Annotated in this window: 47 protein-coding genes and 1 pseudogene (1 of these 48 running past the window's edge); 18 read left to right on the forward strand and 30 right to left on the reverse strand. The window is 45.1% G+C overall.

Going from position 1 to position 57,671, the window contains the following annotated elements; translation table 11 throughout:
• From AB9H30_RS13755 to AB9H30_RS13765, 3 genes and pseudogenes are all read right to left on the reverse strand, one after another.
• Positions 1 to 231: pseudogene (locus AB9H30_RS13755) on the reverse strand (hypothetical protein); the annotation flags it as partial.
• Positions 232 to 540: 309 nt separating this feature from the next.
• Entirely contained in the window at positions 541 to 1,293 is a 753-nt protein-coding gene (locus AB9H30_RS13760) for a hypothetical protein (protein WP_371195270.1), read from the reverse strand.
• A 321-nt stretch (positions 1,294 to 1,614) separates the two neighbouring features.
• Positions 1,615 to 2,148 carry a DUF4410 domain-containing protein gene (locus AB9H30_RS13765; protein WP_371195271.1) on the reverse strand — a complete coding sequence of 178 codons (534 nt, stop codon included), beginning with the start codon at positions 2,146 to 2,148 and terminating at the stop codon, positions 1,615 to 1,617.
• A gap of 540 nt (positions 2,149 to 2,688) precedes the next feature.
• Between AB9H30_RS13765 and AB9H30_RS13770 the strand changes: the two genes are divergently transcribed.
• Together AB9H30_RS13770 and AB9H30_RS13775 are read left to right on the forward strand one after the other, a co-directional pair.
• Positions 2,689 to 3,945, forward strand: a complete 1,257-nt coding sequence (locus AB9H30_RS13770) for a PotD/PotF family extracellular solute-binding protein (protein WP_371195368.1) — start codon at positions 2,689 to 2,691, stop codon at positions 3,943 to 3,945.
• 27 nt (positions 3,946 to 3,972) lie between these two features.
• Positions 3,973 to 6,684: an ATP-binding protein gene (locus tag AB9H30_RS13775; RefSeq protein ID WP_371195272.1), complete on the forward strand. Its 2,712-nt coding sequence runs from the start codon at positions 3,973 to 3,975 to the stop codon at positions 6,682 to 6,684.
• A gap of 132 nt (positions 6,685 to 6,816) precedes the next feature.
• Here the strand turns inward: AB9H30_RS13775 and AB9H30_RS13780 are convergent, their stop codons facing one another.
• Positions 6,817 to 7,557, reverse strand: coding sequence for a helix-turn-helix domain-containing protein (locus tag AB9H30_RS13780; protein WP_371195273.1), 741 nt, complete (start codon positions 7,555 to 7,557; stop codon positions 6,817 to 6,819).
• Positions 7,558 to 7,942: 385 nt separating this feature from the next.
• Between AB9H30_RS13780 and AB9H30_RS13785 the strand changes: the two genes are divergently transcribed.
• Complete coding sequence (locus AB9H30_RS13785) at positions 7,943 to 9,046, forward strand: patatin-like phospholipase family protein (protein WP_371195274.1); 1,104 nt, start codon at positions 7,943 to 7,945, stop codon at positions 9,044 to 9,046.
• A 426-nt stretch (positions 9,047 to 9,472) separates the two neighbouring features.
• Positions 9,473 to 11,563, forward strand: a complete 2,091-nt coding sequence (locus AB9H30_RS13790; RefSeq protein WP_371195275.1) for a hypothetical protein — start codon at positions 9,473 to 9,475, stop codon at positions 11,561 to 11,563.
• A 40-nt stretch (positions 11,564 to 11,603) separates the two neighbouring features.
• On the opposite strand, the gene AB9H30_RS13795 is transcribed toward AB9H30_RS13790, so the two are convergent.
• A complete protein-coding gene (locus AB9H30_RS13795) occupies positions 11,604 to 12,650 on the reverse strand; it encodes a N(4)-(beta-N-acetylglucosaminyl)-L-asparaginase (protein WP_371195276.1) in 1,047 nt (348 codons plus the stop codon).
• Positions 12,651 to 12,754: 104 nt separating this feature from the next.
• Complete coding sequence (locus AB9H30_RS13800) at positions 12,755 to 13,144, reverse strand: RidA family protein (RefSeq protein WP_371195277.1); 390 nt, start codon at positions 13,142 to 13,144, stop codon at positions 12,755 to 12,757.
• A gap of 237 nt (positions 13,145 to 13,381) precedes the next feature.
• Between AB9H30_RS13800 and AB9H30_RS13805 the strand changes: the two genes are divergently transcribed.
• Both AB9H30_RS13805 and AB9H30_RS13810 read left to right on the forward strand, forming a co-directional pair.
• Positions 13,382 to 14,707, forward strand: coding sequence for an amidohydrolase family protein (locus tag AB9H30_RS13805; RefSeq protein WP_371195278.1), 1,326 nt, complete (start codon positions 13,382 to 13,384; stop codon positions 14,705 to 14,707).
• A gap of 58 nt (positions 14,708 to 14,765) precedes the next feature.
• Positions 14,766 to 16,010 carry a DUF418 domain-containing protein gene (locus tag AB9H30_RS13810; RefSeq protein WP_371195279.1) on the forward strand — a complete coding sequence of 415 codons (1,245 nt, stop codon included), beginning with the start codon at positions 14,766 to 14,768 and terminating at the stop codon, positions 16,008 to 16,010.
• 370 nt (positions 16,011 to 16,380) lie between these two features.
• Here AB9H30_RS13810 and AB9H30_RS13815 read toward each other — a convergent pair whose 3' ends face one another.
• The 16 genes from AB9H30_RS13815 to AB9H30_RS13890 all read right to left on the reverse strand — a co-directional run bounded on the left by AB9H30_RS13815 (position 16,381) and on the right by AB9H30_RS13890 (position 34,334).
• Positions 16,381 to 17,175, reverse strand: a complete 795-nt coding sequence (locus AB9H30_RS13815; RefSeq protein WP_371195369.1) for a CLCA_X family protein — start codon at positions 17,173 to 17,175, stop codon at positions 16,381 to 16,383.
• Positions 17,176 to 17,260: 85 nt separating this feature from the next.
• Positions 17,261 to 18,268 carry an AgmX/PglI C-terminal domain-containing protein gene (locus AB9H30_RS13820; protein ID WP_371195280.1) on the reverse strand — a complete coding sequence of 336 codons (1,008 nt, stop codon included), beginning with the start codon at positions 18,266 to 18,268 and terminating at the stop codon, positions 17,261 to 17,263.
• Positions 18,268 to 18,795 (reverse strand): ExbD/TolR family protein, encoded by a 528-nt coding sequence (locus AB9H30_RS13825; RefSeq protein WP_371195281.1) that lies wholly within the window; start codon positions 18,793 to 18,795, stop codon positions 18,268 to 18,270. Before AB9H30_RS13825 ends, AB9H30_RS13820 begins: the two co-directional genes overlap by 1 nt.
• On the reverse strand, positions 18,792 to 19,403 hold the full coding sequence (locus AB9H30_RS13830) for an ExbD/TolR family protein (RefSeq protein WP_371195282.1): 612 nt from the start codon (positions 19,401 to 19,403) through the stop codon (positions 18,792 to 18,794). The genes AB9H30_RS13825 and AB9H30_RS13830 overlap by 4 nt, the downstream gene beginning before the upstream one ends.
• Before the next feature lie 11 nt (positions 19,404 to 19,414).
• Positions 19,415 to 20,080, reverse strand: coding sequence for a MotA/TolQ/ExbB proton channel family protein (locus AB9H30_RS13835; protein WP_371195283.1), 666 nt, complete (start codon positions 20,078 to 20,080; stop codon positions 19,415 to 19,417).
• 111 nt (positions 20,081 to 20,191) lie between these two features.
• Positions 20,192 to 20,599, reverse strand: coding sequence for a hypothetical protein (locus tag AB9H30_RS13840; protein ID WP_371195284.1), 408 nt, complete (start codon positions 20,597 to 20,599; stop codon positions 20,192 to 20,194).
• Positions 20,589 to 21,704, reverse strand: a complete 1,116-nt coding sequence (locus AB9H30_RS13845) for a hypothetical protein (RefSeq protein ID WP_371195285.1) — start codon at positions 21,702 to 21,704, stop codon at positions 20,589 to 20,591. The genes AB9H30_RS13840 and AB9H30_RS13845 overlap by 11 nt, the downstream gene beginning before the upstream one ends.
• Entirely contained in the window at positions 21,694 to 25,194 is a 3,501-nt protein-coding gene (locus AB9H30_RS13850) for a tetratricopeptide repeat protein (protein WP_371195286.1), read from the reverse strand. The genes AB9H30_RS13845 and AB9H30_RS13850 overlap by 11 nt, the downstream gene beginning before the upstream one ends.
• Positions 25,191 to 27,485: a hypothetical protein gene (locus tag AB9H30_RS13855; protein ID WP_371195287.1), complete on the reverse strand. Its 2,295-nt coding sequence runs from the start codon at positions 27,483 to 27,485 to the stop codon at positions 25,191 to 25,193. Before AB9H30_RS13855 ends, AB9H30_RS13850 begins: the two co-directional genes overlap by 4 nt.
• A gap of 17 nt (positions 27,486 to 27,502) precedes the next feature.
• Positions 27,503 to 28,069: a hypothetical protein gene (locus AB9H30_RS13860; RefSeq protein WP_371195288.1), complete on the reverse strand. Its 567-nt coding sequence runs from the start codon at positions 28,067 to 28,069 to the stop codon at positions 27,503 to 27,505.
• A gap of 2 nt (positions 28,070 to 28,071) precedes the next feature.
• Complete coding sequence (locus AB9H30_RS13865) at positions 28,072 to 29,217, reverse strand: DUF3570 domain-containing protein (protein WP_371195289.1); 1,146 nt, start codon at positions 29,215 to 29,217, stop codon at positions 28,072 to 28,074.
• Positions 29,217 to 29,489: a DUF4266 domain-containing protein gene (locus tag AB9H30_RS13870; protein WP_371195290.1), complete on the reverse strand. Its 273-nt coding sequence runs from the start codon at positions 29,487 to 29,489 to the stop codon at positions 29,217 to 29,219. The genes AB9H30_RS13865 and AB9H30_RS13870 overlap by 1 nt, the downstream gene beginning before the upstream one ends.
• Before the next feature lie 2 nt (positions 29,490 to 29,491).
• Positions 29,492 to 30,031, reverse strand: a complete 540-nt coding sequence (locus AB9H30_RS13875; protein ID WP_371195291.1) for a TlpA disulfide reductase family protein — start codon at positions 30,029 to 30,031, stop codon at positions 29,492 to 29,494.
• A gap of 86 nt (positions 30,032 to 30,117) precedes the next feature.
• Positions 30,118 to 30,828 carry an outer membrane beta-barrel domain-containing protein gene (locus tag AB9H30_RS13880; RefSeq protein WP_371195292.1) on the reverse strand — a complete coding sequence of 237 codons (711 nt, stop codon included), beginning with the start codon at positions 30,826 to 30,828 and terminating at the stop codon, positions 30,118 to 30,120.
• Between the two features lie 16 nt (positions 30,829 to 30,844).
• Positions 30,845 to 31,612: an SH3 domain-containing protein gene (locus tag AB9H30_RS13885; protein ID WP_371195293.1), complete on the reverse strand. Its 768-nt coding sequence runs from the start codon at positions 31,610 to 31,612 to the stop codon at positions 30,845 to 30,847.
• Between the two features lie 7 nt (positions 31,613 to 31,619).
• Positions 31,620 to 34,334 carry a hypothetical protein gene (locus AB9H30_RS13890; RefSeq protein ID WP_371195294.1) on the reverse strand — a complete coding sequence of 905 codons (2,715 nt, stop codon included), beginning with the start codon at positions 34,332 to 34,334 and terminating at the stop codon, positions 31,620 to 31,622.
• A gap of 881 nt (positions 34,335 to 35,215) precedes the next feature.
• On the opposite strand from AB9H30_RS13890, the gene AB9H30_RS13895 reads away from it, so the two are divergent.
• The 12 genes from AB9H30_RS13895 to AB9H30_RS13950 all read left to right on the forward strand — a co-directional run bounded on the left by AB9H30_RS13895 (position 35,216) and on the right by AB9H30_RS13950 (position 50,735).
• Positions 35,216 to 36,382, forward strand: a complete 1,167-nt coding sequence (locus tag AB9H30_RS13895) for a hypothetical protein (RefSeq protein ID WP_371195370.1) — start codon at positions 35,216 to 35,218, stop codon at positions 36,380 to 36,382.
• A 2-nt stretch (positions 36,383 to 36,384) separates the two neighbouring features.
• Positions 36,385 to 38,841 carry a LamG domain-containing protein gene (locus tag AB9H30_RS13900; protein WP_371195295.1) on the forward strand — a complete coding sequence of 819 codons (2,457 nt, stop codon included), beginning with the start codon at positions 36,385 to 36,387 and terminating at the stop codon, positions 38,839 to 38,841.
• Positions 38,842 to 38,851: 10 nt separating this feature from the next.
• Complete coding sequence (locus AB9H30_RS13905) at positions 38,852 to 40,492, forward strand: hypothetical protein (protein ID WP_371195296.1); 1,641 nt, start codon at positions 38,852 to 38,854, stop codon at positions 40,490 to 40,492.
• A gap of 220 nt (positions 40,493 to 40,712) precedes the next feature.
• Positions 40,713 to 41,048 carry a metalloregulator ArsR/SmtB family transcription factor gene (locus tag AB9H30_RS13910; protein WP_371195297.1) on the forward strand — a complete coding sequence of 112 codons (336 nt, stop codon included), beginning with the start codon at positions 40,713 to 40,715 and terminating at the stop codon, positions 41,046 to 41,048.
• 16 nt (positions 41,049 to 41,064) lie between these two features.
• On the forward strand, positions 41,065 to 41,538 hold the full coding sequence (locus tag AB9H30_RS13915; RefSeq protein ID WP_371195298.1) for an arsenate reductase ArsC: 474 nt from the start codon (positions 41,065 to 41,067) through the stop codon (positions 41,536 to 41,538).
• Between the two features lie 76 nt (positions 41,539 to 41,614).
• Entirely contained in the window at positions 41,615 to 42,631 is a 1,017-nt protein-coding gene (gene arsB / locus AB9H30_RS13920; protein ID WP_371195299.1) for an ACR3 family arsenite efflux transporter, read from the forward strand.
• Positions 42,632 to 42,746: 115 nt separating this feature from the next.
• A complete protein-coding gene (locus AB9H30_RS13925) occupies positions 42,747 to 43,325 on the forward strand; it encodes an RNA polymerase sigma factor (protein ID WP_371195300.1) in 579 nt (192 codons plus the stop codon).
• A gap of 5 nt (positions 43,326 to 43,330) precedes the next feature.
• The gene (locus AB9H30_RS13930) at positions 43,331 to 43,756 is read left to right on the forward strand and encodes a FecR/PupR family sigma factor regulator (protein ID WP_371195301.1); all 426 of its coding nucleotides are present in this window, start codon (positions 43,331 to 43,333) and stop codon (positions 43,754 to 43,756) included.
• A gap of 299 nt (positions 43,757 to 44,055) precedes the next feature.
• Positions 44,056 to 47,052 (forward strand): TonB-dependent receptor domain-containing protein, encoded by a 2,997-nt coding sequence (locus AB9H30_RS13935; protein ID WP_371195302.1) that lies wholly within the window; start codon positions 44,056 to 44,058, stop codon positions 47,050 to 47,052.
• 101 nt (positions 47,053 to 47,153) lie between these two features.
• Complete coding sequence (locus tag AB9H30_RS13940; protein ID WP_371195303.1) at positions 47,154 to 48,629, forward strand: DASS family sodium-coupled anion symporter; 1,476 nt, start codon at positions 47,154 to 47,156, stop codon at positions 48,627 to 48,629.
• Positions 48,629 to 49,465, forward strand: a complete 837-nt coding sequence (locus AB9H30_RS13945) for a DUF4886 domain-containing protein (protein WP_371195304.1) — start codon at positions 48,629 to 48,631, stop codon at positions 49,463 to 49,465. The genes AB9H30_RS13940 and AB9H30_RS13945 overlap by 1 nt, the downstream gene beginning before the upstream one ends.
• A gap of 16 nt (positions 49,466 to 49,481) precedes the next feature.
• Positions 49,482 to 50,735 (forward strand): M14 family metallopeptidase, encoded by a 1,254-nt coding sequence (locus AB9H30_RS13950; RefSeq protein ID WP_371195305.1) that lies wholly within the window; start codon positions 49,482 to 49,484, stop codon positions 50,733 to 50,735.
• On the opposite strand, the gene AB9H30_RS13955 is transcribed toward AB9H30_RS13950, so the two are convergent.
• From AB9H30_RS13955 to AB9H30_RS13990, 8 genes are all read right to left on the reverse strand, one after another.
• Complete coding sequence (locus AB9H30_RS13955) at positions 50,732 to 51,154, reverse strand: hypothetical protein (protein WP_371195306.1); 423 nt, start codon at positions 51,152 to 51,154, stop codon at positions 50,732 to 50,734. The two genes, AB9H30_RS13950 and AB9H30_RS13955, sit on opposite strands and share 4 nt — an antisense overlap.
• 149 nt (positions 51,155 to 51,303) lie before the next feature.
• Positions 51,304 to 52,236, reverse strand: a complete 933-nt coding sequence (locus tag AB9H30_RS13960; protein WP_371195307.1) for an FAD:protein FMN transferase — start codon at positions 52,234 to 52,236, stop codon at positions 51,304 to 51,306.
• A gap of 32 nt (positions 52,237 to 52,268) precedes the next feature.
• A complete protein-coding gene (locus AB9H30_RS13965) occupies positions 52,269 to 52,544 on the reverse strand; it encodes a hypothetical protein (RefSeq protein WP_371195308.1) in 276 nt (91 codons plus the stop codon).
• Between the two features lie 54 nt (positions 52,545 to 52,598).
• Complete coding sequence (locus AB9H30_RS13970; protein ID WP_371195309.1) at positions 52,599 to 52,850, reverse strand: Rho-binding antiterminator; 252 nt, start codon at positions 52,848 to 52,850, stop codon at positions 52,599 to 52,601.
• Positions 52,847 to 53,227 carry a GFA family protein gene (locus tag AB9H30_RS13975; protein ID WP_371195310.1) on the reverse strand — a complete coding sequence of 127 codons (381 nt, stop codon included), beginning with the start codon at positions 53,225 to 53,227 and terminating at the stop codon, positions 52,847 to 52,849. The genes AB9H30_RS13970 and AB9H30_RS13975 overlap by 4 nt, the downstream gene beginning before the upstream one ends.
• A 43-nt stretch (positions 53,228 to 53,270) precedes the next feature.
• Complete coding sequence (locus tag AB9H30_RS13980) at positions 53,271 to 54,170, reverse strand: prenyltransferase (RefSeq protein ID WP_371195311.1); 900 nt, start codon at positions 54,168 to 54,170, stop codon at positions 53,271 to 53,273.
• A gap of 10 nt (positions 54,171 to 54,180) precedes the next feature.
• Positions 54,181 to 56,907 carry an aconitate hydratase AcnA gene (gene acnA, locus AB9H30_RS13985; RefSeq protein ID WP_371195312.1) on the reverse strand — a complete coding sequence of 909 codons (2,727 nt, stop codon included), beginning with the start codon at positions 56,905 to 56,907 and terminating at the stop codon, positions 54,181 to 54,183.
• A 380-nt stretch (positions 56,908 to 57,287) separates the two neighbouring features.
• A protein-coding gene (locus AB9H30_RS13990; RefSeq protein WP_371195313.1) for a DUF4440 domain-containing protein crosses the window boundary here: on the reverse strand, positions 57,288 to 57,671 show its 3' portion. 111 nt of this gene lie beyond the right edge of the window; only the last 384 of its 495 coding nucleotides appear in the window; the start codon falls outside the window, past its right edge; it ends in the stop codon at positions 57,288 to 57,290.

A 57,671-nucleotide genomic window follows, 5' to 3' on the forward strand; every position in this document is an offset into this window, starting at 1 on the left:
AGTAACATATTCTGGATTTTCAATCGGGGTTGGTTTAACGGGCACATAATGTCCAGAGAATACTTGCCTTGGCGCGTAATCAATGCCGTTTTGGGTAGCATCAGGATCGCAGTTTAGGGTATTGATAAAAGAGTAATCAGCCAGCTTACCAAGGTCTTCAAGGGTGGCAACAGTAACAAAACTTTCATTTACATGGCTTTCATTTGTGTTGCTGCTATTTTGCGTATCCATATGTCTATTTTCTCAAGGTTTTGTCATTAAGATTGTTCAGAATACCTTAAGTTTACCATGCAGAGATTGCATTGTTAGTGCAATAGATCTAGCTGAATTAACCGTATTCGTCGTTTTCTAGGTCTCAGCTGTGTCAAATCGTTGCGCATTTAAAAACTCGATATGCACAGGCGTTGAGCCACTACTTGACGAACCCTGACAGCCTGCTGGGCCGCAAAGGCAACACCAACTCAAAGCATCACAATGACGAATCGAGCACAAGGGCTACCCATCTTTATTCTTTAATGTGTTTGGTAATTCGGCGCAGGATCATGGCTGCGTCTCCAGTAATGAAGCTTCAGGCGGGGTTTCACCTAATTTAATCAGAAGTTCGCGCGAAGCCCGGCTAAGATCCTTTGCATTTTTTGACAAATAGTTGCTTAACTCAAAACGATCAAATATAAGACTAGAAAGCGCACTATTATTGCAAGCCTCCTCGTAGCTCACATTTAAGCTTAGAGCTGCCAAACCGCTCAGTCCATCACCGTCTATTATTCGTCTGAACACATCGATATCTTGCAGTTGTGGCCGCGTTAACGAAAAGCTTTCACCGAACTTTGAATTTGTGGCGACGGTGCTAATGTTTTCGGCATAAACCGAAAAGATGCTGCGATCTTCTGGAGATATATTGTCTAAAAACGCATCTGATGTAAGCATGAGGTCAATCGCATCATCGCGTACATCAATCCCTAAAATAAACCGCAGAGGTTGTATGTTACGAATCAAGCGTGCTTGCGCGCCGTTTTCTTCATTGCACGCTTCAAAATCTCGTATCACCTCAATGGCTGCCTGTTGATAGTCGCTTGCGCGCTTTAAAAAACTTTGCGAGTTAAGCAAATTGGCTCTGGCCTCTTCGATAACGCGGGTACGGGCTTGTTCATAAATTAAGTTATCTTGGCGCGCAGCGCTCCAATTGGTGATCTGAAACGCGATAAGAATGCCGAAGATGACAATCACAAAATCAAGACAAACTGCAAACCAATTTTGCTCTTTGATATGTTGAGTTAAACGGCGCAGGATCATTGGGTGACTTCCTTATCAGTTGCAAACAAAGGTGTAAGCGACTATTTGGCTAAGGCTTTACTGCATTAGCAACAAAGCATTGCTAGAAATAGGTCGCCATTGTAGACGTCAAACCCAATCTCATCATTGACTTCCAAGACTATGCTTGTGTTGATAAACGACAATAACCACTTGCTAACGAGATTGCATCCAAATATTCGGCGAGCAATCGTGTTGCTGCATACAAAAATTCGAATCCATAATCATCAAATGACATACGTCACTTTTAGATATGCACCTGTAAACATCAACGGGCACATTTCTAAGCGAGGCTTCGATAAGCTAGTTTGACTTATGCTTATGTAGCTCTTTTAGGGTTTCTTCAGCAAAGCTTTCATACAACCAGCCCATTCTTGCGTCATCTTGACCGCCAGCTAAGCCGCCTAAAGCATATGCAACTGATACTTCAAAGCTATCCAATACCTCGCCATTAGGGTCTTTTATAACAATATCGCCCGTAATCGAGTCGTTACCTGCCATGAATCCCCACATTACAGCAGAGAAATTAGAACGAACGCGAATATCTGACACAACAATTTCAATGGAAGGATGCACGGCACCTTCTGTCGTGTCTATAATATCGCGAGCATCAAGCGCGCGGCGAACATGGTCAAGTAATTCTTCTTGGTTGAATTTTAGGTTATCAGCAAGTTTCTCTTTGGCTTCTTTAGTGAGACTAATAGAAATGTCCGATATTTTTTCAGTTTTAAACGATGGTTCATTCGATTGTAAATCTTGTTTTTGTCTTTTTACACCAGAGGTACAGGCAAACAAAAATAGAGTGACAAACGATAATACGAATATTTTTTTTAACATTTTTATTCCTTTAATATTAATAACTTCCAATATTGGTGCTGCGGTACTAATTTCTTAAAGAAGTGTGCGATATCAGCATTGAAAAGTTGACCGAACGTCGGCCGCATTTATAATTTATCGTTAAGCTACTGTCAATGTTTATGAGGTTACCAAACTAGTATTACTTTTTAATCCCGACCATAGGCATTGCAGTCACTTTAAGCGCTTCAATCTTCTTCAAAGTGCCTATTAGCAATGGCTAACAGTATAACGGTATGTTTAAAATCGGATGGCTCTGATGGCCTAGAAGCTTCGTGGGAAGATAGCAAACGAGCCAAAGTCCATCTTTGCATCAGGCGACAAATTGCCACAGTGTGGATAGATAAGTTTCATGCTCGCAATTTCAGTAAATGGAGAACGCAAACCCTTATTCATGTAGGCCCGCATATTGCATGCTTCTTAGCTATACTTAAATTGAGACAAATGCATGACGCATCGCACAACATGACCAACAAAGTGACCAACCATCAAACCTCTATAGATACACTATCAAGTGCTAAGATGTCGCGGCGCAAGCTTTTGAAAAGTGCCGCCAAGCTAAGCGCAGTAGCCGCTACTTTACCGTTGACGACATTCGCTATTGGCAAGGCCAAGCCAAGCTTAAGAGTTTTGGGCACCCACGTAACCTTGCAAGACGAACTGCGCAAAAAAGCTATGGACGACTTAGGCATCAATTTAGTGTTTGAACCAAAAGGCAGTGCCGCGGTGTTGCAAAAAGCTTCAATGGCGCCTCAAAGCTTTGACTTGTATGAACAGTGGTCTAACAGCATAAACGTACTGTGGCGCTCGGGCTCAATTCAGCCCATCGAAAAACAGCGCATCACCCATTGGGATGAAATAAATAGCTTAACCAAAATAGGGCGCATTACGCCTGAAGCAAAACTTGGTGCAGGAGATGCGCCTTATAAGCTGCTCAATGTTCAAAAGGATGGCACTCTCGGTGAGCAACATAGCGAACAAATAAGCTTTTTACCCTATGTGCACAATGTCGATTCATTTGGCTACAACACCTCTGTCATTGAAAAAGGTATTCCATACGAAACAGAAAGTTGGGCGTGGTTATTAGACAAGCAGTATGCCGGTAGGGTTGCGGTAGTAAATGCACCTACCATTGGCTTGTTTGATTTAGCTTTAGCCGCGCAAGCCGCAGGCTATGTCACATTTGCCGATATAGGCGCAATGACCATTACCGAGCTAGACAAATTATTTGATCTATTAATTAGGCTAAAGCAAAGTGGCCATTTCAGTGGTTTTTGGACATCGGTGCCAGAATCTGTTCGCTTTATGCAATCTAAGCGAGTCGTGATTGAAAGTATGTTTTCACCGGCAGTATCTAGTCTGAATGGACAAAACGTGCCGGTCACATTCGCTGCGCCCAAAGAAGGTTATCGTGGATGGCATGGTGTAATGTGTTTGTCTGCCGCCACTAGCGGCCGACTAAAAGACGTTGCATACGAATATATGAATTGGTGGCTGTCGGGCTGGCCCGGAGCATTCATTGCCCGCCAAGGATACTATATTTCTAACCCCCAACGCTCCAAACAGTTTTTGTCTCAGGGCGAATATGATTATTGGTATGCAGGTAAAGCCGCGACCACAGATTTAAAAGGTACCGACGGAAATATATCAGTAAAACAGGGTGATATTCGCACCGGCGGAAACTATGAAAAACGCTTTGAAAATGTTGCGGTGTGGAACACCGTGATGCCTACCTATGAATACAGTGTACAAAAATGGTATGAGTTTTTAAGTGCTTAAGCTTTCTATAAAAGGACTCATCCGGGCATGATCAAGCTCAGCCTGAAGGCTCAAATTATCGTGTTCCTTGCGGTATTCATTGCCATTTTATTGGGCCAGCTATTTTTTGCGCAGTCTAATCAATCAGGGCTGGTGCAAACGTTTGAGGATTATCAAATTGCTCTGACTGAAGAAACCTTAGTAAAAGAACTCGAACGGGACGTGCTTGATTTACAGCGCCAGGTGCTCATATTCAAAGATACTGGAAGCTTATCTGCCGTAAACCAATTTGAGTCACTCATTGTTAGCGCTAAAAGCAAACTTGATCAAATTAAAATTTACATACCCATTACTCATACCGATGACAATACTAAAGCGACGATCCGGGCAATGGAACAGCACATAGAGGATTATCAAGAAAACTTTGCAAGTGTAGTCCTTGGCCGTCAGCAACGTGACTTGCACTTTAATGAGGGTCTGCTGGATGCCATAGAAGCACTGTTGAGGGAGAATCCTGTAGTCGATTTACCGCAAGAGCAGCAACGCTTAAAGCTGCATCTGTATGCTGCCAAAAACTTAGTCTTTCAGTACTTAATTACGCCCAACTATGCGCTAACCCAATCATTTAACGAAGAATTGCTGACCGCACAAAACATAATTAATACTGCCGCTATTTCTTCAGCAGAAAAAGAACGTTTTGAGCTGCATTTATCGGCCTTAAGCAAAGAGTTCAATCGCCTTACTCATGTCACTCAAGGCTATAGTTTTTTGGTCAGCGTTGTGATGGCCGGCTCGGCGAATGAGTTTCTTTATTTGTCGAGTGAGCTATCTGAGCAAGCAGCCATATATGCTGAACAAAACGACTTACAAATCAAACAAAATATTGACGACGCAAAGCTTCAAATGAATATGTCATCTTTCATTGGTATCGGCTTAGCGTTAGTGCTTGCTGGATTTGCAGCCAGTCGGATATTGCATCCTATTAATTCCATTACGCGGGTATTTGAACGCCTAGTGAAGGGCAATACCGAACTGAATGTGCCATTTTCTAACCGGCATGACGAAATAGGAAAGTTAGCGATTGCGGCAACGGTGTTTAGCCAAAAAAACAAAGAAACCGAGAAATTATTGAGTGAGTATCAACAGCTCAATGAGCGTCAAAATTTGCTTAATACACGACTTGCGGAATCAAAGCTGGTGGCGGAACAAGCCAATAAGTCAAAAAGTATTTTCTTAGCAAATATGAGCCACGAAATAAGAACGCCCATGAACGGTATTATTGGGATGGTTGATCTATCTTTGCGTCAACATCCCAGTGAAAATATCAAGGCAAACTTAGAAAAAATTTCGTACTCCAGCCAGATACTGATGAATGTCATTAATGATATTTTGGACTTTTCAAAAATTGAAGCCGGCAAGCTAGAAATAGAACAAAGCCTGTTTTCGTTTAGTTCGCTATTTGATAGTTTACTCGCCGTCGTGTCGATGCGTGGAGCTGAAAAAAACTTAAACATCTATTTATATGTCAGTCCAGATCTGCCTGTTAACGCTATTGGCGACCCACTCAGATTGTCGCAAGTAATTTTTAACTTAAGTAATAATGCGACTAAATTTACTCGCAAAGGAAGCATTGAAATACGAATTGATTATGAGGCGCTTAATGAGCCACACTCATTTTTACTAGTGGTAACGGTTAAAGACACCGGCATTGGTATGCATAAAGCTCAGTTAGAAAACATCTTCGAGCCCTTTGCACAAGCCGATGATTCCACCAGCAGAGAATTTGGCGGTACTGGGCTTGGCCTTTCTATCGTTAAGCAACTCACCGCCTTAATGGGTGGTGATGTCACAGCGCAGTCAGAGCTTGGTAAAGGCAGCACATTTATTGCAAGGTTTAAAATGCAACATGAGCCTTCAGCGCACGTATTATTGAATAAAGACAATGGGTTCCAGCACAGTATTTTATATATTACCGAGCCAAATCGAAGCAATGCTCTGCTATACGATGATCACGCTAGCCGAATCGCAAAAACAGTTATTTATATCGACCTAATTCAATGGTCACAATGGCAGACGAAAATAGGCGCAGAACACATCGTATTATTTGATATTAGTGAGGGACGCTATGCTCGAGGATTACAAAACATTGTTGACGACTTAAAGCTTCAAGGGGTTCGTTTTGGCTGTGTTTTACCCACAATGCCAGGCCAACTGCAGTCGATCCTCACCCAGCAGTGGCATTGCCCGATAATAGCGCACCCCTTCACACCAACTCAATTTTATCAGTTTGCTAGTGAGCTTTATGAGCATAACAGTATGTTTGCTTTACCAGCAACCACCGAAAGCGAAGCGAACGAATGCCATGAGGACATTGAGATTGAGGGTCACGTACTGCTTGTCGAAGATAACGGTATCAATCAAATCGTTGCAGGAGAAATGTTGCATTCCTTTGGTTTGACTTACGATATTGCCGAGGATGGCCTCCAAGCAGTCACCAAAGTTAAAAACTCCCCTCATTACGATTTGATATTGATGGATATTCAAATGCCATTGTTAGATGGCATGAATGCGACTCGAAAAATCCGCGAGGCGGGGCATCATGATGTGCCCATCATTGGTTTGTCTGCTAATGCGATGAAAGAAGATTACATGCAGGCTAAGCAAAGCGGAATGAATGAATATCTCACTAAGCCTATTCGACGAAACACCCTATTGGCGACACTCAAAAACTACTTGGTTGAAAAAGGCACTGCTAATTAGTAATTGATTGCTTTTAGTTAAACCGTTTTGTGCTTTTACTAACAATAGGGCTTATATTCAGTGCGTAAAGTTTTGAGTAAGGATGATTTATACCTGTTGAATATGTTGATTGCTAGTGAGCATAAAACTTAACTACTTATTGGGTTTTAGCAGTGGTTTAAACAAGCCATATCGCCAATTTCGCATCGCTAACACCAACGTGAAGCCCTTGCGGTGCTCCAAAGGCAAAGATGCATCTTCAGTGTTCATTGCTTCGAACTCTCTAGCTATACGTTTTAACTTTCGCTGAAATTCACCATTGCTTTGCGAGCTTAACATCCCGTTTAATACGAGCAGGCTTTCATCATCAAAATTAAAGCGCTTTTGAAAAAATTCTTGACCAATTTTTTGCTGAAAGAACTGCTGGATCGGCCCGTTATCTAACCAGCCGAAGTTTGGCGCCACCAGCAATTTGATGCGATTCGCCGGCAGTAACTCAATGATTTTTAGGCGGTCAAGCTGGGCGAGTTTTTGTATACACTCAGCATCTGTTATTTCATAATATTCAACAATTTGTGCCATGCTCCACTTATTAAGCACGCAAACCGTAATCAGCAGCAGCGTGAGATCCGTGGTTAATTCAGCTTCCTGTTCGGCGCTTAACTGATGAAGCTGAGCGCTTTGTGCCTGCATTAGTGCAGTTAAATCAGAAATCTCCAAGCCTAGTAGCTGGCAAACTTGGTCGAGCCTTTGCAAAGAAAAGCTCTCATCCGCGAATAGGCGCTTAACACTTGCCTCAGATAATCCGAGGCCTACAGCCACATCTGCATAGGTTTTACCATGCAGCTTCAAGGTTTTTTTTAAGGTATTAATTAATAAAGTGGTTTGTGCCATCGCAATATATCGCAGCTAATTTAAAAAAAGTAATAGGGCCAGTGTAAATTAAGTCTTATCTATCTCAAGCCTTAATAACACTAAGCGTCACTTAACTAGCAGCATCAAGCATTACTTTTAAGTTATACAACCACGGTCAAACGTATAAAATTTCTCTTTGCCGTTGAAACGACAACCGCTTTGCAGTCTTGTAAAATAATTCTTGGGTGTTTATATTCAAACATGCTCTAAGCACTCATGTCAGGTTATTGTAATTTTGAAAATATCACTATTTGCCTCTGTACTTAATGTTTGTCGCATGCGCCTTCACTCAAACCGTTTACTCTCTCAAACGAGCATTATTATATGGATTGCCGCTTTGTTATTCGCTACAGGATGTTCGAACATGCCTACCCGTGAACTGTCTACCGTATCTATTCCCTATGTGTCGCTTCCTAACGGACAAGATCCCCTTGATCCTTCTAAATCGCTTAATTTGAGCACTTTAGGTCCAAGCAGTGAAAATGTGGGTATATTTGCTTATCACGAGCAGAAGCGAGGCCACGCCCTAAACATTTTGCAAATATCTGGCGGTGGTCAATATGGTGCGTTTGGTGCAGGCTTTTTAAATGCTTGGCAAGCAACAGGCATGCGGCCCGAGTTTGATATTGTAACCGGTGTAAGTGCTGGAGCTTTAACCGCGACTCACGCTTTTTTAGGCAGTCCTGAAGACGATAAAGTAATATCAGACATTTTCACCAGCATAGACAAAAAAAATATATATAAACGTCGAACTCTACTGAGAGTCTTAATGGGTAGCGATTCGCTATTCGATACAACTCCTCTTGAAGAGTTGCTAAAAAGCGTAATAACTCCTGAAGTTCTTATGCGCGTAGCGGCGGCGGCTGATGACAACAGGCAGCTATGGGTTGGCACAACAAACTTAGACTACAATCAAACTTGGGCGTGGAACATGACCCTAATTGCACAAGAAAATAAGCCTGGGGCTTTGGATCTTTATCGCAAGGTTTTGCTTGCGTCAGCCTCTATGCCGGTGGCTTTCCCACCGGTTGAAATAGACGGGCATTTGTTTGCAGATGGCGGTATTCGTGCCAACATACTGGTGCACGGTTTAGTTGAGAACAAAGCCCCCAAAGCGCCGCTTTATGAAGGTGGTAATGTATTTGTGATCCACAATGAGCCTCGCACTAGCGCGCCTGCTCCTTTGCAGCCGAATCTTCAGGGTATTGCCAGTACTGTATTTGCCCAAATGATGAGTGCATCAGTAGAATCTGTTTTATTACGATCCTATTACAGTGCAAAGGCGCACGGCTATCAATTTAATATGGTAGATATTCCTGATGACGTGCCGGTTGGCAAAAATCCACTGGCCTTTGACAAAGTTGAAATGAAAGCCGCTTTTGATGCCGGCGTTGCGGCGGCAAATGAATCACAACCCTGGCAACATACACCGCCAAATATGGGTGATTATCCAGATTGGGCGCTATAAATTGAAGACCGCATTTCATCATGTCAGGCACATGTTTTTCTGACGGTTTAACTACCTTGCTAAATTGGCACCCTTAGGTTTTATAGCTTTAATCTTCGTAACTTTTAAAAAACAAGCAGCTCAATAGTGCTAAAAGCAGCATTGATTAATGGAGTAAGCCAAGGAATAGGTAGAGCAACCCACTAGCCTTTGCAAAAGCCGATTACAGTAATAGCCCACAAGTTTTATAGCGCAGTCTTTACAAGGTTTTCGATAAGAAATGCTGATCAGGTCGCATGGGAATTGAATTCGCTTCAAGCATAGAATACATTTAGTGTTTCGCTTTACCACGCTTTAAGCATAGCGCTGGCCTAGTTTTACTTTTTTATTAAGTCGGGTATAAATTTATGTGCCTGTCTTTATTTTTTATATCTGGACGTCGATACGATGAGCTCTGTTGCTAATTTACCTGTGAAACCATGGAAACCAATCAAAGTACAACTATTCGGTCGTTTCCGTGTGAGAGCAGCCAACGGCAGTGAGGTCGATATAAGTGGTAAACGAGTTCGGGCACTGCTGGCAATGTTGTGTTTACATCCGGGTGAGGCTATCGAGCGAGAGGAAATTAGTCAGTTATTGTGGCAGGGCAAGTTCAGAGCACAAGCTCGCGCTAGCCTGCGTCAGACATTGCTGGAATTAAAGCAACAACTAAGTGAGGTTTGCGACGACCCGTTTTTAGGCGGTCGCGAGCAGCTCGCGATAAGAGCTGATCTAGTGGGTTCTGATTTGATAGATTTGTTCCAAGCGCTTTCTAAATGTCAGTACGAGTCAGCTCATTCACAACTGCAAACTATAGGTACACAAGCACTTCTTGAGGGGCTGGATAACGGTCAGGACCTAGGTCTGGCATTTGCTGAGTATCTTGATACAAAACGCTCTCAAATTGATGCCCAGCTAGTCCAAGCGGTAGACCAAATACTCAACGATACAAGCGTGCGTAAACTAGATTATATTCGCAGTTGCCTACGTGATACCTTGCAGCAGCGGGGGCAAGATAGCACGACTCAAGAAGGCTTGATTCGAATTGCAGTGTTGCCTTTTGCATTGCAAGAAGCAGATGAATCATTGCAACTGTTTGCTAATGGCTTGTTTGAAGAGTTAATCACCACGCTGGCTCAGATCCCCCAACTGCGGGTGGCCGGTCGTGGTTCAGCGCGTCAGTTTGCCTCTTATACATCAGCTATCGATACAGCCTTTAAACTCAAAGTCACCAATCTAGTCGAGGGTGCGATTCGCCAGCAAGACAGCACCATTATCGTTCACGCTGCTCTGCTCGACGGTGCCGACGGATGCCAAAGCTGGTCTGGTCGTTTTGATGGTCAGGCCGACGATCTATTTTCCCTCCAGCAAACACTGGCGGCAACCCTCACCGAAGAGTTGGGTCTTGTACTTAAGCGCCAAATAAAGCCACCTCCAGTGCGCCAGCGCAGTACCGTTAACAAAGATGCTTACTCCTTGTACCTTCAGGGCAGAGCCTTAACCGTTCGAGCGATTGGTGACGGTGTACTGGCTAAGGCCATTGAGCTTCTTGAGGCTGCTTTGGAGATTGATCCCGACTTTGCCGCTTGTTGGACTGCATTGGCCGAAGCACATGTTTACACGGCGGTTTTTACGCCCTGCTTGGATAGACTCGGGCAATCACAGAAGATGGCCTATTGTGCTAAACGAGCAATTGAATTAGACCCAAAACAAGGCCACGCAAGGTCTATGTTAGGCATTCAGCGCTGGACCGAGAATGATCCACTTGGCGCGCTAGACTTAGCCTTTGAGGCCTATAGCTTAGAACCAAATAATCCAGATGTTTTGCTACGCCTAGGTTCTTTCTTGCTTTATATCGGTCGTACCCGCGAGGCCTTGCCCTATATTCAAGCCGCGGTCGATCAAGATCCAGTTAACGGTCGCAACTACGCGATGCTATCTGTGGCACAGCTCAATTTAGGCAATATTGACTCAGCTATAGAAGCCGGGAAAAGTATGGTCGATTTAGGCTTACCGTCAATGTGGCTCGGTGTTGCCACTGCAGCATCAGGTGACCGCAAACTCGCAGTGGATCAGTATCGTCAGACCATGAAGCTGATGAATAAAACGATGTTCCCGCCGGCGGGCTCCAAACCCCTTAGCGGGGCAGCCCTCATCGCGTTTTGGGAAACTGCTGCGCGAGGAGTTTGCAGTGGCAAGATTATCCCCAGAAAGCTATATTGCGCTTTGCTGGATCATCTTCACAAAACACTTCACGACCCATACGATATCAGTATTGTGCAACCGGCAATCTGGATGGGATACTCAGACATGGTATTCAAGACACTAGGCAAGCAGATTACGCCGGCAAACATGCCTTGTATGATGTCCTTATGGGCTGATATCGAGCCAATTAGACAGACTCGTTTACATCCGGATTTTCTATCCTTTGCCAAGCGTATCGGGCTGGTGGCAGCTTGGGACCGGTATGGTTGGCCAGACTTACTGCCCTCAGTGTAGATAAACCGCTACCAAAGAAAGTTTAGCGAGCAAACTCATGCTAGATCTTTGGAAGCGGCACTTTTAGCTTTCCTTGGGCGGTTTGCACTGAATAGCTAAAGCCCTCATCAATCCATCCGGCTTGAGCGCCGCCGTGCACGCCGTCTACACGAACTGCAGCTATAGCACCGCCGAACTTATAGCCTTTATCGGTAATGCGTTTTATAGCGGCTTGCGCTGCATCCCTCGGGTGCATCCCTTGGCGCATTAATTCAACAACGTGATACGTCGGCATAAAGCGCATCATGACATCCCCATTACCCGTTGCAACTGCACCGCCAACATCCTGGTCTCCATAAGCGCCTGCACCGGCGATAGGTGAATCGCCTACGCGGCCAGGTATCTTAAACTCCCGCCCATTGGTGGAACAACCGACACATAAATTACCTGCCGCATCTAAAGCGATAGAACCCACGGTGTCGTGACCAACTAAGGTATCTTCTTTGAATGGCTCTGGGGCGAAAGCATCACTTTGTTCGCCTTTTGCAGCCCACTCTTCCCATCGCGCTTGCGACACCGCATTGGTAAGAGATGTCTCTTTAAAGCCCATGCGCACAGCAAATCGAGTAGCATCATCTCCAACTATTAATGAATGCTGAGTTTTCTCCATTACTTGACGTGCAACTGAAATCGCTTTTTTTACCCGCTTTAAACAGCCAACCGCGCCCACATCATGAGTCGGCCCCCATAAAATCATGGCATCCAGTGTCGTTTCGCCAATTTCATTGGGCACTCCACCGTAACCAACCCAATATTCATCGGGTAGCAATTCGACATAATTGATTGCGGCTTCAACCGCATCCAAGGCCGACCCGCCGCTTGCTAGGAGTGGAAAGCCAACTTCGTTAGCGTCAGGTCCAAAGTCCCATGTTGTTAAAATGAAAGGTTTACCAGGCTCAAACTTGCCCTCGAATGATGAATGTGCTGGACTACTTTCCAATCCACTTGAAACTGAAGTTGCCGCTAATGCAGCTCCACCCGTGGCCGTTTTGATGAGGAAATTGCGACGAGAAAGGCTTGATTTAGGTACCGTGCGTTTATTTGTCATGATGTGCGACCCCTTAGCTGCTAATACCTTGCAAATGCTGACTATAATTGAAATTTAGAGTGCGGGATAGAGCAAAGCTATCTGTAACCTTGTTAAGTCTAGTGCTACAGATGAGCAATGCATTTTATTTCAATTTGTAATTCGCCTTGAACAAGTGCAACTACCTGTACAACAGTTTGACTTACTTCGGGTTTACCACCATAGGCAGATTCTCTTATCCCATATACGGCTTCAAGGTTATCCATCAACGCATTCATGTCTGTGACAAAAAAGGTTTCATCAACAATATTTTCCATAGTTGCACCAAATTGCGATAGCACATGTTTCATGTTTGCGTAAGCAATAGCGGTTTGTTCAGCAATGCTAGCTGGCACTATTCCGTTGTCGTCTATACCTACTTGTCCAGCCATATAAAGCACATTTCCTACTTGAGTACCTTGTGCTATGTAATCTTTGAAGGGGCCATTTCGATATGTTTTTTTGTGAGGTGTCATTATTGAATCTTCTTTTTATATTGTGTCAGCATTTGTCGTCAGAAAAAGATATGGGAGAGTTAGCGGGACTACAATAGCGTGAGAGTAAAAATGACGCTACTTTGACGCTAGCAATATTGTGCTTGAGCTAACTTTTTCATACCTTTTAGTTTATGCAGAGTGCTTTGGCTGTTGGCAGGGGGCTGACGGGTTGCACCAGCTTTGGTTTTGATAAACCAAAATTCGAGAATATTCCCAATGAAATCTTTCAAAATCACCACTCTCTTATGCCTGTTTGCAGGCTTCACTCAAGTTCATGCTGCAGAATGGGACATTATCCATGCGGGTACTCTGCTCGCCGTGCCGGGTGAGTCAGTGACTGCACAGCAAAGCGTTATATTAAAAGATGGCAAAGTCTATGGCATAAAAAATGGTTACATTGATGCATCAGACTTAAGCATGGACAGTAGCGATTCTCTTGAAATCCACAACTTAAAAAATCACTTTGTGACGCCAGGTTTTATTGATGGGCATGTGCATTTAACCTTTGCATTTTCACCCACTGCTATGCTGAGCATGGTGCAGATGTCGGATGCAGACACTGCCATGCTGGGGGCAAAACACGCTCGCGACACGCTAATGGCCGGTTTTACCACCGTTAGAGATGTGGGCGCTTGGACCGATGATGCCATCTTTGCTTTAAGAGACGGCATCAATGCAGGTTATGTAGTTGGCCCCAGAACCTTTGTTGCCGGCAATCCTATTGCAATAAACGGCGGTCATGGCGATTTTACCCATAGCTTTAAAGAGTCTGTAGCCAATGTACTGCGCACATCGGGCGTGTGCGATGGTGTGACAGAATGTCGCAAAGCGGTAAGAGATCAAATTCGGCGCAAAGCCGACCATATTAAACTGACTGCTACAGCAGGCGTGTTGTCTGATAGCAATGCAGGCTTGGAGCAACAGTTCTTTGAAGATGAATTAAGTGCAATTATGGATACCGCCAAACTCATGGGACGCAGGGTAACTGCTCATGCACATGGTGCCCAAGGCATAAATGCAGCACTAAAAGCGGGCGCAAACACCATTGAGCACGGCACTTTTTTAGATGACGAAAGCATTCGTTTGTTTATTGAAAACAATGCTTATTTGTCGCCTACGCTTTCAGCCTTTGAGACTGGCAGGCAGTTACTCAACAATCCTAATAGTTATTTAACCGGCAATCAGCGCGAAAAGGCCGAAGTAGCTATGAACGCAGCCAACACCTTTGTAAAACGAGCCCATGAGGCAGGCGTTAATATCGCACTGTCTACTGATGCAGGCGTGGGTCCTCATGGTGACAATGCTAAAGAGTTTGAATTACTGGTGAAGTACGGTGGCATGACCCCCATGGAAGCGATTACTGCTGGGACGCTCAAGGGTGCTGACAATATTGGCAAACTCGATGAATTGGGCAGCCTAGAAGCGGGAAAATGGGGAGACATCGTTGCAGTAAAGGGCAATCCACTTGACGACATCACCATTTTGCAAAACGTCAGCTTTGTGATGAAGGAAGGCCTGGTTTACAAGCATATTGCAGACTGAGCTTACAAGTTGGAGCTAATGAAAGTCGCTATAAAATATACATAGGGAACGTGAAACGATGAATAAACCCAGCCTTGCTGCAAATGATGCTGCACCAATATCCACTAGTACACGCTATGATATTTTAGATGCCTTACGCGGCTTTGCCTTATTCGGTATTTTCTATGCGAATGTGCAGTTTTTTTCTGGGTGGCTATTCGTAGACTCTGAAGCAAAAACCAGCATAGCGGGAGCGAATATTTATGATGCCTTTCTGCTGATGATTATTGATGGCCGCTTTTATACTATTTTCTCCTTTCTTTTCGGCCTTGGCTTTGCATTACAGTTATCGCGCCTACAAACTAAAGTGGCCGCCAAAGCTAATCTACTTTATCTGCGTCGACTCAGTATATTGTTACTTATCAGCCTGATACACATGTGTCTGTTTTGGATTGGCGACATTCTTCTCCTATATGCTCTGCTAGGCTTTGTATTATTCTTTATGCGCAAATGCAACGACCGCAGTTTATTAGTCATTGCTGCGATTTTGTTTGTAGTACCTATCCCCGGCTATTACTTGTTTTGGAAACTCGGTATCGATCCATCTCTTGGTTTATATCAAGTATCAAGTTATTTAGTGAATGGTAGCGATAATATCAGTGGGTTTTTTGCGGGCTTTTACGAAACAGTCCATACCACAAGTATTGTTCGTTATTTTGAATTAAACTTGGAAATTGCCATTGGCAGGCTCGGATACTATTTTGATACTTGGCGTATTCCAAAAGTATTAGGCATTATGCTCATTGGTATGTGGGCAGGACGCCAATTGATAGCAGGTAAGTTACTAGAGAACACTGTCTTGTTAAAAAAGACGATTTTATTTGGCCTAATATTGGGCTTACCTTTAACTGTTATATACGCCAATTTGTCTGGGCTAAACTCATTTCAAGCACACTCGGCAGATGGTTTTTTATCGGTGATTGCGTACATGCTTGCCGTCTTTCCACTCGCCTTTGCATATATCGCGATATTTACTTTATTGTGGCGAAAGTACCCTTCGATATTAAGTGTGTTTACCGCGCCTGGGCGCATGGCACTCTCTAACTACCTACTACAAACCTTTTTGGGTATTAGTATATTTTACGGTATTGGTTTTGGTATACACCTGCAAGGTGCTCCTTGGAGTTTAGTTGTCGTCACTATACTGGTTTTTACCTTACAAGTTGTATTGTCGAATATGTGGTTAAAAGTATTTATGTATGGGCCTAGCGAATGGATTTGGCGCATGTTGACCTATGGCAAACGTTTACCAATTAAAAGATAAAGATGAAAAAATTGAGCAGCGGGTTAATTAACACTTTGCTAAGCTCACTGAGATTTCTTGCTAGTAACAATCGAAGGGCAATGGGTAGGCTCAGCACCCACTAGCGAACTAAATAGCCTTGTAACATATCATCAACCAACAAGGTTGCATTTTGCGCCGTTCGCCTTGGTCGGCTAGGTTTGCAGAAAATTTAGGATGGTAACGTTCTACCACTTAAATAAATACTCACACTATGTTAAAAGATATCAAACAATATTATCGACAGACAATAGCATAATGAGTTGCCCGCTAAGTGACCGAGACTATTATAAATGAACCTAGCAGGTGGGAATAAGCAAAATAGCAGCTAACCGAAGAGGTCGGCCTTGGTCTAGTTAGAAACTGCCTGCCCCAATTGATAAAAGTAGATTTGCAGGGCACTGGCTATTTTTCGAAGCACTTCGCCAGTTGGATACAAGCCAATTTTAGCTTCTTCACTTTGTTTCGTACCTTGAACTAAAAAGGCATTTTTGATGCTGTGGTGCTGAATAACGCTCTCAAATGCACGCGCCCCCACTTCTTGTGGGCGAGCGTAATAAAAGGTCCCTCTTGCAGAGTCGGCTTTAATACTGGCCTGAACAAGCTCGCTAGGACCCGAGCCATAATCATTTAAAAAAATAGGCACAAATGCCTCTGCCAGACGTTGGTTAAGGGGGTGATGTATCATGTCATCTAGATCATTAAGCCAGATTTCAGTAGCAAATTGATTGGGTCTATCAACGCTATACATTCGCTTTGACACATAGTGATCAAAGGCATGAAACCACTCGTGTGCGAGCGCCCCACCACCGGCATTTTTAGCTAATGCCAGCTGCCTTTTTGCACTATTATAGTGAGCACTTGCAAACCTTTGGCCGCCTACTCCAAAAGCTAAGGCTAAGGTTCCACGTAAAGATATTACTTGGGGAGGCACTCGCAATATATCCATTAAATCACTGAGCGCATCAAAAAATAAATTCGCAGCGATTTGCTGCTCTTCTTTAGTCACCCACTTGCCAATTTCAACACCTCGAAACCCAAATAGTTTAACAATATCGGCAAAGGACACGTCTGCCCCGCCGCGATGATGCTCACCGTTGCGATAGTAAGCTTTATAAAGACGACTTTTCTTTTGTGTGGACAAAATGAGACCTGAATACAATGCAAGTACACCTTAGCTTAGAGTAAAGGTAGTGAGTTACTGCTTCTGAACTAAGTTAAGGTGACTGTTATTAAAATGGTAAAAAATTAAACGCGTATTCCAGCTCAGTTTGCGACACATTTTGTGCGCCAAAGTTAATTAGGCTGATTCGCGTTAGTAGCTTTTGTACGAGCTCAGGCGCATCTAGTTCAGAATCGACTAAAGTGACCTCTGTAAGCGTTCCGTCTGGCGCAATGATAAGACGTACCGAAAGCTTACCTTCAATACTTGGGTCTTCGCGCAGGGCTCTGCGATAGAGTGAATATACCGCGCCTTGATTGGCATCGAGTATTTGCCGGATCTGGTCAAGATCACGATTACCAATAACTTGTGACTCAGTTTCAATACGCTTGGTTGCCAAAGCCACTTCGCCTTCGCTGGCAGCCACAAACTCAGTATTGCGACGCCCCTCAAGCTCACCAGCAGCGCCAACATCAGATGACAAATTACTGGTCTGTATGCCTCCACTAGTGCTAATGGTTTGTGATGCAATTACGTTACGCGCCGTAACGTTGGATTGCCCGCCGCCTTGGCTCATATCGGTATTTGCCAAATTGCTTAAGTTAGCTTGCTCTCGCATGCTCGCTAGCTGATCCTGAAAAGCCAATACGCCTTTACTTTTGGCGGTCTCCCTGGCTTGGGTCACCTTTTCTTGTTCTGATATGACTTCAGGTGGCTTTTCTTCAGGCATGACTGCAGGCGGTTTTTCTACTGGCGTTTCAAGCACAGGCTCTATCACTTCGGGCGGCTCAATAACTTCTGGTTCGGGTTCGGGCTCCGGCTCGGGTTCAATTTGTGGCGGCGGTGGCGGCGGCGTTTTGGCTTCAATGATTTTCGCCAGTTGAGGTGGTAACTTTTCTTTTTCAGCTCTTGGTAACTCTGGCACCTCGTTAAAACTAAAAAACACTGCCAGCAATAGCGTCGATACCAGCACCAGCACGCTGATTTTGAAAAAGCGTGAATTTTCGTTTTGAGAAGAGCTCCAAGGCAGTTGGCTTTCAAAATATTGATGCTGAGCATGCGAAGCAATATTCGACATTATTGCATCCCTCCCGAGCTCAGTGCGCTGCCATTGTCTTGGGTATTTTCGACCGCAAGCGCAATATTCGTGTAACCTTGCGCAGCGCAGGCCTGCATAATTTGTTTAAGCACCGCATAAGAGGTGGATGCATCGCCCATAATGGTAATCGATTGTGCTTGTTTTGCTTCATCACTTAAATCGCTGCGTCGCTGAGTATGATAATCAAGCTCTGCTTTTAGCTGCATAATGGCTTGTTCGTCTTTCTCTGCTAATGCTTGGGTACTGGTAAGGGCTTTACCTTGCAGTAAAACCTGCTGTTTGGTCACCATCAACAGTAGCGTATCTTTTGCGGGCGTATCGGCAATCGACTCTGGAAGTACAACTTGATCACTAGACTGCAGCACCTGTACATCCGAGGCGTTTAACATCAAGAAAAACACCAGAATCGTAAAAATATCCATTAACGACACCAAGCTCAACTTAGAGCTTTTTTGGTTGCGTTTGTGATTACGATCCATACGCTTTGCTCGCACTGACTGCTTCATAAAGCGCCTCCATTGCTAGCGTTTGCAGCGGCTTGATCATTCACAACATTTGAATTGAGCGGTGCGTCGGCTAAGGATACTTCTGGAAACAACTCAGCATCGACTACCGACGCTGCCACCACGTCTTTATAGGAGCGCGATGCGTCAATTAAGCTAACAATGGTCTGGTAGTCGGTGTCTTGCTGCATGAGCAGACTGAGGTCTTTTTTATCAACACCCTTACCTAATAACGTTTGCTTGATCTGCTTTAAGGTCTCTTGCAACGCTGCATAATCGTGCACCATGCGCGGCTGAGCTACATTCAAATCTGTCGTCTCGTTATCCTCAGGTACAAATGAAACCATCGGGATTTTCGTAACCAAGTATCCTTGCGGAAAATAGATTTCAAGCCCTGCGTTATTTACCTGCACTTCTAATACCTGTGCCTCAATACTTTCATCTTCTGAAAGCCCTGCAAGACCAGGAAGATTGAGCTCAACCACAGTGATTCGTGAAAACACCATCATCATCAGCAGCACCGGCACCAGTACAATCATCAAATTCATGAATGACGTTATGTCTAGATCGGCATCGGCCTTTTGAGCGCGTTTGCGTCGATTCGCTAGCATGAGTCTGCCGCCTACTGATCAGACGTGCGAGTTTTCGGGGTCAAATGTTCCAGCGCAATCAGGCTGTTCAAACATTTCACGCCGGCCATTTCCATACTGTCTACAATTTCGGTGGTTTTAGTCTGCAGTAAAGCATGAAAACCCAGCAGTGGGATTGCCGATATTAGACCAAATGCGGTGGTATTCATCGCTACCGATATAGATTGAGAGAGCAAGCTTGCTTTGTCCGAAGGGTCAGCCGTTGCTACCGCCGAGAATGCAGCAATTAAGCCGATGATGGTGCCTAGCAAACCTAATAATGTCGCAATATTGGCGAGTGTGCCAAGATAAGGAGTGCGTTTTTCCAGCCTTGGTACGGTCTCCATCAGACCCTCTTCCATTGCATATTCAATATCTTCACGGCGAGGGCTAATGGCAAGGCGCGATATCCCAGCGCCAATAACGCGACTGATAGGAGCGGTACTCTCTTGCGTAATTTGCAGTATTCTATCGAACTGCTGATTAGCTAACAGCGGCTCAATTTCCAAAAATGCATTTTTGTTGGTGCGCGTCGCAAAAATCAAAAATACATAGCGCTCTATGGTAATAGCAATACCAATTGCCAAAACAATGGCAATGGGTAGCATAAACGAGCCACCTTCTTGAAAAAATCGCGTAATGGTATCCAACATATCCATGGTATTGCTCTCTTGTATATTAAGATTAAATTAACTGCACTTACTGTAGCGCAAATAGATTGAAGCTTATGTTTGCTATGCGCACTCGTTTATAAAAATACATACCTAAAGTTAGTCATTTTTTTTGCTGATGCTCGTGCTATCTAGCAAAATGCCGTCCACTACTGAAAGGTCCCTTAAAAATTGGCTGCGCTCGATGCTTGGCAATTTTTGCACCACTGGCTGCCATGTTTGGGTTTCATTAATTCGCTGATGACTGGGCAGTTGCCAAGGCACAATGGTAAGTACTTGAGGCTGTTCCTTATTGGCTCGAATGGTTTGTTCTAAGCGCAGCACCTCAGGCGAACCAACAGCTGGCTGGCTCAGCATAGGCGCAGTTTGAGCCACTGATTCATCTTCGCTTTGCTGCTGTGCAGTGCTTGCCATCGACATCGTTAGCAGCGCTGCACCCATGCAGATCAATTTACCGCCAACGCGACACATCTTAAATGGATGTTCGGTATATCGCTTAATACTCATAGCGGTTTCCTTGCAAAACAACTTGCTCTAACGACGAACTTGCGATTAAAGGAGAGTTTATATCGCGCTTGCTTTTAAATACTTGCTTTGCTGTATCTATTCCTGCAGCCTTTAACTGGCGCTCAAGATCAAGCTGCCAACCGTTTACTCGGCGCAACTCTCGTTTTAATAAATCTGGCGCTAAAAATTCGCTTATCATGTCAGGGGCCAGCATAAGGTCTTCAGTCGCTAAATCTTTGGCTTGATAGGCCTTTTGAAATTCAAGCAACGCAGAATATGTATTGTAATCCTCGAGCGCTGCGGCCTTATTTCCCATATACAAATCATGCAGTATCCCGCGATTTCTATAGCTAGGCGCATGACCAGGGTAAGCTTCGATAGCTCGGCCGTATAATCGTAAAGCTTGATCAAATTCACCGTCTTCGCGATGCAGTAAAGCTCTTCGATTAGCCGCTTTATAATTATGCGGATTTAACGACAGGGCGTTTTCATAACTTTGCTTGGCAAGGCTGACATTAATGTGGAATTGTTCCTTGAGTGCACGTTTACTATCCTTGCTATCAAAAGCTTGCTGAGCTTGCGCCAAATAAATGTCCCCGGCTAATACGTATGCTCCGCTATTAAGGGGAGACGGATCAGCTTTGGCCTGTTCTATAAAACGTTGCGCTTGCACGAACTCATTGTTTTTATATGCCGCTAAAGCGCTCTCCAATAAAGCTTTTATTGCACCCTGATTAGCCCTTTTGCTTTGCGAAAAACGATTAGGTGAATTAATCAGTGCTAAACGCGCTTGACGAGATTGCTCAGCGGCAAGGGCCTCAGCTTTTGCCTGCGCTAACTCTGCGATTTCAGCAGGGCTTAATTCTGCTGGCACGGCTGCAAGACTTTCTTGAGCTTCGTTATTTTCATTTACGGCCGACTCTGCCTCAGTCGGTTTACCTTGCGTGCCAAATAAGCTGCCAATATTCGCACAGCCACCTAAACTTAAACTCAATACAAGCACTATTAAGGCGCTTAGATTGCGCAGACTCTTTGCATCGACGCACCGTTTAGTAAATATAGTACTAATCGGTATTATTGAATGAGTGGACGATTTATAAGTCATTGGCGTTGACTCCTAAGGTCATTTCTTGCTTGTTATAGCGAGCAGGCAAGGTGTCGCTCAATACGCTAAAGCTCTGCTTAATATAATCGTCGTACAGACCGTTTAAAACTCTAGACACGTTATTTTCATGTAGCTGAATTGCTGTTTCTTCAAAGGGATAAGCCTGCTCTTCGAGCAATAGCTCATACTGACTGAGTTCCAACGGCGATAATTCGGGTGGGCGACTAGATGCCATAAGATCTTGAGCTAGCTGCATATACAAGTTGGCTAAATGATAATTTGCTTGAGTGGCATATTCGGCTACCGCAAAAGACATCACGGTGTCGTAAGCGTTAATCGCTTCACTGAGTGCGTTTTGTTTTTTTGCGAGACTTTCATTGAGCGGTAAGGTCAATTTAATGCGGGTGAACACGGTATCTGCGTCGGTGGCAAAGACCATCGCCGACATTGCGGCTAAGTAGCGCGACCGAGCATTGCCTGCAGCGGCCATCGCTAAGCCTTGACTATTGGCTAGTGCCACTTGGGCCTCTACCAACTTGTTCAACCAAAACCGTCGCTTGCTGTCTTCAGCCGATGCCAAATAGAACTCACTAAGTTTAAATCGCGCCTCATTAGCTAAGTCCATCGGCTGCGGATAGGCATGCGCGTAACTACGAAAAGCATCCAGCGCTTTGTCACGCAAACTCGCCCTGTCATAAAAGGTCGCGGCTTGATAAAGAGATTCACGGCCCAATTCGCTTTGCTGATCTTGTTGCCATTGTGCATATAAAATATCGGCGGCAGATCCCCAATCTTCGGTTTGCTGATAGGCGAACAATAGTTGGCCTTCAATAGAGGACGTTAGCGGATTGTCGGGATATCGCTGCGCGAAATCTAACCATATTGCAATGGCCTGCTGCCATTCACCTAGTAAGGCATAATAACTCGCGCTATCAAACTGAGCATTCACCCGAAAGCTCGAACTTGGGGTATCACTAATAATGGTTTGCCAAAAGCCAATCGCCAGGGCAATCGTCTCGCGCTTTATATCGCTTATGGGCATATCATACACATTGGTCTCAAGCGCTAGCTGCGCCGGCGTTAAGTTAATCACAGATAGTTCTTGTTCGGCTTGTTTATAAAGCGTTGCGGCAAGGCGATCGATTAAATCTTCTCGCTTTGACGCTGCGTTTAAGTCTGTTGCGGGACTTACCAAAGTTTGAGTGGCTGCCCCCTGAGCGTATTCTGGACGCGATAGTAAAGTCCGATAGTAGAACTGAGCACTGGCAAATTGTGCAAGTTCAAATTCACTGTGAGCCATCACCAAAGTAGCGGATACTTGCTGACCTTGCTCGACCTCGTGCATGCTAGGGGCTTCCTCTAATAGCCATTTTGCCCAGCGTTGCGCCTGCATATAATCGCTTTGGTTAAACAAAGTCTGCATTAAATTTAAAGCAATCACGGGGCTGCGTCTGTCACTCGCAAAGTTTAATATAAAGCGCTGCTTACTAAACTGTGCGTTGCTTAGCTCTGGGTCTTTTCTCGGTATGTTTGATAGTTCGCCAACTGCATTATCGCTAACTACGGCTTTAGCAGCTATTTGCTCATAGGCTAGTAGCGCAGCATAGGCGGCTTCAACCGCCAAAGGGTTAGGGGAATCTTCATAAGCATAGGTTTCAAAGGCGTCAATGGCTTGCTCGTAAAGATTAAGCGCGGTGTAGGCTTCGGCCAAGTAGAATCGTAACTGCGGTACTTGTTCATCGGCTCGGCCACCGGCATAGCTAAAGGTGCGAATATAGTTTTCGTAATAGTCTATGGCCTGTTGATAGGCTTCCAAGCGAAGGCTAATTAAATCAAGGGTTGAAGCACTTCGAAATACATTGCTTTGCTGAACGCTAAGCCCTGTTGTTACAAAGCCCTGCATTAGGTCTTGTTGTTCAGCCATACCGCTATATTGCTCGGCGGACTGCTCTGCGGAAATTGCTCTGGCTTGTAAAATGGCGTCGATGCCTTGAGCAATGCTATGTTCGGTTTGCGCAAGCTCCGTTAAATAGACTTTTAAATACGGCACCGCTGCCTCGCCAATGGGCGAGTCTAGGCGTTTAAGGACATCTCCTCCCAAAGAATATGTTTCGACAAAGCCTTGTTTTGCTGTGATCACTCGTTCAGGAAACTCACCAAGAATATAAGCATCTATGTGCCGCACATAAAATTCTACGGCACGGGCATGAAAAGGATGGTTTTCAGCAAACACGAGCAATGCATCAGCACTGTCACCAAAACGGTCTTCGTCGAGGTATTGCTGAGCGAGCTCCTCGAATACTAAATGTTGATAGGGCGACGCTGGGCGTTGAGCATAAAAGTCAACAATGGCTTCGCCACTGCCCTGATAAGAAAAAGTTAGCGCCATAACGCGGATACTATCTTGCAATAAGCGCATTTCACCTTTAGACAGTGAGTCAAGCTGATCAAGAGTTATCAATTCTAGGCGCTCGGCATCACCTAGAGTATGTTGCAGCATTAAATCGAAGGCATGCAGGGCATTGTCATAATTGTCTTGTTTAAACTCACTCCAACCTAACATGTAGGTAGAAATACCATAGAAATTGGCACTGTTTTGCAGTTGCGCTTCTTGGTAGCTGCTGACTACCGAACCATAATAGTTTGCCGCCTCGGCATATTCACGGCGATTGAAATAATACTCGCCAATCCGAAAATAAAGCTCAATATGTTGCTCACTGATACCAAACGATAGCAAATTAAAGGTTGCTAAGAACGTCTTGGCCACTTCAACGCTTTGTTGCTTTTGACCAGATAAATCAAGCGCACGTGATAGCTGATACATCGCATCCATTTGCTTGCGGTTAAGCGCTTGCTGCTCAGCACTAAGCGGATTAAGCGTGCTTGGCTCTATCACTTCATGTTCATTGAGCACTAGCGAATAACTTTCAATCGCCGCCTGAAAAGGATGGCTAAGAGTAGCGCTTTGTTTTGTATTTTGAATCGAATCATTTTGAACAAGTTGCTCAAAATCGAGACCTTGCTCAAGCGCCTGTTCGGCCAGCAACATATTAATATCAGCCAATCTAAACGCCGCCTGCCGGCGCTGAATAGGGTCAGTGATCAGCGGCAATAGCGCCTCGTACTCCGCCTTTTTTTCGGCCAGTGACAAAGCGGGTATATCTTGTACTGATTGCTCAACTTGAGATGAGCCTAAGTCACTGCTAGTTATGAAGCTGTTGCTTGCCTGCTCGCCAGTCGCGTCAATGGCATCATCAACGAACTCTATATCTCTGCCTTGCGGCATTAAATCTAAGCTAGCTAAACTGGGTCGGCTGCTTTTTCCTGCTAGTAAGCGAGCCTGCTGCGCTTTTTCAAGATCAGATAGTTGCAGTCGGTCTGCTTGAGTCGAGTCATCGTCATCAAACATGCCGCTTAGGCTAGAGCAACCTGCGACACTTACAAAAACCGCACACAGCATGCCTGAACGGAGAAGCCGAGAGATGTTCATTGCTGAGCCTCCGGCGTGAGATCTTGCAATCTCAATTTGGCCAGGCGCGTGTTAACTTGCTGCGTATTTAACGCTTGAATACGACGCTCCACGATCATTAATAAATTGTTTTGCAACTGCGCATTTGCATGGCTGTAAACTGCACGAGCCTGAGCCTGCTGTCGCTGAATTTCAATGGCTAAATTTTGCAGACTTTGCTGTTGCTCAGCAAACAGTTGACTGTCTTTCTGGCGCTTTACCAAGCGCTCATAACTATTTTTAGCATCTAATACTGCCCGTTGCGCTTGCTGCACAAAACGTTTGTGCTGCCAATGATTGACCACAAATTCATCATCAAGCTGCCATTGTAAGATGCCCTGGACGCGCTCTAAACGAAGCTTTAATTTTGGATTGAGCGGGCGTGAGCGAGTATCGTCATTCAATAATCGCGTAAGGCGTTGTTGGGCATTGTTGATTCTTTGTATGTGTTTAAGCTGGTCTTGAGAGGCCATTTCAAGCTTGATGGTTTGCCGCTGCTGCGGATCAGTGAGTCTATCTTGTATTGCAACTAGCTGAGCGTTTGCTTGCTCAAGCTCGGCTTTTACGTCGCTCAACGAAAGTTCTTGTTGGCGCTTTGCAAAGCGCTGCTGACGTACGCTTAACATTTGCGCCAAGGTGTTTAACTGTTGCGTTTTTTGGTCTAAATTTGCGAGTACCTGCTTGGCCTCTCGCCTAACGTTCAATAAAAAGTAGGCATCAAAGTCTGGCTGGGTCGACAAAAACATACGTTTAATATCAAGCAAGTTGCTTGGCCAATACTCGATTTGCTCGTCTTGTAAAACTGCATTCGCCTTATCTTCAGCAGACGGCTCTAAGCCCAAAGCAACGGCTAACTCTGATATCGACTCTACCCGCTTTGGCTGAGAAGAGGATTGCGCAGATATATTGTTTTGCGTAAGGCTTTGTTCACCCGTCATGCTCGCTGATACAGGCTCTAAGCTATCAAAAAAGCCATCATCTTTAACCCGTTCAGAAAAATTCTGCAGGGCATCTATGGTGTTCAAAATCTGCGAAGTGGTATCGTCTAGGGCAAAAAACGCTTGGCTAAAATCACCCTGCTGCTGATAAGCATAGGCCATTCCGTAGCTTGCCTGCAGACCATACAGGCCCTCAGACTGCTCTTGTAAATATTGCCACACCGAGATGGCGTTTTGCCAACGGTTTTGTTGGGCCAAAGCCCAACCTAAGGTTAACAGGGCCTGCTCACTTTCACCGCCCCGCTTTGAAACTGTGTTGATCACCTTTAAAGCATTTTCATCATCTTGCTGTTGCAATAATGAATAGGCTAGACCCAAGTTAATGCGGTCGTATAAAGCATCTATCTCTTGCTGTTGGAAAAGGTCGCGCGCTTGCTCTAACTGCCCTTGAGATTGTGCATTTGGATCGCTAGAAAACCAATTTAGGGGATTTAGCCAGTTAAAACTTAACGCCGAGCGAGCGCCCTTACCCGCCAGAACTAACCACGAATTTTGAATACGTTCGTGCCCTAACAGTGACTGCTTTGCAGCAATAAAGCTTTGTTCGGATTCAGCAAAGTCGCCGTTGTTGAACTGTGATGATGCATAGTTAGCTTGAATGTATGCCGGATAAATACTGCCCTTATCAAGTTTTACAAACATACTCTGCCAATCTTGCCCCTGCTGCATGCGAGAAAAGGTCGTTAAATAAATAAGCTCTTGCCATTGTTGCTCGTCGATGTAATCGATTAGATCTTCTTGTTCAATGGCCGCATAAGCACGCTCGCTCAGATAATACTGCCGATTTTCAAAGCCCGCTTTTGCCAGCCAAAACCAAGTATTAGCCTGCACATATTCTGAGCTTGTTACAGACAATAAATTAAGCAACAGGTCTTGTGCTTGGCTATATAGCCCCACATTTAATTGTGATGCGCCCTGCATTAAGCGCAGACGGTCTTGGTCGTCTTGGGAAAGTTTTATAAATTGATGTGAGGCATCGCCTACCTCTATCAACATCAAAGTAGTGTCGTACTGCTTTTGAAAGTACTCAAATAGAATATGTTCATAGTCTGCCTGCTGTTGCGCAGTTGCAGAGGCTTGTTTTTTCTGCGCATCGAGCATCGCTTGTTCGACGCGATTTTCAGCGGCTTCATCAAGTTGTGAAAGCGGGCTGCTTTGTCCATTCACAGGGCCCGACAACGCTAACACTAGGCCCAATAGCAAAGCTCGCAGTTGCCAACTCATATAACGCTGACCGCCCTGCAGGCTATTTTGTAAGGTATGCTTAGACCGCACGCAATGCATCCACTCATCTATAAGGTTTGCGCGGTAAACTGCGGCTGCTGCTTACTGCTGGAATCAACAACCTCCAGCTCAATGGCAACCGGCTCATCGGTTTTACTAAAACTTAGATTGACTGCTCGTTTGTATTCTCTGCCCTCAGGGCCAATACCAATAAAGAATGCCGTTAGCTCATGCTCACCTTGACCTACGTTACCGACATACAGTCGCTGTACTCCGCCTCTATATAGCGCATTTACCTGACGTTCAGTGTATAAATAATGCGTAGCAACTTCGTTATTGATTTTGAGCTCTACCGAATCTAAAGCAAAATATTCCCCGATATCCATCGATAAATACACCGCGACCTGTGTAGAGGCAGGAAACAGTAAGTCTTCCTCTAAAATAAACAAGTCTCGGTTGAGGTTGATCATGGCTTGTTTGAGGCTTTCTATCTCTTGCGCTAGGTCGCTTTGCTCATTGTTTTGTGCATGAGCAAGCGATCCAAACAAGATCAAGCAGGTCATACATAGCGCATTGACTAGTTTTGACAAATAGCGATGGTTAGCGATTGATTGTGTAGCGTTCGTTTGTTTCATAGTTAATACCATATTGAGCCATAGATCTTGAACACACTCGCAGAAAAGCCAAATAAAGGCTCCTCACCAATTGGGCCTTCGGCGGTGACGTCACGGAAATCTTCGTAATCGAAGTTCATATAGTCATATTCAAAATTGATGCTGCTTTTCTTGATCGTCGCAGTCTGCGAAAATTGCCATTCGTAGCTTAAACCAATGCCCACGGTTAAGCCGGTATACGTGCTCATTTCTTTGTCCCGTGCCATAAAGTTAAACTGGTCTTCACGCTGGAAAATATCTTGGTAAAAATCGGCAGCTTCTTGGGAGTAATAACGCACAAATACGTCTAGCAAAAAGCCATTGTGGGGATGCAGATATCCAAAGCGGAAGTTGTTGGCTTCAATGCCCCAAGAGTCACTGTATACACGAGCATCCGCATAAATAGCGGCTCGATAGGGTAAGTAGTAATTGGCATTTACCGAGTAAGCGTTAGACGAGCGCGTATTGGGATAAGTCTCAGTGACAAAACTAAAGCCTCGCGCAGCATCAGGATCAATAAAACGAATGCTTCGGTATGGGTTGTTGAGATAACCTTCGTCTGAAATATGCTCGGCATTAAACCCAACAATTAGGCTTTTGGTTAGCACTTGGGTCAAACCGAAGCCAAATTTTTGTCGATCAGCCTCTTCAGAGAAGGACTCATCGCCACGTCGACCGACTTCATCCCACCCTTTAGAATATGACAGTGAGATGCTCGATAGATCACCAAAAAAGTCTTGGCTGACGCCTACATAAACAGAATTAGCTTCAAAATCGTTTTCGCTGCTGTTGGTCATACTGACGCTGAGCAGTGTTTTCTCATGCAAAAAATCGGTACCTACCGTGGTTTCTTTGCGCTCTTCTTGATAAGGCGAAGCGGTTGCCCTGACATCAATAGACGCTCCCGACACCGTATCTACGTAGTAGTTGGCTGATACCGAAACCTGAGTACCGATGGCTTTTCTGAGTAGCACCGCCGGTCCGTCAATCGTCACACCATCGCCTTCATAACGATGGTACATCACGTCCGATCGGTCTTCGGGCAGCACTGCTGCCTGACTCAGCGTTGCAAGAGTAGCGCAGGTCAGTAAGCAAATAACAGCAATCTTGCGGTTAGCGCAAAAGATCATTAATTACACCCACAGCCACCGCCAGCGCCACCATCAGCACCTCTGGCGCCTTCACGAGACTCATTGACGTGTTTTGCAAAAGACAGTGCAATAGGGTTGCGGTTCATGCTCATAATAGGGTCAGCTAAATTACTGCGTTCAAAAGGCTTAACCCAAGGTTCAATGCTTGCCAACTGCCAACTGTCATCCATATTGTCAAAGGTGGAAGCACAGCCCCCTAGGTTTAGACCTGCTAGCAGTAGAGCTAGGGTTTTTAATTTAGTCATTCGCATTACTATTCCTCCCGCATCAGCATTTTGATGGCTTTTTCGTATTTCACTTCATCGCCCTTACGATATCCAAGATGGAGTAAACGTTGATTGCCGTCACGATCAATGATTACCGTGGTGGGCATGGCATTGACGTCATATAGCTGACTAACGTTACCATCAGTGTCGTAAAGCACGGGGAATGACACTTCTATGTCATCGAGTAAAACATTTGCCTTATCAGGATGGTCATCTACATTTACGGCTAATATTTCAAAGCCTAAATCTCGATACTCTTGATAAATTTCTTCCATTTCAGGCAGCTCTTCTCGACATGGACCGCACCAAGAGGCCCAGAAATTGACCATTACAATGTTGCCGCGCTGTTCCGAAAGGCGAATGTTGCCGCTCTCTTTACTCTTTAAGGTAAAGTCAGGAGCCAGCGCTGGTTCACTGGCCAACGCGCTTGAGCTTGACAAAATAAGCGCTAACAGCACGCTGCAGGCGCTAATGCTTTGAGCGAATTTGCTGACATTTTGAAGCTTGAGATACTGCATATTTTTCATAAAAACTCTCTCTTATTAACGGTGTATGTGCCCTATGTATTTGCGTGGTATTTAAAACCGCCAAGTAATTATCTAAGGCCCTTAATCTAAAAGAAAAAAGATGTGGATATGGTATAAGTTAAATTTTGTACGTTCTTTTCGGCGCCAATTATATCGCTGTTGAAAATGTGGTCGCGAACGTCTAAGCGCACCGCAAAAAAATCGGTCAATAGGAGTCGGTAGCCGGCACCCGCTGACAGCGTGAAACGTTCGTCTCCTCCAAATTCGGTGCTGCCTGCACCTAACGTTAGGTACAAATCAGTGTTAAGCACCAAGTTATCCGTGACAAATAGCTCACCATTAAAGTTGTAGCCCAAAGACACATCGTAGTAGCTATAATCTCGCTGTGCTTCGGTTAAAAACGGGGCGCCGCCTGAAAGCACTTCAAAGCTTGTCTCACCTGCAGTGGTGGCTCCATAAGTGCCTTCGATAAACAGGTTTTCGTTGACGTGGTAGGCAATCCGCGCGCCATAAATCACATTGGATTCAAAATCTTCGATACTGATCACGCCGGCAAAGGCCGTTACTTCGATATTTTCAGAGTCAATATCAAACTCTTTGATGTCTCGACGCTCAATATTTGGGTCAATATCTGGGCTTTGTGCATTGCTCGAGGCCTGAGCTTGGGCATTTGATACCACTGATAAACTTAAGGCCATCGCTACCAATAATGCCGTCAACGTTAGACTTGCCGAAACCATAACGCGCGGCGCGGTGAGGGTATTTGTTTTGCTAAAAGCTGAAATGATTCGATGCATTTGCAATGTCCTAATATTAAAAAAACACGCTGGCACCCAGCATCCACTGGTCCAGTCGTTCTTGTTCGTCGCGGTCGGTCAAAGCCAATAAAGAACGGTACTCTGCTCTTAGAAGCACGCTTCTGGTCAGGTAATAACGAACGCCAGCAGCCACTTCATAATGACTCGACTTTCTTATTTCATTGCCGCTTTGCACCAGGTTTGCACGAGGCTGCGTGCGAATTTCACCCGTGCCTATGGCTAAATATGGGCTGATCTTCCAGCCCGGAAACAGGGTGTGACGCATGCGTATCGACCATATTTTGTTATCTGAGAAATCCCCTAAGGCTTGGGTATAACTTGCATCAACGCTCAAGTTACGGGTCCATACCCATGTGCCCACCAGCGTCATTGCCGAAATATTGTCTAGTACACCGCCGGCGATACTGATTTCCCAATCGCGGGTTTGATAATCATCAAAGGTTCCTGACGATGCCATCAAGCCACTGCCATCTGGCAAGGCCGTCTCAAGCAAGCTTTCTTGTCTAATCCAGCCCTCAAGGGTTTTCTCGCCGCGGCCATCGATACGCACTTTGTACCATCCAGTACGCGACATCAAAATCTCGACGTTTTCACCCTTGCTTACCACATGAAAAACGGGGTATTCACTCGCAGGACCAGTATGAACGTCAATAAATGGACTGGTCACTACCACATTCAGTTCGTCTGCATGCCCTTGCATATGAAGCGCAAAAATAATAAAAATTAAGCTGGCTCGCCACCGAGCAAACACGCAAGATCCCATGTGTTAATTAGTCCTCGGGTGCATCAAAAGGATTGTTATAATACTGTCCACCTATATCCAACCACTCTGCAATTAATCTAAGTTCTGACGGTGATAACCATCCTTGATGGCTGCCACTTTCAAACATTGCAAAAAACGTACCGCTTGCCAATGCCCCTTGAGTATTCATACTTGCTCTTACCCCAACCGTCTGAGTTATGGGAATTGGGTTGCCTTCAGGGTCTAAAATTAATTCGCCGTCTTCGTCTACCAGAAATACTGGGTCGCCATTTTGGTCAAGCACCGGCACTAGCCTGTCTAGCAACGCGCCTTCCACAATTTCGACTTGATTGTCATTGAACATCAGTTCGCGGTAGCTAGTAAGCAAATCAGGGTCATCGCTTGACGGTGTATTGCTTAAATCTAGCTGGGCGAGCGGTACTTGAAGCAGACCTTCAGAGTCAGCGGGCGAATGACATGAACTGCAGGTATTATCTTGCAGCACATTGCCTAACTCATCAGCTACAATGCGCGGCAAATCGATGATCGGTGCGATACTGTCAGGGTAATTAATCACCGAGCGGCAAATTGGCGTCCAATTTTGCGCGCAGGCGGCAGTTACTGGCAATGCGGTTTGCAAATCAGCGTAAGCATAGGTAAATGACTCAGCCGGCGTCTGCGAAGTAGGATCTGCCCAGATATCTTCGAAAGAAATATCCGGTGAGAGCGTCTGCAGGCCACGCACTCGCGTGAGGGTTTGTGCCATGGTTTCGCCTAAATCTGCAAACAACTCTGGGTTAGTATTTGGGAAAGGCACGCCAGTATTAGGTGCCCCAGCATTTATTGACATTGGCTGTGCGTCAATTCGACCGTGGGGCGCAACGCTGTTGCTAGTATGGCAACCTATACAGCTTTTTTGCTCACCGGGCATAAGCTGTAGCCAGTTTTGGTGGCGCTGAGAAATTCGTTTACCGCTCGCATTAACCACTGAAATACTAAAGGGGATATTTGCAGGGATGGCGACTTCTACTGAGCCGTCAGGTTGAATCGGCGTGTATCCAACAATTTCGCGCATCAGTTGATCGCGAGAGCGGCCAAAGGCGCTATTGTCAAAATCCAATACCTCTTCGTCTGGAATAGACACGCTTTTAACCACTCTTAAAAATCGAGCAGGTCGTTGGCTCGCTGGTGTTTGCAGAGGATCACTCATTGCCACTAGGCCAGCAGCGGTGGTATCGCTGCCGTCTATGTCATATACGCTTTGAATATGCAGCACACCTAACCCGCCATCTATCAAGGCTAAGTTGCTGCGGTCAATAGTGCTGTCTGGATTAGCGGGAAACGGTCGACTCTCCATGGCAACCACTTCGCTAATTGCGGTAAGCTCTTGTGCAATGGTCAGCGGAAGCTGCGTACTTTGGCTGTTTTGTCCTGCTTCTTCAGCACCGGGGTCAAACATCCACAGTCCGTATACAGATGGGGCTACTTCAAACTCAGGATTTGCCAGATTATCATCCGAACACGGCGCAATAGTGCGGGCAGCACTGGCATCAGCGCCTTCTGGAAGGGGCTGATAGAGCAGGCACTGCGACCAGCTAAATATGATCCTGCCACTGCCATCCCAAAGCGGGTAAAGCGCATTAATGTAACCTCCAGGTGAAATATCTGCCGCTAAATCAATGCTATCAAACAGAATATTGGCTTGGGCTGGTCCGCTAAGGCTCTGCATACTGTCAATGGGACGCATGTTGTCTACAAAGCCATCAATGTCAATACTGATGTACTGGGTACCAAATAATGGCGTCGAAAACGAGTTGATACCCATTAACACTTTGCCCTCAGGGGTCACGCTTGTGTTGGCATATTGCACATCATTAAGACCGGGTACAGAGCCATGACTGTGACGACCATACATTAAGGTTAAGTCACTGCCATCAGCGTTCATTTGATACAGATTAAAGCCTTTATTTGAACCGGCTTGGTCCCACCGGCTAAATAGTATTTTTCCGTTCGGCAAAACGCTTGGATCGAGATCATGGCTTTGATTGAACGAGATTTGCGAGATGTTGCTGCCATCGCTTTCCATAATATGAAGCACCGACGCGGGCACATCCAAGCCTTCTTCTAGGCCAGCATATTGAGGCTTACCCTCATCTAACAGCCGAGCCTGATTACCACGTTGACGGGTTGAGCTGAAGACTATCCGTCCATCGGCAAGGTAAACCGGTCCGGTATCGTCTCCTGCCTCAGCTAATCTGTCGGAGGCAATCGGCCTAGATAAAGTGTCAGTGCCAAGCTCGTATTCGTATATATTCCAGCTGGGTAGTTCATCCATGCCGTTTAACTCAGGCCCTCTTGCGGCAAAGATTAAACGTGTGCCGGTGTAATCGCGCTCTAAGTCTTTGATATCGACTTGCAGTGGGTCGCCATTTTGATCCGTAGGGGTGGCGTCATCGCCAATGATTAATGTAAGTAACCGTGGAGTAAGATCTATGATGGCAGCCGAAGCGCTTGCCCTCTCCTTGATAATCAGCGATGCACCCGGAATGAATTCAGCCGGCTGAGTTAAATCGCGAGCCGGCTCGCCCTCTGAGACTGAAAGCTGGCGTTCAATATACGCAATAGGTATATCGACAACAATGGGATCTGGCTCTTGTTCCTCGTTAGACACAACGGAGCCGCCGCAGGCCCATAGCAGGGTAAGCAAGCTGAGTGTTATGACCAATCGAAAAATATTTTTCATAGAGCGACCTTTAAATGCAATGTGTGTTCGCTTAGCCATGTAAAAGAACATCACTATAAGGATAACGGCAGCAACTTGAATTTTGCTAGTGTCGCGATTCAACGACGAGCGGCGAATACTAAGCTGATTTTGAAATTATATAGCAGCTCTATTCAGCAGCATGACAGCCAATTTTGATCCAAACAATTTGAGTTATTGCTTGGAGTACATTGACAGCGTTGAGGTCATGGCACAATTTCGCCATTTATATTTAGGCATGTAATTTGATAACTAAGTGAGATAAGCGCAACCCCGCAAAAGGGTTATTAAAAACATTTGATTATATTTATTAGTTATAAAACTTTTATCATTTAGCAGACGCGGGTGTTAAGCGTCACCTCAATCAAAAAGACTCTAAAAAAACATAAACTATTGAAATATATAAATTTTATATTCAAAACTTCTTTAAAAACCATCGTTTAGCCCTTTCTATGTGGAATATTTGCGACTGATCTTTAGGATTTTCTTGGATACAACATCATGCTCACATAAATAATACTCATAAAATCAATATCTTAAATAAAGGGCACGTTTCTTGTAAAGGCAGCAACAGACCGCGTCAGTACCCAAAAAGCGCAAATACAAAAACATGCAGAAATAAAAAGTCGTGCACAAAGCACATTAAGGCGATAAAGACTTGTAAGACGCAAAAAGCGTGTTATCGAGATGGTTATCAAAAAGTACACCCTACGCCTCAACGCGATAACTAAATGAATGCTTAATGTGTGTATAAATGAGGAAAAGAGGAGTTAGTCATGCAAAATTTTATTGTTACTCAACATACCAACAGATCTCTGAAAAAGAGGTACGGCAAAAGAGTAGCGGCTGCAGGACTTAGTGCAATGTTAGCATTTAGTGCCAACGTCCATGCTGACTCGCTCACTCAGGCAAAGCGGATGCACGACCGTTTGGCAGGTGTTCCCGGCACGCAGCTTACCTTAGAAGAAATGGCCGATTTAATTACCCAAGGCAATCCCGAACAGGCCGCCTACCTTGCCATGCAATCACCTTCTTTTTACAACGTCACCTTAAAAAACTGGGTCACGCCATGGACTAACGAAGAAGCCGATGTATTTGCGCCATTGAATGATTACACCGCTACGGTGATTGGGATCGTGCGTGACGACATCGACTTTCGCGAAATTTTAATGGGTGACATTGTATATGTAGCGCAAGGCGTTTCTGGCATACCTGCCTACAGTTTAAATAATAACGACCACTATGAGAGTTTAGAGAATAACGGCATCGACTTGTCTAGCGCATTAGTGCAAAACACCCAGTCTGCCGTAAGCGGATTGCCTCCACAAGCAACTGCCGGCGTGATGACCACTCGCGGCGCCGCCAAGTCATTTTTTAAAGACGGCACCAACCGTGCAATGCTGCGCTTTACGCTGATGAACCACTTGTGCACAGACTTAGAGCAGCTTAAAGATACCAGTTTACCCCCTGACCGCATTCGACAAGATTTAAGCCGCAGTCCTGGTGGTGATAGCCGCATTTTTGCAAACTCCTGCGCGGGTTGCCATAACGGTATGGATCCTCTTGCCCAAGCCTTTGCTTACTATGAATACGAGTACAATGTAGGCTCCGACCCTGAGGGCGAAAATGGCCGTATTATCTACAACAGCGAAGGGCAAAACGACCCGCAGACCAACTCTCGCGTAACCGCTAAACACCGTATTAACAGTAATAATTTTCCATTTGGCTTTGTCATTGGCGATGATCGCTGGGACAACTATTGGCGCGAGGGTATCAATCAAACTCTTGGCTGGTCTGAGCAACTTAGCGGCTTTGGCTATGGCGCTAAAAGCATGGGTGAAGAGCTCGCAAATAGCAAAAAATTTGCCTCATGCCAAGTCACTAAAGTATTTGAAAACGTGTGTTTAAGACGCCCGCAAAACGCTGCCGACAGAGCGCTTATCGCGTCTGCCACCAATGACTTTATGAGCTCAGGATATCGCGTCAAAGAAGTCTTTGCACAAACCGCCACTTATTGCGCAGGAGAATAGCCATGAGACCGATTATTTCAGCTTTTGCCCTGTGCACCAGTATTCTATTGATCACCGCATGCGGTGGTGGCGGTGACACCCAGGTTCAAGAAACGCCTGTTCCACCGCCAACGAATGAGCCGGTTAGCAACTATAACGGCCCCGCATCAGCCACTACCGATGTGCAAAACTTTAAAATCAATGTATGGGATAACCTAGCCACAAAAAGCACCTGTGGCTCATGTCATGTGCAAGGCGAACAGTCACCATTCTTTGCTCGCAACGATGATGTGAATGAAGCCTACGCCATCGTAAACACATTAGTTAACAAAGGCTCTGTACCCGATTCACTATTGGTGACAAAAGTCGCCGGTGGTCACAACTGCTGGCTTACCAGCAACAACGCCTGCAGAGACATTATGATCAACTGGCTCGATGCTTGGATTGAAACCGATGAATCTGCCACCACCATTACCCTAGAAGCACCTGAAGCTAGAACCGTTGGCGCCAACAAAAATTTCCCTGCGTCCCCAGCGCTGTTTGCAAGCAACGTATACCCGTTACTGGAAACCTATTGTAGCGAATGTCATCAGTCAAGCGCATCTATACCTATTTCTCCTTTCATCGGCTCTAGCGATGTAACCGAAGCCTATTTGGCCGCGATTTCTAAACTCAATCTTGATGTACCCGCTGAAAGCCGTTTAGTTGCCAGAGTACGGGACGAGTTTCATAACTGCTGGGACGATTGTGCAGCAGACAGTCTTACACTCACAAACGCCATTGCCACTATGGCAGATGCCATTGAAGTGACTGAGCTTGACAGCAACTTGGTTTCTTCAAACGCGGTTGGTTTATTTGAAGGCACATTAGCTAGCGGTGGCGGTCGTTTTGAATCAAACCTGATTGCAAAATGGGAATTTAAAACTGGCTTTGGCAATACCGCATTTGATACCAGCGGCGTTTCACCGGCAATCGACTTAACACTATCAGGAAATTATGATTGGGTAGGCGGTTGGGGCATCCAGCTTAATGGCGGTAAGGCGCAAGGTTCCACCGCTAATAGTAAAAAATTACATGACCTAATTGTTGCCACCGGAGAATTTGCCATTGAAGCATGGGTGGCACCAGCGAATGTGATTCAAGAAGGGCCTGCTCGAATTATTAGTTACTCAGGTGGCGATGACAGACGTAACTTTATGTTAGGGCAAACCCTTTATAACTATAACGCGTTGGTTCGCAACGATAATACCGACAGCAATGGCGAGCCCGCCCTAAATACCGCAAATGCTGACGAGGACTTACAGGCAGCGCTTCAGCACGTGGTAGTTAACTACGATGGAAACGGTGGACGCAAAATATTTGTGAACGGCGAAGAAACCGGCGATAACGACCGTATCGAAGGAAGCGTGTTAAATACTTGGGACGATACCTTTGCTTTTGTAATTGGCAGTGAAGTCAGTGGCCGCTCTCCTTTCGCTGGCACCGTACGCATGGTTGCCATGCATAATCGCATATTAACCAGCGAGCAAGTTGCAAGTAATTTTGACGCGGGTATCGGTCAGAAATTCTATGTGATGTTTGGCATTAGTGAAGTCGTTAATGTGGCTGAAAGCTATGTGGTATTTGAAGTCAGTCAATTTGACAGCTTTAGCTATTTGTTTACTGAACCCTTCATGGTCAGTCTAGATGAAAATGCCAACTTAGACGGTATCACCCTTACCGGAATGCGGATTGGCATCAATGGTCGTGAAGAAAAAACCGGTCAGGTGTTTGCAACCCTAAATCTGAGTGTGGACGCAAGCAGTTCTAATGAGCTAGGTGGCAAGCCGATATCATCACAGGGAACCATTATACCACTGCAAAAAGGCCCTGAGCTTGATGAGTTCTTTTTGACCTTTGAGGTACTTGGCGACGCGCAGTCACAGAGGACAGCGGCGCAAGTCCCCATTGCCACAGAGGCGCAAGATATCGACGCTCAATCGGTCATAGGGGTTCGGAACTTTGACGAAATTTATGCCAGTATGTCGGCGCTCACAACCGTTAGCATCAACAATCCTGAGGTTCGCGCAACCTATACTCAACTTCGCCAGCAATTGCCGAGCGTCAGCAGTCTAGACAGTTTTTTGACCTCTAACCAAATGGCCATTACACAGCTGTCAATTAAGTACTGCGATGCTTTAGTCGAAGACACCTCGCTGCGAGCCAGTTATTTCCCAGACATGAATTTTAACGCCAATGCCAATAACGGTTTTTCAGGCGCGATGAAAGACGCGATTATTAACCCACTTAATCAGCGTATGTTGGGGGCCGGAATAAGCACTCAACCAGAACAAGACGATGTATATAACGAGGTCAGTAATTTAATTGACAGGCTCAGCGTATGCGCTAATCAAAATTCATGTAACGCCGAGACAACGAAAACCGTGGTAAAAGCCAGCTGCGCAGCGCTGTTAGGCAGTGCCGTAGTGGTCTTACAATAGGAATTATGTCATGAAAAAAACCTATAGCTTTACCTCAAAAAAGACTGCGTCAGTCGCCAGAGCCGTGCAAAAGGCACACGGTAAAGACGAAGCGCTTTACCATAACGACCATGCAAAACCTGTCACCCGCAGAGAGTTTATATCACAGGGCTTTTGTGCCGGAGCAGGGCTACTGGCAGGAGCATCGGTGCTAAGCATGTTTGCCAATCCTCGTCAGGCTAATGCGTCTTTATCATCAGATTTAGAGGCACTTAAACAAAGCTGCGGTATCGCCGCACAAGGTGCCGGTAAAATACCCTTTATTGTGTTTGATTTAGCCGGTGGTGCAAACATAGCCGGCTCAAATGTGTTGATTGGTGGCCGCGGCGGTCAACTGGACTTTTTAAGCACTCAAGGCTATTCCCGACAGGGGTTACCCGGCGACATGGTGCCTTCTATTGCCAACCCAGACAGTGGCTTATCTGATTTTATTAATACAGAACTTGGCTTAGCATTTCATGCTGACTCGGGCTTTTTACGAGGCATTCAAGACAAACTGTCAGTCATGAACCGAGCAAATGTAAATGGTGCGGTGATCCCCGCCCGCTCAGAAAATGATACTGGCAACAATCCACATAACCCGATGTACGGCATTAACAAAGCCGGAGCAGATGGTTCGTTGCTAACCTTAATCGGTTCGCGCAACTCAGACTCTGGTGGCAACTCTGTTGCACCCTTGAATTTAATGGACCCATCTAAACGCCCGACCAAGGTAGACCGTCCTTCTGACGTTACCGGGCTAGTTGATACCGGAGATTTGGTAGGACTATTAAGTCAAGATGATTCGGTAGCTGTAATGGAATCGATTCAGCGCATATCAGATATGAAACTAAACAAAGTCAGCACACAAATAACCAACGATGAAGTAATCAAAGACCTTGTACGCTGTGGCTACGTAAAGAGCGCGGATATTACCGACAGATTTGGCGATCCCAATACATTAAACCCTGCCGCAGACCCATTAATTGTTGGCGAGGGCGGCATATTTAGCGCAGACGAGTTTGCCTCTGATCGCGAGTTTCAAAAGACGGCCTCAGTGATGAAATTGGTTATGAATGGCTTTGCGGGCGCCGGCACGATCACCATGGGTGGCTACGATTACCATGTGGGCAATCGCGCCACCGGCGAAGTGCGTGATTTACGTGCAGGGCGCTGTATGGGTGCTGTGTTGGAATACGCGGCGCGGCTCGGCATGCCATTGATGATGTACGTATGCAGTGACGGCTCAGTATTCAGCAACGGCATGATAGATGACTCTGTAGACGGACGCGGCAAAGGCGTTTGGACCGGTGACAACTCATCTACCGCGGGTTCATTCTTTTTGGTCTATAACCCCAACGGCACGCCACAGCTAATAGGCGCAAATGAAGCACAGCAAGCCATGCATCAACAGCTGGGCTTTATGCGCCGCGACGGTAGCGTAGAAACCGCCGCCACTCCTGCAGCCAATAATGTTAATCTTTTGGTGGAAACCGTAGTGCTTAACTACCTTGCACTGCATGGTGAACAGGGGCGAATGTCAGAAGTCCTGCCGAACAACGGCTTAGGGAATGCTAATTTGATGGATTCACTTACCGCCTTCGCTCCGATAGTTAACGGCACCATTAGCTGAGCGAAGACACAACTTCATATCAAAATAAGGTGCGTCAGCCTGTTCAATGCGCACCTTATTTCTTGCAAATAAATGTAACTCCTGCGACCCATAAGCCTTGCTAAAAAAGCACCTAAACCTAGAATTTAATAAATAACTAGAACTCTGTATAAATAGGTGCTTTACCTTTATACCTATATATGTGATATTCCACATATGTTATTTATCACATGTGTACATTATGAACCCATGTACGTTCTTCAAGTGTCTTGCTGACGACACACGGCTCAAGTCACTTCTATTGATTGCAAAGACAAACGAAGCCTGCGTGTGCGACTTAATGGAAGCACTCCAACTTGACCAACCCAAAACATCTCGTCATTTAGCACAACTGCGTAAATGCGGCATTGTTGTGGATGAAAGGCGGGGTAAATGGGTATTTTATAAACTGCATCCAGAGCTTCCTGTATGGGCGCATGAGGTTATTTTAAGTGCTGCTAAGCACAACGATAGCTATTTTGGTGATGCGCTAAAAAAGTTAGTTTCATCGCGATCTTTAACCTTCTCTTGCTGTTAAGCTAAGGCCAACAACAATGAAAATTCTTTATATTTGCACGCATAACCGGTGCCGAAGTATCTTATCTGAAGCCATCACCAACCAAATTGCTGGAGATATTATTCAGGCAAAAAGTGCAGGTAGCCAACCTGTGGGTGAAGTACATCCTTTATCGCTAAAGTATCTAACACAAACTGGTTATGCGATTAACGGTTTACAAAGCCAGTCGTGGGATGACTTTGAAGATTTTCAGCCTGATGTGGTGATAACGGTATGCGATTCTGCGGCAGACGAAGCGTGTCCATTATATTTTGGCAATAGCCTAAAAGTGCATTGGGGCTTGAGCGACCCATCTAAAATCGAGGGTGATGAGGCACAAGTTGAACAAGGGTTTATAGCCTGCATTGATGAAATCGCAGAGCGAGTGCAAAAGCTCAAACGTATCGCTACCCAAGATTTAGATAAAGATGCACTTAAATCAGCGCTAGCTGAGATAGGTGTGCACCTATGAGAATGCAAGATACATCTATGCCTAATATTGAAAAGCGTCTTTTTGATACTCCTAGCATCAATAAAATGAGGTAATTATGGGCTTGTTTGAACGTTTCTTATCGGTATGGGTTGGCCTTGCCATCATTGTCGGCATTATTGCTGGGACCACCGTGCCAGACGCTTTTGCGGTAATTGCTAACTTTGAGTTTGCGCATGTAAATGTTGTCATTGCAGTACTCATTTGGTTAATGATTTACCCAATGATGGTGCAAGTCGACTTTTCATCCATCAAAGATGTGGGTAAAAAGCCCAAAGGTTTAGCATTGACCCTGGTAATTAACTGGTTAATCAAACCCTTCACTATGGCCTTTCTTGGCTGGCTATTTTTCAAAGTGTTGTTTGCCGACTGGGTTGATCCGGCAACCGCGACTGAATATATCGCGGGTATGATTTTACTCGGTGTTGCCCCTTGTACTGCCATGGTATTCGTATGGAGTGAAATGACCAAAGGTGATGCTAATTACACCTTAGTACAAGTATCAATTAATGACATCATTATGATTTTTGCCTTCGCACCCATTGCAGGTTTACTGCTTGGAGTGACCGATATTACCGTGCCGTGGGATACCTTGATATTGTCGGTAATGCTATATGTACTGGTTCCTTTGATCGCAGGAGCGCTTACTCGTAAAAAGTTAGATAACGGTAATGACCATTCAAAAATAAACTCGTTTCTAGCAAAGATGAAGCCTTGGTCGATTATTGGTTTACTGGCTACCGTGGCATTGTTATTCGGTTTTCAGGCGCAGACAATTTTATCAAAGCCAGAAGCCATCGTGTTAATTGCCATTCCCTTGCTGATTCAAACCTATGGTATTTTTGCGATTGCCTACTACATGGCAAAGCGCTTGAAGCTGCCTCACAATGTGGCGGCCCCCGCCGGTATGATTGGCACCTCTAACTTCTTTGAGCTCGCAGTGGCAGTGGCTATTTCAGTGTTTGGTCTGCATTCAGGAGCAGCGCTTGCAACCGTTGTTGGTGTGTTGGTGGAAGTGCCCGTGATGCTCTCGCTGGTCTGGTTTGCAAACCGCACTAGGCATTGGTTTACGTAATAAGCCTTAGGTAAAGCTGCGACAGCACTCAATAATTGCTTGCCATTGTTATACGCTAAGGCGTATATTTTAAAAAAACTCTTTGATACTGGGCAATTCATAAGGCATTCCCTCGATGATTGAAACCTGCAAAGCGCAGCAGACAGATGTGATATTTTCAGAATTCCACGATGCGGTGTTTTATCGGATCATTGATACCTTAGCACCTCTTATTGGTGATGTTGAGGGCGAAGAGGTTGCTCAAGAGGCACTGCTTAAAGTGTTTCTTCTTATCCAAAAAAACAATAGTTTTGATAACTTTCGTGAAAGCCTATTTGCAATGAAACCACTGGCCTTTGTAATTGCCAAAAACATGGCCTTGTCGCGTATTCGTCATAAAAAAGTAAGAGAAAAGTTTCACGAAATAGAACGGCTAAAGCAAGCTAACGCGAGCATCAAAAGTATCGAGTCTACAGTGATAAATGACCATCAAACACAATTGATGCTAGAAGCCGTCAATCATCTCCCGCCTATCTGCCGACAGGTGTTTATTCACCGTAAACTGTACGGAAAAAGTCATACAGACATTGCACAAATGCTCAGCATTTCAACTAAAACCGTCGAGAATCATTTAGCAAAAGGGCTAAAGCTATGTCGCCAATACATCGTTAAACAGCATATCAAAGCCTCATCAATGGAAAAGAAACGAGCGTAAATGCAATGAATATTGACGATTGGACCGGCACCGAAATTAGCGATGACGTTATCGACCAAGCCGCTTTTTGGGTAGCAGCACTAGACGCAGATGATACGCAAGCCGTCGATTATCGGCCATCAACCCCGTTACTGGAGACCCAACTGGGCTTTTATGCTTGGTTAGACAAAGATCCCGTGCACCAAATGGCTTTCGCACAAGTGTCCGAATTATGGGCCAAAACATCCTGCTTAAAACACGCCGAACACATGCTAGAACCTTCTAAAATCTTGCCATTTCCGAAGCGCGCTGCCAAAAAGTCGAGGAATGATGGACCTTTATTACAAGATCAGCGTGTTGAAGTAGCCGCTCCTGAATGGGCGTACAATTTAGTTATCGGTATCATTTCGCTTGGTTTTGTTCTGTCTTTTGTGCCTTTACAGATAGTTTAAGACACTGTCAGAATCATTATGATCAGCTACTAACCGTCGATACGTCATATGCTTCCTTGCAAGAAGGTGTATTAGCCATATTTCCTTTTCAAATAAGCAATTTGACAGCATACAACACAGCACATCAAAGACCTCAAATAATTACATTTTACGAGGTAATTTATACGCACTAATTTTGTCAATATCCCAATGTGTAAATTAATTGTAAATTTTTATAGGGGTTTTTCTGTTATGGTGCGTTTATATATTAAATAGCTTCACATACACAAAACACACTCAAAAAAATAATAGGTAACTAGATGAACACATTCAAATTGAATACCTTGCGCAAAACAAAAACACTTAGCAAAATTTCCTTAGCGGTCGCACTTGCCGTTTCAGCCGGCGCATATGCACAAGATGCTCCTCCACCAGACGGTGAAGAAGTCGAAAAAATCAGCGTAGTTGGTTCAAACCTTAGAGGCGGACCAGTAGCCGATACATTGGCAGTCTCGGTAATTGGCGCTGAAGAAATTGGTCAGCTAGGCATTGACTCTATAGATGACCTGCTCCAACTGATTCCAGAAAATGGCCAAAACTTTTTTAACGAAGCAGAAAACATTGGCGGTGGCGTCAATGCCGCCCGCGGTGATGTTGGTACCTATAACCTGCGCAACTTAGGCACAGGTAATACCCTCGTGCTGCTAAACGGTCGCAGAATGGTCAACTCTGCCGCATATCAAACTGAAGAAGTCGGCGGTAGTTTTGTACCGGTTAGCTCGGTTAACGTCAACACCATACCGGTGCATGGTCTTAACCGCGTGGAAGTGCTTCGCGATGGCGCGTCGGCGATCTATGGCGCAGATGCGGTAGCCGGCGTAGTTAACCATGTCTTAAAATCTGACTTTGTGGGATTTAATATCACAGGCCGCCTAGCTGGGTACGACAATATTCCGCGCGAAACGCAGACCTTAACGGTAGAGTGGGGTAAAGATTTCAACGGCGGGCGCACTAACATCAGCATGTTTGGTAGTTACTTCAGTCGTGACCGAGTTAATTCACAAGACGACCCGCGCTGGGCAGATTCAGATTTCCGCAGTCGCATTCCAGAGGGCTCACTATGGGAAGGCGATATACGCTTTAGAAACGATACCGCCAATTCACTATTTGGCCAATTTGACCTTGTCAGCAGCGCCTCTGCTGCTGGTTTAAATTCGATGTTTACCGATAACGCAGGCGAATTTGAAACCTATCCTATTGGCGATGAGAGATGCCAATACAATATTAACGCCACCACCTGTGGCGCCAGAGATGGCCAAGGAACCTTCAGACTCAACCTGAATGCAGACCGTGATCTAAGCTCTGAGTTAGAGCGGACCAACTTTTTCTTATTTTTAAATCATGAGTTCAAAAATGGCGTAGAGAGCTTTACTGAGTTTTCTTTATACCAAGCCAAAACCAATTTAAGACGCCATGCCACGGCGCCATTTACCTCATCTAGATTGAGAGTGGGTGCAGAAAACTATTACAACCCCTTTGGCCCCTGTGGGTCACCTAACCGCTTGGACGCCAGCCTCATTCCTAATGTGCCTTGCGAAGGTTTAGAACTGGTCATAGACAACTATCGCTTTGCCGAGTTACCGCGTATTGTCGATAATGACGGTGAGTCATTTAGATTCTTACAAGGCTTTAGAGGCACAACGGGTGAATGGGATTGGGAAGGTGCTTTTACTTACTCCAAAGCGACCAAAGAAGATTTAACTCGCAACCGCGTTTCAAATTTGCTGATCACCGAAGCACTATTTGACTCGACGCCTGCAGCTTATAACCCCTTTAGCGGCGGAGTTGATTCGAATATCGAGCGCGCTCTTGTGGATGTTGTTCGAAACAACGAAACTGAACTCACAACGGTCGATTTTAAAATGGCCAATATGGAAATTTATACGCTTCCTGCCGGACCGGTGGGTTTTGTAGCGGGTATGGAATATCGTGAAGAGTCATTCATCGATGATAGAGATGACCGCTTAGACGGAACCATCGCCTTTACCGATTTTGAAGGTGATACCTACCCCTTCGTATCTGACGTAGTCAACTCAAGCCCTACTCCAGACAGCAGTGGTGAGCGCAGCGTCATATCATTCTTTGCTGAAATGCAAATTCCTGTATTAGAGAACTTAGATGTGCAAGCGGCGATTCGCTATGAAGATTTCTCTGATGTAGGCGACACCACCGTAGGAAAGCTAGCCTTTGGGTGGAAGCCAACCGACTACTTTATGCTGCGAGGCTCATGGTCAACCGCATTTCGAGCACCGAACCTGATTACCATTAACGAAAGTATTGTTGCTCGAAATAACACGCGTACTGATTTTGCCTGCTTATACGCAGCAGAATTTGGCGGTGATCCAAACCAAGACACCTTAGATTGTGTTAATTCAATACAGCGTATTGCTCAAGGCTCAGAAAATCTAGAGCCCGAAGAGTCTGTTAATACTAACCTAGGCATTGTATTGACCCCTGTTGAAGACCTTACGATCACCTTAGATTATTGGTCGATAGAAAAAGAAAATACCATTGGTCTGTTTGGTGAAGAAAACCACACCTTATTAGATCTACTGTTACGCTTAGAAAATGGCGGCACAAACTGTGGTAGCGCCACCTTTAACCCAGCGGTGACACGTCAATCAGCGGACGCCGGTGAAAGTGCCATATATACGGCTGCTGGCATCTGCCCTGCTGGCGATATTCAATTCATAGACGACCAATACGCGAACCTTGATACGCGCACGCTGGCTGGTTTTGACTTGGGTATTTACTATAACTTAGATACTGATTTAGGTAGATTCAGATTCAGCTATAACGGTTCGTTTTTAGAAGAATTTGAACAAGAAGCGGGTGGTGATTCAGCACGTATAGTAGCAGCCCAAGAAAGCGGCGCAATCCCGGCTAGCTTCCCAGTAGACGGATTTGCCGATTTGATTGGTCGTGATGGGAATCAAGAGCAGCGTCATTCAGCAAGGGTATCGTGGCGTAAAAGCGGATTTGGTGCTTCTTTGAGCGGTAACCGTATTGGTAGTTTTTATCAAAGTTCATTGACTCTTGATGACGGGACTCAATACATCATTCCAGCTATGACGACTTATAATGCTACCTTCGACTATAATTTCGATATAAGTGAAGTCGATACTAGAGTACGATTAGGCGTAAGAAACTTAACCGACGAGCGTGCGCCACTGGCTGACCGTTTCTTTGGTTTCTTTTCAGACGCGCATAGAGACTATGGCCGCAGTTACTATCTTGATGTGAGAGCGCGCTTCTAGGGCCCTATAAGCATTCAAGGAAAATTTAAGGTGAAAGCAGATGGCAGACCTTGGCATCTGCTTTTCACTTTGAGCTTGTTGGAAGTAACTGAGGAGTAACAATGGAATCTGCTGAAGTCAGCGACCATGCGCGCGCGCGATATCAAGATATAGGGCTGATTTTAGGTCCGTTATTATTCGCATTCATGATGCTGTTTGATGCATCACAAACCACTATGGAGCCGGCCGCGTGGCGGGTGGCAGCGGTGGGCATTTGGATGGCAACTTGGTGGGCAACCGAAGCGGTTTCAGTTCCCGTTACCGCATTTTTACCCATCGTTACCTTTCCATTTTTAACTATCTCTAGCATGGCGGAAACCACTTCTCACTATGCGAACCCAATTATTTATCTTTTTTTAGGCGCTTTTATACTGGCACTTGCCGTAGAAAAATGGATGTTGCACAAGCGTATAGCGTTAGCCATTTTAACGGTCACCGGGACCGATGGGCGACGCCTGATTGGCGGCTTTATGCTGGTTGCTGCGCTACTTTCAATGTGGATGACCAACACCTCCACCACCATGATGCTGATGCCCATCGCGTTATCGGTCGCAAAAGTCATCGCTGACAACAACACGCATTTATCACCTAAACAAACCAAAGCATTTCAAGTTGCCATGCTGCTTGGGCTTGCATATGCTGCAACGATAGGAGGGCTGGCTACCTTAGTTGGCACGCCGCCAAACGCTTTATTAGCAGCTTTTTTAAGCGACAACTATGGCATTAAAATCACCTTTGCCAGTTGGATGCTAGTAGGTGTCCCGGTAATGTTAGTAATGCTGCCGCTAGCCTGGCTGTCTCTTACTCGCTTTACCTTTAAAATCGATATTCCTGCAAACCCGGCCGTAAATGCATACTTAATCAAGCTAAGAAATGAACTCGGCCCAATGTCAGTTGCTGAAAAGCGGGTTGCCACCGTATTTGCCTTAGTCGTGATATTTTGGATATTGCGTCGCCCTATTTCGGCATGGTTAGGTATCGACTTTTTAAGCGACACCGGCATTGTTATGGCTGCAGCACTATTGCTGTTTCTGTTGCCCAGCGGCAATCCACAACAACCACAAATTATGGTGTGGGAAAATGTACATCGCTTGCCGTGGGGAGTACTAATATTGTTTGGTGGCGGATTGAGTTTAGCAGCTGCTGTATCAGGCTCAGGACTGGCTACTTATTTAGGTTCAAGTTTGACGCCATTAGGCGGTTTAGGCATATTTGTGTTAGTGGTCGCTGCTACCGGTTTAGTGATTTTTTTGACCGAATTGACCAGTAATGTGGCCACCGCCGCGACCTTTTTACCCGTAGTTGCTGCAGTGGCACTAGAATTAGGCGTTTCACCACTGCTGTTGTGTATTCCCATTACATTAGCCGCAAGTTGTGCATTTATGCTGCCGGTTGCCACCCCTCCAAACGCTATTGTATTTGCCTCGGGCGTTTTGACCATTCCACAGATGGTAAAAGCAGGTGCTATTCTTAATATTATTGGTATGATTCTGCTCTCGATAGTCTCTATTTGGCTTGCACCATGGGTATTCTTGTAATGATTTTAAAGCATCCTACCGCACAAAGATTAGCTTATCTGCTTTGCAGTGTGTTCTTACTGTTAGCAAGCACAGCATTTAGCGTCATTGCATCAGAACAGGCACCTGAGGAAAAGCAAACCCTAGATAAAGTCCTGTTTGTTGGCAATAGCTTTAGCTTTTATAACAACGGTATCCATAATCATTTAGGTAGCTTAATCCGAGCTGAGGGAAATTGGCAGCGTGGAAAAAATCGATTACGACTGCAAACCCTGTCCGGTGGCCACATCCATGAGCAGCTAGAAGGATTGCAGGCAACATTAAGCAATGACCGACTAGGATGGCAGGCGGTGGTTTTGCAAGCTCACAGCAATGAAGCGGTGCTAAAAAGCAAACAGGCTCGCTTTACAAGCTCCCTCAAGCAAGCTATTGATATTGTCAGAGGCCATCGGTTAGAGCCTATTTTATTTATGACATGGGGCTACAAAGACGACCCAAAAATGTCGCAAGCATTAGCAGAGGCTTATATTGAGCAAGCTGAAAAGCATAATGTGCATCTTGTTCCGGTAGGCTTAGCCTTTGCTCAAGCTGCTAAAGCCTTGCCTAATGTGGAATTGTTTGTGCCAGATGTATTGGGAATAGAAGACACTGCTGCGGGCAACATAATTACTTATCGCGAAGAGTGGAAGCACCCAAGTGTTGCTGGCACGTATCTCGCTGCCTGCGTTTTTTACGCCAGTCTTTATCAAAAATCACCTTTGGGTAATCCTTTTACAGCAGGCCTAGATCCAGATGTTGCGAGCGCTCTGCAGTCACTGAGTTGGCAAATTGTTTCCGACTTTCAAAGTCGGTCTTAAATCATAGGATAAGTAAATGAATATACCTAATTTGACAGCCTTTCAGGATACCCTGCGACGTCGAAGCTACGCGCCTTTGCTTCTAATTATTTTTACAACCTTTTGTCTAACTGGGTTTTCTGCTCAAGCTTGTGATTTTGAGCGTGTTAAATTTGACGCTCAATTTGATGCCGGGCGATTAGATGCCTGCGAAATGGTGACCACCGGCGCTATAGAAGAAACACATCAAACGCATTTTATACTGTCGGTAAATCCCGAAAACACCCCAATTAATCCTAGCCCTTGGTATGCCTTTTCGGCAGTCGCAAAAGGTGCTGATCATACGATTTCGGTCAGTATAGTCGCAAGCGACGCCAAGCCTCGATATACCCCGAAAGTCAGTACTGACAAGCAACATTGGACGCCTATAGACTTTCATGTCGATTCTGAAGGTTTACATTTTGAGCTGGCATTGAGCAGCGAACCAATTTATGTTGCCGCCCAAGAAATTATCGTTAATGACGACTATCAAGCATGGATGCAAAAAGACGCCATCCAATCTCTATTTACCATTGAGCAGGTTGGCACTTCAGTGCAAGAAAGACCAATTTATGGAATGGTAGCAACACAGGAACAAAATAAAGAGTGGTTGTTGATAGTGGGTCGCCAACATCCTCCAGAAATTACCGGTGCGATTGCTTTGTTTGCATTTGTCGAAAAAATGAGTGCTAACTCCGAACTTCAACAGGCATTTTTTAAGCGCTTTAATGTGCTAGTAGTGCCAATGATAAACCCAGATGGCGTTGTTGCCGGAAACTGGCGTCACAATATAAATGGCGTTGACCTGAATCGAGACTGGGGGAAATTTACCCAGCCTGAGACAACGACTACTTTCAATTATTTTCGGTCGCGTTTGAAACAAGACCATCGGCTCGTTTTCGCATTAGATTTTCACTCAACCCAGCAAGATATTTTTTATACGATGCCTGAAGAATATGGCCTTGTTCCGGCTGATTTTGCGCAGCGCTGGATCGAGCAGTTAAAAGAACAACGACTTGGATCGTTCACAGTAAGGGAGCGGCCCGGCTCAAGCCCAGGTAGAGGGGTATTCAAGCAGTTTATTGCAGACAATTTTAGGGTGCATTCGGTTACCTATGAAATGGGCGATAACACTGAGCGTCCGCTGATTAAACACATAGCGCACAAGAGCGCAGAAATAATGATGCAGCAAATGTTGGCAACACCAGCCGAAGCTTTCATTCCTAAAGCCATCGACGAGTCAGTAGATTAATCTGGCTCGCTTATCGTAACCGGCATCCATGTTTTATCCCAACGGGCTTTTTTATCTTTTGGAGATAAAGACTGAATAGACACTGGCGTGGCAACCGAAAGAAGGTCAGCATCATATAAGCAATCAGAGTTAACAGAGCCGATAAGAACGCCGTCAACTTCGGTCGTGACCGCTACAATTTGCTCACAATTCATGCACTTCAAAAACTCAGCTTGTCGCGAACCTTGTGTGATATGTTCGAGGCTAATGGTGCTGACAAGCTCTAAAGATCCGCTTGGATCCGATAAAAATACAAGGTCGTTGTCAGAGCAAAAATCACAATCGCAAGCCCTCGGTGAATAGCTTGATAAAGGTTCTGGTAGCCTTACATAGAGCTCGATTTGGTTACAGTCACAAGTACCAGAATGAAAAACAGACAATCAACATAATCCAACGGAAATCAGACTTTAAAGGGTACCATCTGTTTGCGTATGGACTAAATGCGAAAATCTCTGTGTATTGAAGTCGACTCTTCGTTTTTTATGTATTGTTAGTTTTTTTGGAGTGTTTCTGTGTGCTTTACCTGTGCTTACCGCCCAAGACCATTTGAATAATGCATGCGGCGATGGTTATCCATCACAATGGCTTCAAATTCGGGCAAGCTATTAATCAAGCCGATACCGTTCTCAAGACCCATCACAAAGACTGCTGTAGATAGGGCGTCGTTGTAAACCGACTCAGGTCCAATTATCGAAACCGATTGCACTTCATAACTAGAGCGCCCGGTTTTAGGTGACAAAATATGGTGGTAACGTTGACCATCTTCTTCAAAGTAGCGCTCATAGTCTCCGGAAGTAGACATTGCCGAATCTTCTAAGGGGATCACAACCGCTTGTTTGTTGGCGTCGCGAGGATCGCGAATGCCTACTATCCATGGTTTACCCATACGATCACCGAGCAATCGAGTATCACCTCCTGCGCTTACTAATGCATGCTCAATGCCCATGGCTTTCAGTGCCCGAATAGCGTTATCTACTGCATAACCTTTTGCGATTCCGCCTAAATCTATCTTAACATCAGGGTGTGCAAAATAGACGCTTTGACTAGCGTCATCGAGGACGATGTGTCGGTAGTCTATTGCTTCTATTAATGCATCGATAGATTCATCGTTCGGGCGCTTTTTTTCTCGGTAATCATACAAATAACCAACACTCGCGAAGGTAATGTCAAACGCACCATTAGTGAGCTCAGATAGCTCTCTAGACAATGACAACACTTTGAACATTTCATCACTCACTTCCATAGGCGCATTCGACGCTCTAAGATTGAGTTGTGACAGCTCACTGCTCTGTATATATGGGCTCATTAACTGATTAATATGCTCCATTTCTATCATTACTTGATCTAGCGCTTTTTGACGAAGGTCTGGGTCAATATGGAACACCTCAGCTCGAATATTTGTGCCCATGATGCCGGCGGTTTGCTCTTGCCACTGCGCAACACAAACAAAAGGTGTCAACAAGATACAAAACGCCATGAGCCCAGTTAGAACTCTCATAACACCCACATACTCATGACTAAGGTGCTGGCCAATAACGCGAGTCCAGAAAATACATATTTTGCTGGATATCGCGTGCGCTGCCAGTTCAACAAACAATAGAGAGTGGTTAAGGGCATAAATATAATGCAGGCTATAGCAAACACTGTGTTGTTATTTGCAAAAGCTGCTGCGATAGTGATCAAGCTACCCACAAAAAACAGTGTGATCCCAATCGCGCCCGACATGGTTACGGCGATCACGAGATACATATTGGCATCGGTAAAATTCATAATAAATTCGGCTTTTTGGCGAATATAGGTTGCATATTAAGAGTGTAGCGCGATTCAAACACGACTGATATCGACTTTGCTAAAATATGAGTTATGGGTAATAGACTCCATGCTTTCAATACCAATCAGAGCAATTTTGATTGGGTCATGATCTCTCTCAAGTAAAATAGCCTCTTGATTGTCAACGGTGCGAGTTGTATCAAGTGCAAGACCCTCGATAAGGTCGCCATTAAGCATATATAAACGCACGCGTAAACGATACATACAGGCAATTTCGAGGTAATCATGCGCCTTACACGTAATCATTTTGATTTATGCGCAAGCGTATAAGCATTGTTTTCCCAGTTCTGCCCATCAAAGTCAGCTATTTTTACTGTCGCAGGCAAACTGTCTAGGCAGTGTAAATTGACGCTCACCCCATCTGGATTAGAGCGCGGGGTATAAAAAGGCTTTATCCCACAGACCCTACAAAAAGTATGCTTGGCAATCTTGGTGTTAAAGGTATAAGTGGTCAAATATTCTTCGCCTTTGACCAATATAAAATCCCGAAGCGGCACAATTACATGGATAAGACCGCTCTTGTGACATATTGAACAGTTGCATCTGTCAGATTCTACAACATCGGGCAAATTAACCTTAAACGTGACTGCTTGGCAATGACAACTCCCCGAGTATTGACGCATGTTTTTTATTCTCTATATACTGACGTTTAAAGTGAACCTAGTATTATGCAAGAAACAAGGTGAATGCAAGAATAAGGGGAACAACGAGCGTTACTAAAACATTTAAGCCTAAAATAGGCAGTATCGCTTGTACATTATTTGGTTCAAATTGCTTGGCCTTAATTGCTATCAATATACTAACGGGAAGCCCTATTAAGCTGAGTAAGCTCAAATCTGGCAGTAGCGAGGCAAATACCGATATCAGCACACTCATGTATGCCAACATCGCCAACACAAAATAGCTGAGGGCCGCGCTTTGATAACCGTAACGAATCACAAAATGATCGCGCCCGACACTTTTATCAACAATAGCGTCTGGGAACTGATTAAGAAGTAATAAGTTATTTACTAAACAAAAAACCGGTAAGCTGATGCAAACAATTAAGGGGTCGACTCTGCCGGTTAGCGCGGCATATGTTCCGATCACCATAAGCAAACCAAAACCTAAGCCCGGTGCAAACAAACACAGCCAAGGATTTCGGTTAAGCCAAGGTGTATATGTGAGCACCACCAAAATGCCAATTAGGCCGATAACACTCATCACAACGTGCACTTGTGATATCACATATATGCCCAGCAGGGTCAAAGCAAAAAGACTTAGTAAACCAAAGCCCTTAACCGCTTTTAATGCAGATGGGTTATCTTGCAAGGCACCGCTGCCACCGCTAAACGGTGTTTTTTCAGTGCGTTCATCTAAACCACTTGTTGCATCATGATATTCATTCAACAAATTCACGCTGATATGCCCCAAAGTAGCAATACCGAAACAAGACATCACTAACGCCACATTAATTTGGGCCTGCGCATACACTGATGCAGCGACTCCCACCAACACACAAACAGGCGCTAAAATAATGAATTTAGGACGGCTTGCTTTTACAATAGTAGCGAATGTTGACTGCATATCTGACCACTTAGCGCTTTGCTAGATCTCTAAGTACGTAATGCAAAATCCCGCCGTGCTGATAGTATTCCCACTCACTGTTGGTATCGATGCGCACTTTTGCTTCAAAATCAACGATACTGCCATCTGGACGCTTAGCGCTGACCTTAATCACCTCTGGTTTACTTTCCAAGCTAGAAAAACTAAAACTTTCTTCGCCGCTTAGCTGATGAGTATCGGCGCTTTCTTGCGGCATAAATTCAAGCGGTAAGACACCAAAACCCACCAAATTCGAGCGATGAATACGTTCGTAGCTAGCTGCAATGACGACTTCAATGCCCAATAGTTTAGTGCCTTTCGCTGCCCAATCGCGAGATGAGCCTGTACCGTACTCTTTGCCTGCCAACACAACTAAGGGAGTCTTAGTTGCCTTGTACTTCATCGCTGCATCGTAAATACTGCATATTTTTTGATCGGGGAAATAGCAGGTGAACCCTCCTTCTGTTCCGGGTGCCAGTAAATTTTTTAATCTTACATTAGCGAAGGTTCCCCGCATCATTACTTCGTGATTACCACGTCGAGACCCTAGGCTATTGAAATCTTTAGCATCCACTTGTTGCGCTAATAAATATTTACCCGCTGGCGTGTCTTGCGCGATAGCGCCTGCAGGAGAGATGTGGTCAGTCGTAATAGAATCTCCGACTTTTACTAAGCATCGGGCGTTTTGCACACTGGGGATCGCATCGACCTGATTAGACATAGTGTCAAAGTAAGGAGGGTTTTTTACATAGGTAGAATCGGGCCAGCTGTAGGTTTCACCTTCTGGTACAGGCAATGACTTCCACTGTTCAGTGCCCTCAAATACATCTTGATAGCGGCTTTGATACATTTGTGCCGATAATGAGGAAGCCACTAAATCACTAATTTCTGATTGCGTGGGCCAAATGTCTTTTAAAAATACCGCTTGGTTTTGTTCGTCATAGCCGAGGGGATCTTTGTATATATCTATCGTCATACTACCTGCAATTGCATAAGCCACAACTAATGGCGGCGACGCTAAATAGTTTGCTCTGACATCCTGATGTATTCTTCCTTCAAAGTTACGGTTGCCAGATAGCACCGAGCAAGCAGTTAACTTACCTTTTTGAATGGCATCGCTAACTGCATCGGGGAGTGGCCCAGAGTTACCAATGCATGTAGTGCAGCCAAATCCCACTACATCAAAGCCCAACGCTTTCAGCGGAGCCATAACGCCGGCTTGTTCAAGATACGCCGGCACGACTTGTGAGCCTGGCGCTAAGGAAGTTTTTACCCAAGGTTTCGGTTTTAAACCTCTGGCCAATGCTTTTTGAGCAACCAACCCTGCTGCCAACATAACCGCAGGGTTAGAGGTGTTGGTACAAGAAGTGATAGCGGCGATGACGATATCGCCATGTTTTAATGAGCTTTGTTCGCCTTCTATCTTAATATCTACGGCATCTGAAACTTGGGTTTTGCCTACGGCATTTGCCCCTCCCTCGTCGGCAAAACGCGATAGAGTTTGATCCGCTAACTCAATGCCTAAAATTTGCATATGTTTAACGAACTCACTTTTAGCCTCACTTAGCGAAATTCTGTCTTGTGGTCGCTTAGGTCCGGCAATACTGGGCACGACTTCTTGCATATTTAGCGACAGGCTGTCGCTGTAATTCGCGCTTGGACTGCCGTCTTCTCGCCACATGCCTTGCGCCTTTGCATACGCTTCTACTATATCTATCTGGCCTTGCTCTCGTCCGCTCAGTTTCATGTAGCTTAGGGTTTCGTTATCGATAGGAAAAATACCGCACGTTGCACCGTATTCTGGCGCCATATTGGCAATCGTGGCTCTATCGGCCAGTGGTAAATTGCTTAAACCATCGCCATAAAACTCGACGAATTTGCCTACGACTCCTTTTTTCCTCAACATTTGCGTGACGGTTAATACAAGATCGGTTGCGGTAGCGCCTTCTGGCAGTTTCCCAGAAAGTTCGAAACCAATAACCTGTGGTAATAACATACTGATAGGCTGCCCGAGCATAGCGGCTTCGGCTTCAATGCCGCCTACCCCCCAACCAAGCACTCCTAGACCATTAATCATGGTGGTATGCGAATCAGTGCCAACTAAAGTATCAGGGTAGAGCAGTTTTTCATGATCACGCTCACCTTGCATAATCACACTGGCTAAGTACTCCAGATTAACTTGATGCACAATGCCGGTGCCCGGCGGCACGACTCTGAAATTTGAAAAAGCTTTTTGACCCCAGCGTAAAAATTGGTAGCGCTCTTTATTGCGCTCAAACTCAATTTTTGTATTCTTTACAAGCGAATCTTCAGTGCCAAAAAAATCCACCATAACTGAGTGATCTATGACCAAATCGACGGGTACCAGCGGATTTATAGACTTAGCGTTGCCGCCCAACTTTACAACGGCATCGCGCATTGCGGCCAAATCAACAATAGCGGGGACCCCAGTAAAGTCTTGCAATACTACTCTAGCGGGCGTAAATGCAACTTGTTCTAGGGGGGTGGCTGATGCGTCCCAATCACAAATAGATACGATATCTTGTGCACTAACATGCAGACTGTCTTCGTTGCGCAGTAAATTCTCAAGCAACACCTTCATGGCAAAGGGCAGTCGTGATATCGCGTCTTGCTTAGGCAAACGAGTGATGTCGAAGATATGGTATTGCTCGCCACCAATCTTTATGTGCCTTTTGGTATGAAAACTATTATTGCTCATAGATTCTCCTTGGTTTCATTCTTATCGATGGCTGCTAAATTGCGTAGCTTCTGGCAGTTACTGCTTATCAGGAAGCGCGCGGGTTCAGCAAACAAAGCCTTAAGACCTGTCTCAAATTAGTATAGCTAGAATTTTATAGCAAGCTTAAGTAAGTAGTGTGAGAATTGGACGAATAGGATTAGTTTCACCCGAAATGGGCTTTTACATATTTGGTAGTAGATGTAAGCCTTACTAGATCTTTAAGATTAAAAATATCCTTTACACATATAAAGAGCACGTCAATCAGTGGGTATTGACTGACAAGTACCCGGCATTAGGAGACATAGGATAGTTGTGGGAGTTCAACTTTTGACTCTTGAGGTAATCGATTTCATTAAAAATTATTGAGCACTTTTGAATGGACAGGTATCAAGAAGTTCGCTACCCACGGCACCATCAGAATTGAAAATATCGGCATAAATTAGCCATTCACCAGTTTCCTGTTTTTTTCGAATTTCCATAAATTTCCCTACATCTATCCCAAAACCACCCTTACCGTCAGGGATAGAGACGCAAGATCGACCTCTAACGTAAGCAATATGATTGCTACCAGATATTTCTTGAATCTCAAAAGCTATACGAAATCCACTTTCATTCTTTTCTTGCCATGATGCAATGTCCTGCCGACCAACTATGGCAACGCTGTTAGGAGGCATCATTGTAGCGTTTAATGCAAATAAATCAGCAAGTCCGGACCAGTCGTTTTGATTATATGCGTTTACCCA

The organism is Glaciecola sp. SC05 (assembly GCF_041380235.1).
Taxonomy (GTDB): Bacteria; Pseudomonadota; Gammaproteobacteria; order Enterobacterales; family Alteromonadaceae; genus Glaciecola.

What these genes read in the sequence shown, in the direction of transcription:
- AB9H30_RS13760 (WP_371195270.1), bottom strand. Translation starts at nt 1,293, where the DNA reads ATGATCCTGCGCCGTTTAACTCAACATATCAAAGAGCAAAATTGGTTT.
- AB9H30_RS13765 (WP_371195271.1), bottom strand. Translation starts at nt 2,148, where the DNA reads ATGTTAAAAAAAATATTCGTATTATCGTTTGTCACTCTATTTTTGTTT.
- AB9H30_RS13770 (WP_371195368.1), top strand. Translation starts at nt 2,689, where the DNA reads ATGTCGCGGCGCAAGCTTTTGAAAAGTGCCGCCAAGCTAAGCGCAGTA.
- AB9H30_RS13775 (WP_371195272.1), top strand. Translation starts at nt 3,973, where the DNA reads ATGATCAAGCTCAGCCTGAAGGCTCAAATTATCGTGTTCCTTGCGGTA.
- AB9H30_RS13780 (WP_371195273.1), bottom strand. Translation starts at nt 7,557, where the DNA reads ATGGCACAAACCACTTTATTAATTAATACCTTAAAAAAAACCTTGAAG.
- AB9H30_RS13785 (WP_371195274.1), top strand. Translation starts at nt 7,943, where the DNA reads ATGCCTACCCGTGAACTGTCTACCGTATCTATTCCCTATGTGTCGCTT.
- AB9H30_RS13790 (WP_371195275.1), top strand. Translation starts at nt 9,473, where the DNA reads ATGAGCTCTGTTGCTAATTTACCTGTGAAACCATGGAAACCAATCAAA.
- AB9H30_RS13795 (WP_371195276.1), bottom strand. Translation starts at nt 12,650, where the DNA reads ATGACAAATAAACGCACGGTACCTAAATCAAGCCTTTCTCGTCGCAAT.
- AB9H30_RS13800 (WP_371195277.1), bottom strand. Translation starts at nt 13,144, where the DNA reads ATGACACCTCACAAAAAAACATATCGAAATGGCCCCTTCAAAGATTAC.
- AB9H30_RS13805 (WP_371195278.1), top strand. Translation starts at nt 13,382, where the DNA reads ATGAAATCTTTCAAAATCACCACTCTCTTATGCCTGTTTGCAGGCTTC.
- AB9H30_RS13810 (WP_371195279.1), top strand. Translation starts at nt 14,766, where the DNA reads ATGAATAAACCCAGCCTTGCTGCAAATGATGCTGCACCAATATCCACT.
- AB9H30_RS13820 (WP_371195280.1), bottom strand. Translation starts at nt 18,268, where the DNA reads ATGTCGAATATTGCTTCGCATGCTCAGCATCAATATTTTGAAAGCCAA.
- AB9H30_RS13825 (WP_371195281.1), bottom strand. Translation starts at nt 18,795, where the DNA reads ATGAAGCAGTCAGTGCGAGCAAAGCGTATGGATCGTAATCACAAACGC.
- AB9H30_RS13830 (WP_371195282.1), bottom strand. Translation starts at nt 19,403, where the DNA reads ATGCTAGCGAATCGACGCAAACGCGCTCAAAAGGCCGATGCCGATCTA.
- AB9H30_RS13835 (WP_371195283.1), bottom strand. Translation starts at nt 20,080, where the DNA reads ATGGATATGTTGGATACCATTACGCGATTTTTTCAAGAAGGTGGCTCG.
- AB9H30_RS13840 (WP_371195284.1), bottom strand. Translation starts at nt 20,599, where the DNA reads ATGAGTATTAAGCGATATACCGAACATCCATTTAAGATGTGTCGCGTT.
- AB9H30_RS13845 (WP_371195285.1), bottom strand. Translation starts at nt 21,704, where the DNA reads ATGACTTATAAATCGTCCACTCATTCAATAATACCGATTAGTACTATA.
- AB9H30_RS13850 (WP_371195286.1), bottom strand. Translation starts at nt 25,194, where the DNA reads ATGAACATCTCTCGGCTTCTCCGTTCAGGCATGCTGTGTGCGGTTTTT.
- AB9H30_RS13860 (WP_371195288.1), bottom strand. Translation starts at nt 28,069, where the DNA reads ATGAAACAAACGAACGCTACACAATCAATCGCTAACCATCGCTATTTG.
- AB9H30_RS13865 (WP_371195289.1), bottom strand. Translation starts at nt 29,217, where the DNA reads ATGATCTTTTGCGCTAACCGCAAGATTGCTGTTATTTGCTTACTGACC.
- AB9H30_RS13870 (WP_371195290.1), bottom strand. Translation starts at nt 29,489, where the DNA reads ATGCGAATGACTAAATTAAAAACCCTAGCTCTACTGCTAGCAGGTCTA.
- AB9H30_RS13875 (WP_371195291.1), bottom strand. Translation starts at nt 30,031, where the DNA reads ATGAAAAATATGCAGTATCTCAAGCTTCAAAATGTCAGCAAATTCGCT.
- AB9H30_RS13880 (WP_371195292.1), bottom strand. Translation starts at nt 30,828, where the DNA reads ATGCATCGAATCATTTCAGCTTTTAGCAAAACAAATACCCTCACCGCG.
- AB9H30_RS13885 (WP_371195293.1), bottom strand. Translation starts at nt 31,612, where the DNA reads ATGGGATCTTGCGTGTTTGCTCGGTGGCGAGCCAGCTTAATTTTTATT.
- AB9H30_RS13890 (WP_371195294.1), bottom strand. Translation starts at nt 34,334, where the DNA reads ATGAAAAATATTTTTCGATTGGTCATAACACTCAGCTTGCTTACCCTG.
- AB9H30_RS13895 (WP_371195370.1), top strand. Translation starts at nt 35,216, where the DNA reads ATGTTAGCATTTAGTGCCAACGTCCATGCTGACTCGCTCACTCAGGCA.
- AB9H30_RS13900 (WP_371195295.1), top strand. Translation starts at nt 36,385, where the DNA reads ATGAGACCGATTATTTCAGCTTTTGCCCTGTGCACCAGTATTCTATTG.
- AB9H30_RS13905 (WP_371195296.1), top strand. Translation starts at nt 38,852, where the DNA reads ATGAAAAAAACCTATAGCTTTACCTCAAAAAAGACTGCGTCAGTCGCC.
- AB9H30_RS13910 (WP_371195297.1), top strand. Translation starts at nt 40,713, where the DNA reads ATGAACCCATGTACGTTCTTCAAGTGTCTTGCTGACGACACACGGCTC.
- AB9H30_RS13915 (WP_371195298.1), top strand. Translation starts at nt 41,065, where the DNA reads ATGAAAATTCTTTATATTTGCACGCATAACCGGTGCCGAAGTATCTTA.
- arsB (WP_371195299.1), top strand. Translation starts at nt 41,615, where the DNA reads ATGGGCTTGTTTGAACGTTTCTTATCGGTATGGGTTGGCCTTGCCATC.
- AB9H30_RS13925 (WP_371195300.1), top strand. Translation starts at nt 42,747, where the DNA reads ATGATTGAAACCTGCAAAGCGCAGCAGACAGATGTGATATTTTCAGAA.
- AB9H30_RS13930 (WP_371195301.1), top strand. Translation starts at nt 43,331, where the DNA reads ATGAATATTGACGATTGGACCGGCACCGAAATTAGCGATGACGTTATC.
- AB9H30_RS13935 (WP_371195302.1), top strand. Translation starts at nt 44,056, where the DNA reads ATGAACACATTCAAATTGAATACCTTGCGCAAAACAAAAACACTTAGC.
- AB9H30_RS13940 (WP_371195303.1), top strand. Translation starts at nt 47,154, where the DNA reads ATGGAATCTGCTGAAGTCAGCGACCATGCGCGCGCGCGATATCAAGAT.
- AB9H30_RS13945 (WP_371195304.1), top strand. Translation starts at nt 48,629, where the DNA reads ATGATTTTAAAGCATCCTACCGCACAAAGATTAGCTTATCTGCTTTGC.
- AB9H30_RS13950 (WP_371195305.1), top strand. Translation starts at nt 49,482, where the DNA reads ATGAATATACCTAATTTGACAGCCTTTCAGGATACCCTGCGACGTCGA.
- AB9H30_RS13965 (WP_371195308.1), bottom strand. Translation starts at nt 52,544, where the DNA reads ATGAATTTTACCGATGCCAATATGTATCTCGTGATCGCCGTAACCATG.
- AB9H30_RS13970 (WP_371195309.1), bottom strand. Translation starts at nt 52,850, where the DNA reads ATGATTACGTGTAAGGCGCATGATTACCTCGAAATTGCCTGTATGTAT.
- AB9H30_RS13975 (WP_371195310.1), bottom strand. Translation starts at nt 53,227, where the DNA reads ATGCGTCAATACTCGGGGAGTTGTCATTGCCAAGCAGTCACGTTTAAG.
- AB9H30_RS13980 (WP_371195311.1), bottom strand. Translation starts at nt 54,170, where the DNA reads ATGCAGTCAACATTCGCTACTATTGTAAAAGCAAGCCGTCCTAAATTC.
- acnA (WP_371195312.1), bottom strand. Translation starts at nt 56,907, where the DNA reads ATGAGCAATAATAGTTTTCATACCAAAAGGCACATAAAGATTGGTGGC.